At 69.5% G+C, this 55,705-nt stretch carries 49 protein-coding genes and 4 tRNA genes (1 of these 53 cut by a window edge); 31 read left to right on the plus strand and 22 right to left on the minus strand.

What is annotated here, in order from left to right:
• Nucleotides 1-813: 813 nt before the first annotated feature.
• From EDC36_RS09045 to EDC36_RS09055, 3 genes are all read right to left on the minus strand, one after another.
• Entirely contained in the window at nucleotides 814-1,077 is a 264-nt protein-coding gene (locus EDC36_RS09045; protein WP_132962939.1) for a hypothetical protein, read from the minus strand.
• Between the two features lie 2 nt (nucleotides 1,078-1,079).
• Nucleotides 1,080-1,358 (minus strand): hypothetical protein, encoded by a 279-nt coding sequence (locus EDC36_RS09050; RefSeq protein ID WP_132962940.1) that lies wholly within the window; start codon nucleotides 1,356-1,358, stop codon nucleotides 1,080-1,082.
• A 529-nt stretch (nucleotides 1,359-1,887) separates the two neighbouring features.
• Nucleotides 1,888-1,963: transfer RNA gene (locus tag EDC36_RS09055), tRNA-Asn, on the minus strand.
• Between the two features lie 171 nt (nucleotides 1,964-2,134).
• On the opposite strand from EDC36_RS09055, the gene EDC36_RS09060 reads away from it, so the two are divergent.
• Together EDC36_RS09060 and EDC36_RS09065 are read left to right on the plus strand one after the other, a co-directional pair.
• Nucleotides 2,135-3,331, plus strand: coding sequence for an acyl-CoA dehydrogenase family protein (locus EDC36_RS09060; protein WP_132962941.1), 1,197 nt, complete (start codon nucleotides 2,135-2,137; stop codon nucleotides 3,329-3,331).
• Between the two features lie 19 nt (nucleotides 3,332-3,350).
• Nucleotides 3,351-4,502, plus strand: coding sequence for an acyl-CoA dehydrogenase family protein (locus EDC36_RS09065; RefSeq protein WP_132962942.1), 1,152 nt, complete (start codon nucleotides 3,351-3,353; stop codon nucleotides 4,500-4,502).
• Nucleotides 4,503-4,584: 82 nt separating this feature from the next.
• On the opposite strand, the gene groL is transcribed toward EDC36_RS09065, so the two are convergent.
• The 5 genes from groL to EDC36_RS09090 all read right to left on the minus strand — a co-directional run bounded on the left by groL (nucleotide 4,585) and on the right by EDC36_RS09090 (nucleotide 8,049).
• Complete coding sequence (gene groL, locus EDC36_RS09070; RefSeq protein ID WP_132962943.1) at nucleotides 4,585-6,219, minus strand: chaperonin GroEL; 1,635 nt, start codon at nucleotides 6,217-6,219, stop codon at nucleotides 4,585-4,587.
• Nucleotides 6,220-6,285: 66 nt separating this feature from the next.
• The gene (groES, locus tag EDC36_RS09075) at nucleotides 6,286-6,576 is read right to left on the minus strand and encodes a co-chaperone GroES (protein WP_132962944.1); all 291 of its coding nucleotides are present in this window, start codon (nucleotides 6,574-6,576) and stop codon (nucleotides 6,286-6,288) included.
• 188 nt (nucleotides 6,577-6,764) lie between these two features.
• Entirely contained in the window at nucleotides 6,765-7,091 is a 327-nt protein-coding gene (cutA, locus tag EDC36_RS09080; protein ID WP_132962945.1) for a divalent-cation tolerance protein CutA, read from the minus strand.
• Between the two features lie 50 nt (nucleotides 7,092-7,141).
• A tRNA-Met gene (locus EDC36_RS09085) sits at nucleotides 7,142-7,218 on the minus strand.
• 45 nt (nucleotides 7,219-7,263) lie between these two features.
• Nucleotides 7,264-8,049, minus strand: a complete 786-nt coding sequence (locus EDC36_RS09090; protein WP_132962946.1) for an enoyl-CoA hydratase — start codon at nucleotides 8,047-8,049, stop codon at nucleotides 7,264-7,266.
• Nucleotides 8,050-8,181: 132 nt separating this feature from the next.
• Between EDC36_RS09090 and EDC36_RS09095 the strand changes: the two genes are divergently transcribed.
• A complete protein-coding gene (locus EDC36_RS09095) occupies nucleotides 8,182-8,991 on the plus strand; it encodes an enoyl-CoA hydratase-related protein (protein ID WP_132962947.1) in 810 nt (269 codons plus the stop codon).
• 18 nt (nucleotides 8,992-9,009) lie between these two features.
• Here the strand turns inward: EDC36_RS09095 and EDC36_RS09100 are convergent, their stop codons facing one another.
• Genes EDC36_RS09100 through EDC36_RS09115 form a run of 4 tightly spaced genes read right to left on the minus strand, consistent with a single transcriptional unit; the run spans nucleotide 9,010 to nucleotide 13,481 of the window.
• A complete protein-coding gene (locus EDC36_RS09100) occupies nucleotides 9,010-10,800 on the minus strand; it encodes a M61 family metallopeptidase (RefSeq protein WP_132962948.1) in 1,791 nt (596 codons plus the stop codon).
• Complete coding sequence (locus EDC36_RS09105) at nucleotides 10,797-11,543, minus strand: DsbC family protein (protein WP_132962949.1); 747 nt, start codon at nucleotides 11,541-11,543, stop codon at nucleotides 10,797-10,799. Before EDC36_RS09105 ends, EDC36_RS09100 begins: the two co-directional genes overlap by 4 nt.
• A gap of 52 nt (nucleotides 11,544-11,595) precedes the next feature.
• Nucleotides 11,596-12,750, minus strand: a complete 1,155-nt coding sequence (locus tag EDC36_RS09110) for an FAD-dependent monooxygenase (RefSeq protein WP_132962950.1) — start codon at nucleotides 12,748-12,750, stop codon at nucleotides 11,596-11,598.
• 56 nt (nucleotides 12,751-12,806) lie between these two features.
• Nucleotides 12,807-13,481: a hypothetical protein gene (locus tag EDC36_RS09115; protein WP_207895069.1), complete on the minus strand. Its 675-nt coding sequence runs from the start codon at nucleotides 13,479-13,481 to the stop codon at nucleotides 12,807-12,809.
• Between the two features lie 88 nt (nucleotides 13,482-13,569).
• Between EDC36_RS09115 and EDC36_RS09120 the strand changes: the two genes are divergently transcribed.
• From EDC36_RS09120 to serS, 4 genes are all read left to right on the plus strand, one after another.
• Nucleotides 13,570-14,472, plus strand: coding sequence for an MOSC domain-containing protein (locus EDC36_RS09120; RefSeq protein ID WP_132962951.1), 903 nt, complete (start codon nucleotides 13,570-13,572; stop codon nucleotides 14,470-14,472).
• A gap of 36 nt (nucleotides 14,473-14,508) precedes the next feature.
• Nucleotides 14,509-15,606: a redox-regulated ATPase YchF gene (gene ychF, locus EDC36_RS09125; RefSeq protein ID WP_132962952.1), complete on the plus strand. Its 1,098-nt coding sequence runs from the start codon at nucleotides 14,509-14,511 to the stop codon at nucleotides 15,604-15,606.
• Nucleotides 15,607-15,631: 25 nt separating this feature from the next.
• On the plus strand, nucleotides 15,632-16,129 hold the full coding sequence (rfaH, locus tag EDC36_RS09130; protein ID WP_132962953.1) for a transcription/translation regulatory transformer protein RfaH: 498 nt from the start codon (nucleotides 15,632-15,634) through the stop codon (nucleotides 16,127-16,129).
• Between the two features lie 62 nt (nucleotides 16,130-16,191).
• The gene (serS, locus tag EDC36_RS09135) at nucleotides 16,192-17,511 is read left to right on the plus strand and encodes a serine--tRNA ligase (RefSeq protein WP_132962954.1); all 1,320 of its coding nucleotides are present in this window, start codon (nucleotides 16,192-16,194) and stop codon (nucleotides 17,509-17,511) included.
• Nucleotides 17,512-17,545: 34 nt separating this feature from the next.
• Here serS and gloA read toward each other — a convergent pair whose 3' ends face one another.
• A complete protein-coding gene (gloA, locus tag EDC36_RS09140; protein ID WP_132962955.1) occupies nucleotides 17,546-17,959 on the minus strand; it encodes a lactoylglutathione lyase in 414 nt (137 codons plus the stop codon).
• Nucleotides 17,960-17,983: 24 nt separating this feature from the next.
• Nucleotides 17,984-19,666: a DEAD/DEAH box helicase gene (locus tag EDC36_RS09145; protein ID WP_132962956.1), complete on the minus strand. Its 1,683-nt coding sequence runs from the start codon at nucleotides 19,664-19,666 to the stop codon at nucleotides 17,984-17,986.
• Between the two features lie 352 nt (nucleotides 19,667-20,018).
• On the opposite strand from EDC36_RS09145, the gene ettA reads away from it, so the two are divergent.
• Together ettA and EDC36_RS09155 are read left to right on the plus strand one after the other, a co-directional pair.
• Nucleotides 20,019-21,683: an energy-dependent translational throttle protein EttA gene (ettA, locus tag EDC36_RS09150; protein ID WP_132962957.1), complete on the plus strand. Its 1,665-nt coding sequence runs from the start codon at nucleotides 20,019-20,021 to the stop codon at nucleotides 21,681-21,683.
• A gap of 67 nt (nucleotides 21,684-21,750) precedes the next feature.
• Nucleotides 21,751-22,446 (plus strand): helix-turn-helix domain-containing protein, encoded by a 696-nt coding sequence (locus EDC36_RS09155; RefSeq protein WP_132962958.1) that lies wholly within the window; start codon nucleotides 21,751-21,753, stop codon nucleotides 22,444-22,446.
• On the opposite strand, the gene EDC36_RS09160 is transcribed toward EDC36_RS09155, so the two are convergent.
• On the minus strand, nucleotides 22,385-22,879 hold the full coding sequence (locus tag EDC36_RS09160; RefSeq protein ID WP_132962959.1) for a YqaA family protein: 495 nt from the start codon (nucleotides 22,877-22,879) through the stop codon (nucleotides 22,385-22,387). The genes EDC36_RS09155 and EDC36_RS09160 overlap by 62 nt on opposite strands.
• Before the next feature lie 94 nt (nucleotides 22,880-22,973).
• Here EDC36_RS09160 and dusB point away from each other — a divergent pair, with 94 nt between their 5' ends.
• The 11 genes from dusB (at nucleotide 22,974) to EDC36_RS09215 (ending at nucleotide 33,863) form a co-directional block, all read left to right on the plus strand.
• A complete protein-coding gene (gene dusB, locus EDC36_RS09165; protein ID WP_132962960.1) occupies nucleotides 22,974-24,002 on the plus strand; it encodes a tRNA dihydrouridine synthase DusB in 1,029 nt (342 codons plus the stop codon).
• A gap of 21 nt (nucleotides 24,003-24,023) precedes the next feature.
• A complete protein-coding gene (locus EDC36_RS09170) occupies nucleotides 24,024-24,275 on the plus strand; it encodes a helix-turn-helix domain-containing protein (RefSeq protein WP_132962961.1) in 252 nt (83 codons plus the stop codon).
• 53 nt (nucleotides 24,276-24,328) lie between these two features.
• The gene (gene purH, locus EDC36_RS09175) at nucleotides 24,329-25,915 is read left to right on the plus strand and encodes a bifunctional phosphoribosylaminoimidazolecarboxamide formyltransferase/IMP cyclohydrolase (protein WP_132962962.1); all 1,587 of its coding nucleotides are present in this window, start codon (nucleotides 24,329-24,331) and stop codon (nucleotides 25,913-25,915) included.
• Between the two features lie 61 nt (nucleotides 25,916-25,976).
• Nucleotides 25,977-26,053 (plus strand) — tRNA-Arg (locus tag EDC36_RS09180).
• A 50-nt stretch (nucleotides 26,054-26,103) separates the two neighbouring features.
• A complete protein-coding gene (gene aztA, locus EDC36_RS09185; RefSeq protein ID WP_132962963.1) occupies nucleotides 26,104-26,886 on the plus strand; it encodes a zinc ABC transporter ATP-binding protein AztA in 783 nt (260 codons plus the stop codon).
• The gene (locus EDC36_RS09190; protein ID WP_132962964.1) at nucleotides 26,876-27,760 is read left to right on the plus strand and encodes a metal ABC transporter permease; all 885 of its coding nucleotides are present in this window, start codon (nucleotides 26,876-26,878) and stop codon (nucleotides 27,758-27,760) included. Before aztA ends, EDC36_RS09190 begins: the two co-directional genes overlap by 11 nt.
• A 21-nt stretch (nucleotides 27,761-27,781) precedes the next feature.
• The gene (gene guaD, locus EDC36_RS09195) at nucleotides 27,782-29,107 is read left to right on the plus strand and encodes a guanine deaminase (protein ID WP_132962965.1); all 1,326 of its coding nucleotides are present in this window, start codon (nucleotides 27,782-27,784) and stop codon (nucleotides 29,105-29,107) included.
• A 44-nt stretch (nucleotides 29,108-29,151) separates the two neighbouring features.
• A complete protein-coding gene (locus tag EDC36_RS09200) occupies nucleotides 29,152-30,603 on the plus strand; it encodes an efflux transporter outer membrane subunit (protein WP_165902844.1) in 1,452 nt (483 codons plus the stop codon).
• 7 nt (nucleotides 30,604-30,610) lie between these two features.
• On the plus strand, nucleotides 30,611-31,921 hold the full coding sequence (locus EDC36_RS09205; protein ID WP_132962967.1) for an efflux RND transporter periplasmic adaptor subunit: 1,311 nt from the start codon (nucleotides 30,611-30,613) through the stop codon (nucleotides 31,919-31,921).
• Nucleotides 31,918-32,649, plus strand: a complete 732-nt coding sequence (locus EDC36_RS09210) for an ABC transporter ATP-binding protein (RefSeq protein ID WP_132962968.1) — start codon at nucleotides 31,918-31,920, stop codon at nucleotides 32,647-32,649. The genes EDC36_RS09205 and EDC36_RS09210 overlap by 4 nt, the downstream gene beginning before the upstream one ends.
• A 5-nt stretch (nucleotides 32,650-32,654) precedes the next feature.
• Nucleotides 32,655-33,863, plus strand: a complete 1,209-nt coding sequence (locus EDC36_RS09215) for an ABC transporter permease (RefSeq protein ID WP_132962969.1) — start codon at nucleotides 32,655-32,657, stop codon at nucleotides 33,861-33,863.
• A gap of 5 nt (nucleotides 33,864-33,868) precedes the next feature.
• Here the strand turns inward: EDC36_RS09215 and EDC36_RS09220 are convergent.
• Nucleotides 33,869-33,956: transfer RNA gene (locus EDC36_RS09220), tRNA-Ser, on the minus strand.
• Between the two features lie 205 nt (nucleotides 33,957-34,161).
• Between EDC36_RS09220 and EDC36_RS09225 the strand changes: the two genes are divergently transcribed.
• Nucleotides 34,162-34,902, plus strand: coding sequence for an N-acyl amino acid synthase FeeM domain-containing protein (locus EDC36_RS09225; RefSeq protein WP_132962970.1), 741 nt, complete (start codon nucleotides 34,162-34,164; stop codon nucleotides 34,900-34,902).
• Here the strand turns inward: EDC36_RS09225 and EDC36_RS09230 are convergent.
• On the minus strand, nucleotides 34,854-37,856 hold the full coding sequence (locus tag EDC36_RS09230) for an EAL domain-containing protein (RefSeq protein WP_165902845.1): 3,003 nt from the start codon (nucleotides 37,854-37,856) through the stop codon (nucleotides 34,854-34,856). The two genes, EDC36_RS09225 and EDC36_RS09230, sit on opposite strands and share 49 nt — an antisense overlap.
• Before the next feature lie 130 nt (nucleotides 37,857-37,986).
• Between EDC36_RS09230 and dinG the strand changes: the two genes are divergently transcribed.
• From dinG to EDC36_RS09275, 9 genes are all read left to right on the plus strand, one after another.
• The gene (dinG, locus tag EDC36_RS09235) at nucleotides 37,987-40,161 is read left to right on the plus strand and encodes an ATP-dependent DNA helicase DinG (RefSeq protein ID WP_132962972.1); all 2,175 of its coding nucleotides are present in this window, start codon (nucleotides 37,987-37,989) and stop codon (nucleotides 40,159-40,161) included.
• A gap of 2 nt (nucleotides 40,162-40,163) precedes the next feature.
• On the plus strand, nucleotides 40,164-41,255 hold the full coding sequence (locus tag EDC36_RS09240; RefSeq protein ID WP_132962973.1) for a PA0069 family radical SAM protein: 1,092 nt from the start codon (nucleotides 40,164-40,166) through the stop codon (nucleotides 41,253-41,255).
• Between the two features lie 63 nt (nucleotides 41,256-41,318).
• Nucleotides 41,319-42,863 (plus strand): ABC transporter ATP-binding protein, encoded by a 1,545-nt coding sequence (locus EDC36_RS09245; protein ID WP_132962974.1) that lies wholly within the window; start codon nucleotides 41,319-41,321, stop codon nucleotides 42,861-42,863.
• Nucleotides 42,850-43,905, plus strand: coding sequence for an ABC transporter permease (locus EDC36_RS09250; protein ID WP_132962975.1), 1,056 nt, complete (start codon nucleotides 42,850-42,852; stop codon nucleotides 43,903-43,905). The genes EDC36_RS09245 and EDC36_RS09250 overlap by 14 nt, the downstream gene beginning before the upstream one ends.
• 6 nt (nucleotides 43,906-43,911) lie before the next feature.
• On the plus strand, nucleotides 43,912-44,832 hold the full coding sequence (locus EDC36_RS09255) for an ABC transporter permease (protein ID WP_132962976.1): 921 nt from the start codon (nucleotides 43,912-43,914) through the stop codon (nucleotides 44,830-44,832).
• A 71-nt stretch (nucleotides 44,833-44,903) separates the two neighbouring features.
• Nucleotides 44,904-46,058, plus strand: a complete 1,155-nt coding sequence (locus tag EDC36_RS09260; protein WP_132962977.1) for a BMP family ABC transporter substrate-binding protein — start codon at nucleotides 44,904-44,906, stop codon at nucleotides 46,056-46,058.
• A 118-nt stretch (nucleotides 46,059-46,176) separates the two neighbouring features.
• Nucleotides 46,177-46,743: a dCTP deaminase gene (gene dcd, locus EDC36_RS09265; protein ID WP_132962978.1), complete on the plus strand. Its 567-nt coding sequence runs from the start codon at nucleotides 46,177-46,179 to the stop codon at nucleotides 46,741-46,743.
• 124 nt (nucleotides 46,744-46,867) lie between these two features.
• Complete coding sequence (locus EDC36_RS09270; protein ID WP_207895070.1) at nucleotides 46,868-47,176, plus strand: DUF4160 domain-containing protein; 309 nt, start codon at nucleotides 46,868-46,870, stop codon at nucleotides 47,174-47,176.
• A complete protein-coding gene (locus EDC36_RS09275) occupies nucleotides 47,148-47,447 on the plus strand; it encodes a DUF2442 domain-containing protein (RefSeq protein ID WP_132962979.1) in 300 nt (99 codons plus the stop codon). The genes EDC36_RS09270 and EDC36_RS09275 overlap by 29 nt, the downstream gene beginning before the upstream one ends.
• 166 nt (nucleotides 47,448-47,613) lie before the next feature.
• Here EDC36_RS09275 and EDC36_RS09280 read toward each other — a convergent pair whose 3' ends face one another.
• The 4 genes from EDC36_RS09280 to EDC36_RS09295 are packed head-to-tail and all read right to left on the minus strand — an operon-like array spanning nucleotide 47,614 to nucleotide 51,240.
• Entirely contained in the window at nucleotides 47,614-48,507 is an 894-nt protein-coding gene (locus tag EDC36_RS09280) for a DMT family transporter (RefSeq protein WP_132962980.1), read from the minus strand.
• A gap of 12 nt (nucleotides 48,508-48,519) precedes the next feature.
• Complete coding sequence (locus tag EDC36_RS09285; protein WP_132962981.1) at nucleotides 48,520-49,332, minus strand: thymidylate synthase; 813 nt, start codon at nucleotides 49,330-49,332, stop codon at nucleotides 48,520-48,522.
• 22 nt (nucleotides 49,333-49,354) lie between these two features.
• Nucleotides 49,355-50,824 (minus strand): FAD-binding oxidoreductase, encoded by a 1,470-nt coding sequence (locus EDC36_RS09290; RefSeq protein WP_132962982.1) that lies wholly within the window; start codon nucleotides 50,822-50,824, stop codon nucleotides 49,355-49,357.
• A gap of 14 nt (nucleotides 50,825-50,838) precedes the next feature.
• Entirely contained in the window at nucleotides 50,839-51,240 is a 402-nt protein-coding gene (locus EDC36_RS09295; protein ID WP_132962983.1) for a DUF2069 domain-containing protein, read from the minus strand.
• 19 nt (nucleotides 51,241-51,259) lie between these two features.
• Here EDC36_RS09295 and EDC36_RS09300 point away from each other — a divergent pair, with 19 nt between their 5' ends.
• Complete coding sequence (locus tag EDC36_RS09300) at nucleotides 51,260-52,498, plus strand: YihY family inner membrane protein (protein ID WP_132962984.1); 1,239 nt, start codon at nucleotides 51,260-51,262, stop codon at nucleotides 52,496-52,498.
• A 45-nt stretch (nucleotides 52,499-52,543) separates the two neighbouring features.
• Here the strand turns inward: EDC36_RS09300 and amt are convergent, their stop codons facing one another.
• A protein-coding gene (gene amt, locus EDC36_RS09305; RefSeq protein ID WP_132962985.1) for an ammonium transporter crosses the window boundary here: on the minus strand, nucleotides 52,544-55,705 show its 3' portion. The gene runs 222 nt beyond the window's last position; 3,162 of the gene's 3,384 nt are visible here — the last part of the coding sequence; the start codon falls outside the window, past its right edge; its stop codon occupies nucleotides 52,544-52,546.

A 55,705-nucleotide genomic window follows, 5' to 3' on the forward strand; every position in this document is an offset into this window, starting at 1 on the left:
CGGCGCATCAGACCATCAAATCTGGGGGAAATTGTACTCGCAAACAGACAATAACACAAGAAAAATCATGCTGTTATGAATATTTCAGGGGCGACTAGCTACTTGGCCCGAAACACTTCCCCGATATCGAGGGGATTAAGACTCTCGAACTGATTCAATGTGCCCGCTGTGGCGGGCCCGAAACACTTCCCCGATATCGAGGGGATTAAGACTGGGCTGGTACGGGCTGGTGCCCTTAGGCTGGGCGTCCGAAACACTTCCCCGATATCGAGGGGATTAAGACCGCTCAGGTATCGCCGCCACGCGCTGCAAGAACGTCCGAAACACTTCCCCGATATCGAGGGGATTAAGACATGGCCGAGGGGTGCAGGGTGTACACGCCCGGGGCCCGAAACACTTCCCCGATATTGAGGGGATTAAGGCCGGTGGACATTGCCCAAGGCGTGGGATTTGTCCGTCCGAAACACTTCCACGATATCGAGGGGATTAAGACAGCGGTTTGGCGTAGGGAAGTTGTTGTGCTCGTCGTCCGAAACACTTCCCCGCTATCGATGGGATTAAGACCCACTCGTAATACCCCGTCTGGGGGCATGTGTCCGAAACACCTCCTCGATATCGAGGGGATTAAGACCGGTGGACATTTCCCACGGCGTGGGATTTGTCCGCCCGAAACGCTTCCGCAATATCGTGAGGATTAAGACGCGACTTCTTTGTTGATGTCAATCGGTTCTTTGGCGTTGGCCAGGTACGCCGGCAGGTTGTCGCTGGACTCGAACGGAACAACGGTCATGCTCATGTTGGTTCTTCGGGTTTTCACTTGATGGATTGGTTCACACGATCTTGCAGCTCGTGCACGAAGGTCTGCAACAGCGCGGCGCCCAAACCGCGCTGACGACCCATTTCAATGAGGGAATCGGCCAGAGCCTCAACAAGCTCTTGGTCGTCGATGGTCGGCCACCGCTCCGTCGATGATGTCATGGTGACGAAGAAGTCCGTGAACTCTTTGCGCAGTATCTTGCGCACAAGCGCCTGACGGCGGACCGATAACTCACGCAGCATTTTGTCTTTGTACGTCACGTTTAGCTCCTTTTGATGTTGACGACGCGCTCTTCGCGCCAGCTGATGCCCGGGGGTAAGTCATTATGCTCATTACGCCACGCCTGAACAACCGTCTTGTTGGCCCGGCGCTTCAGTATAGACCACTCACCAGGGCGCTGAACCCAGCCCAGGAACGCATACCTGTCCGCCACGGTCGTGCTGTTGCAACGCAAAATGTAGTGGGTGTCTGCGCTGTTGCGGATAGACGCTACGCCAAGCTCGGTCATGAACTTGAGCAGGTAGTTTTGTATCCGCGTCATGGCGTCGTCCGAAACACTTCCCCGATATCGAGGGGATTAAGACCAACCTTTCTTATTGACTGGTTTATTCCGCGCGCCCGAAACACTTCCCCGATATCGAGGGGATCAGGACTTTAGGGGCGAGTAGGCCTCGGATAGGTCTGAACAACGTCCTCAATCGGGGACACTGTGAATCGTCATGAGGTCGCTGAGCCTGGTCGTGGCTGGATTGGGGCGCTCGATCAGGGGCACGCGCGGGCAATGGTGCCCGGGAGAGCGGGACCTGGTGGTGCCGTGGGCGCGCCTGGGCGCTGTGATGGGCTGCTGTGTGTCAACCCATAGCGCCATGGCAGGGCGGCTGCCCCTTGCCAAGGAGGTGATGCTGCGCATGCACCTGGTCGGTTTGAGCGCATGCTTGAGGATGTATCAGCGCACGCACACGAGCGGATAGGACGCGTGCCCGGCGGCGCGTTGGCATCGACCCCCGGGCCGCTCGGCCCTAGAAAAACAAAAAGCCCACCGAGAAAGTGGGCTGCAGGCTTTCATAGCTTGGCTCCCCGACCTGGGCTCGAACCAGGGACCTACGGATTAACAGTCCGGCGCTCTACCGACTGAGCTATCGGGGATCGGCGTGGCGCGCATTATAGCTTACGGCGCCCGTCGCGGCCGTCGGGCGGCTGTGCGTGGGGCGTGCGTCACGCGCTGGACAATGTCCGCATGGACCTGGCCGTGTGGGCGGCGACAATGGGGTGTTGGGCGTGCGGCAACCACGGTGCACGCCCACAGGAGGACGCACGATGGACTTGCGGTTTTCCGCCGAGGAGTTGGCCTTCCGTGATGAGGTGCGCGCCTTTTTGCGTGAGCACCTGCCGCCGGCGCTGGCCACCAAGGTACGCGAGGGTTTGCGCCTGTCGCGCGACGACATGGCGCGGTGGCACGCCATCCTGGCCGCGCGCGGCTGGTTGGCCAGCCACTGGCCACGCGAGTGGGGTGGTCCGGGCTGGGGGCCGGTGCAGCGCTTCATCTTTGAAAACGAATGTGCGCTGGCCGGCGCGCCACGCATCGTGCCGTTTGGCGTCAACATGCTGGGGCCGGTGCTGATCAAGTACGGCACTGAGGCGCAAAAGCGCCATTGGCTGCCGCGCATCCTGGACGGCAGCGATTGGTGGTGTCAGGGTTACTCGGAGCCCGGCGCGGGGTCGGACCTGGCCTCGCTGCGCACCAGCGCCGTGCGCCATGGCGACCACTACATCGTCAACGGGCAAAAAACGTGGACGACACTGGGGCACTACGCCAACCGCATGTTCGCGTTGGTGCGCACCGACCGCACCGCCAAGCCGCAGGAGGGTATCAGCTTTTTGCTGATCGACCTGGACAGCCCCGGCGTCGAGGTGCGGCCGATCATCACGTTGGACGGCGAGCACGAGGTCAACGAGGTCTTCCTCAACGACGTGCGCGTGCCGGCCGACCGGCTGGTTGGCCAGGAAAACCAGGGTTGGACCATCGCCAAATACCTGCTCACCTACGAGCGCACCAACATCGCGGGCGTGGGGTTTTCGGTGGCGGGGCTGGAGCGGCTCAAGGTGATGGCCCAGCGCGTGCAGTACGGTGGGCGGCCGCTGATCGACGACCCGCTGTTTGCGGCGCGGCTGGCGCGCATCGAGATCGAGCTGGAAAACCTCAAGACCACCAACCTGCGCGTGCTGGCCAGCGTGGCGGGCGGCGGCGCGCCGGGGCCGCAGAGCTCGCTGCTCAAGATTCTGGGCACCCAGATTCGGCAGGAGATTTTGAGCCTGACGCGCCGCGCCATGGGGCCGTACGCGTTGCCCTGGATCGAGGAGGCGCTGACGCTGGAAGGGATGGACCAAGCGGTGGGGCCGGCCGGCGCGGCCAGCGCCGCCGTGCAGTACTTCAACCACCGCAAGCTGTCGATTTTTGGTGGCTCCAACGAGATCCAGCGAAACATCGTCGCCAAGACGGTGCTGGGCTTGTGACGCACTGGAGGGCGCAGCCATGGACTTCAACCTGACCGACGACCAGCGCATGCTGGCCGAGACGCTGGGCCGCTACCTGGCGCAGCGCTACCCCATCGAACGCCGTCACGCGGCCGCGGCCAGCGCGCTGGGCTACGACCCCGATGTGTGGCAAGGGCTGGTGGAGCTGGGCGCGGTGGCGGCGTTGTTGCCCGAGGCCGCCGGCGGGCTGGGTGGCGGCGGCTTTGACATCATGACCGTGTTCGAACAAGCCGGGCGGGCGCTGGTGCAAGAGCCCTTGCTGGGGGCGCTGTTGGTGGGGCAAGCGCTGGCGCGTGCCGATGAGCCTGAGCGGTGGCAGGGCCACTGGCAGCGCATGCACGAAGGCGCGGTGGTGGCGCTGGCGCACGCCGAACCCGACGCCCACCACGCACGCTGGAGCGTGGCCACGGTGGCGCAGCACGACCCCGCAGGCTGGGTGCTGGATGGGCACAAGGCCGTCGTGCCCTTTGGTGCCCAAGCCCAAGGGTGGCTGGTCAGTGCGCGCGTCGGGGGTGGTGTGCACGAGCGCGACGGCATTGCGCTGTTCTGGGTGCCGCGCAGTGCGCCCGGTGTGCAACGGCGCGACTACCGCCGCATCGACGGTGGCCGCGCCGCCGAGCTGGTGTTGCGCACCGTGCAGCTGGACGCGCACGCGCTCGTCGTCGGGCCGGCACGGGGCGCGGAGGTGTTGGACGCGGTGCTGGATGCGGGTGCCTTGGCGCTCAGCGCCGAAGCGCTGGGGGCGATGGAGGTGGCGTTCGAGCACACCCGGCAATACCTGCAGACCCGCCAGCAATTCGGTCGCCCGATTGGCAGCTTTCAGGCCCTGCAGCACCGCATGGTGGACTTGTGGATGGGGCTGGAGCAGACCCGCTCGGCCGTCATCAACGCCGCCGCGGCGTGGGACGGTGACGATCCGATCCAGCGCGCGTGGGCCTGTGCAGCGGCCAAGGCCAGTGTTGGGCGCCATGGCACCCACCTGGCCGAGGAAGCCATCCAGCTCCATGGTGGCATGGGCATGACGTGGGAGCTGCCGCTGGCGCACTACGCCAAGCGGCTGGTCATGATCGACCACGAGCTGGGCGACGAAGACCACCACCTGCAGCGCTGCATCGAGCTGATGCGCCAGCGCGCGGCAGCGTCTGCCTGACGGCCCCCCGCGGCCGCCAACAAAAAACCCGCCTTGCGGCGGGTTTTGGCTGTCATGGACCAGGTGTTGGGCCGTTGGCCGATCACATGTCCATGTCCATGCCGCCCATGCCACCACCGGCGGCGGGCTTGGCCTCGGCCTTGGGCGCCTCGGCCACCATGCACTCGGTGGTCAGCATCAGGCCAGCCACCGACGCCGCGTTTTGCAGCGCGGTGCGGGTCACCTTGGTCGGGTCCAGGATGCCCATTTCGATCATGTCGCCATAGGTGTCGTTGGCGGCGTTGAAGCCGAAGTTGCCCTTGCCTTCGAGCACCTTGTTGATCACGACCGAGGGCTCGCCACCGGCGTTGGCCACGATTTCGCGCAGCGGCGCTTCGACCGCCTTCATGACCAGCTGGATGCCAGCGTCTTGGTCGGGGTTGGCGCCCTTGAGGCTGCCCACCGCCTGACGGGCACGCAGCAGCGCCACGCCACCGCCGGGCACGATGCCTTCTTCGACCGCAGCACGGGTGGCGTGCAGCGCGTCTTCGACGCGGGCCTTCTTCTCCTTCATTTCGACTTCGGTGGCGGCGCCAACCTTGATCACCGCCACGCCGCCGGCCAGCTTGGCCACGCGCTCTTGCAGCTTCTCACGGTCGTAGTCGCTGGTGGCCTCTTCGATCTGCACGCGGATTTGCTTGACGCGCGCTTCGATGTCCTCGGCCTTGCCGGCGCCGTCGATGATGGTGGTGTTTTCCTTGGCCACTTCGACGCGCTTGGCTTGACCCAGGTCGGCCAGCGTCACCTTCTCCAGCGTCAGGCCCACTTCTTCGGCGATGACCTTGCCGCCGGTCAGGATAGCGATGTCTTCCAGCATGGCCTTGCGACGGTCGCCAAAGCCCGGGGCCTTGACGGCGCACACCTTCAGGATGCCGCGGATGGTGTTGACCACCAGCGTGGCCAGCGCTTCACCTTCAACGTCTTCGGCGATGATCAGCAGCGGGCGGCCGGCCTTGGCCACTTGCTCCAGCGCCGGCAGCAGGTCACGGATGTTGCTGATCTTCTTATCGTGCAGCAGGACGTACGGGTTTTCCAGCACGCACACCTGCTTGTCGGGGTTGTTGATGAAGTACGGCGACAGGTAGCCGCGGTCGAACTGCATGCCCTCGACGACATCCAGCTCGTTTTGCAGGCTCTTGCCGTCTTCGACGGTGATGACGCCTTCCTTGCCCACCTTGTCCATCGCGTCGGCGATGATTTGGCCGATCGACTCGTCGCTGTTGGCCGAGATGGCGCCCACTTGCGCGATTTCCTTGCTGGTCGTGGTGGGCTTGCTGATCTTCTTGAGCTCGGCCACCAGCGCCTCGACGGCCTTGTCGATGCCGCGCTTGAGGTCCATCGGGTTCATGCCAGCGGCCACGTACTTCATGCCTTCGCGCACGATGGCCTGGGCCAGCACGGTGGCGGTGGTGGTGCCGTCACCGGCGTTGTCGCTGGTCTTGGACGCCACTTCCTTGACCATCTGGGCGCCCATGTTCATCAGCTTGTCTTTGAGCTCGATTTCCTTGGCCACGGACACACCGTCCTTGGTGACGGTGGGGGCGCCGAAGCTGCGCTCCAGCACCACGTTGCGGCCCTTGGGGCCCAGGGTCACTTTGACCGCGTTGGCCAGGATGTTGACGCCTTCGACCATGCGGGCACGGGCGTCAGCACCAAAAACGACGTCTTTCGCTGCCATGTTGTCAGCTCCTCGTGGAATCGGTTGAATCGGTTACGGATGGGATGGGACGCTGCTGACGCGCGATCACTTCTCGATCACGGCGAACAGGTCGTCTTCCTTCATGACCAGCAGCTCTTCGCCGTCGACCTTGACGGTTTGGCCGCTGTACTTGCCAAACAGCACGCGGTCGCCGACCTTGACGCTCAGCGGCTTGGTCTCGCCCTTGTCGTTGGTCTTGCCGGGGCCGACGGCGATCACTTCGCCTTGGTCAGGCTTCTCGGCCGCGTTGTCCGGGATCACGATGCCCGAGGCGGTCTTGGTTTCGTTTTCCAGACGCTTGACGATCACGCGATCAGCGAGAGGACGAAGCTTCATGAGATCTCCTGTCGTTTCGGACGAGATAAAAAAGGAAGCGGGGACAACCCCCACGCGGTGAGCGCTGTGCTGCCCGGGTCTGGGACCTTGTTGTTAGCACTCACCGGTTGCGAGTGCTAATCATAAGGCCTGTTCAGCGGGTTTTCAAGGGGGTGTATGCGTCCAGCGCCGTTGGCCCGTGGGGGCGGTCATGCGCCGCGGGGCTGGGTGGACGCCGCCACCCACTCGGCGTAGGCGGCGCTGGCTTCGATCGGGGTGGACCAGATGGCCGGCAGTTCGTAGGGGTGGTGCGCCGCGATGAAGTCGCGCACCTGCGGCCACGCCTCGGCGCGGCACTTGGCCAGCAGGCGCCACTCGGCGTCGCGCTGCAACGCACCCTGCCAGGTGTAGACGCTGCGGATGGCGTGCAGTTGCACGCACGCCGCCAAGCCCTCCCGCACCAAGGCCTCGGCCAGCTTGTGGGCGCCGGCCTCGTCGGGCAGGGTCGTGAAGACGGCGATCAACGCGGGAGCCATGGCGCAAGCCAAAAAACAAAACCCGCCAAGGCGGCGGGCTTGATGTTGGATGGTGGCGCTTCAGGGACTCGAACCCCGGACCTGCGGATTATGATTCCGTCGCTCTAACCGACTGAGCTAAAGCGCCGCCGTTGAAGCCTGCAGTATACCAAAAACCGGTGTGGCGCCCGCCTCAGCGCCCCTGGAACTGTGGGGCGCGCTTTTCGAGGAACGCGGCCATACCTTCTTTTTGGTCGGCGGTGGCGAACATGGCGTGGAACATGCGCCGCTCAAACTGCAGGCCCTCCGACAGCGGGGCTTCGAAGGCGCGGTTGAGGGCTTCTTTGGCCGCCAGCACGGCCAGGCGGGGCAGGGCGGCGATGGCCCGTGCGGTGGCCAGCGCTTCGTCCATCAGCTTGTCCGCGGGCACGACGCGGCTGACCAAGCCGGCGCGCTCGGCTTCGGCGGCGTCCATCATGCGGCCCGTCAGCACCAGGTCCATGGCTTTGGCCTTGCCCACCGCGCGTGGCAGACGCTGCGTGCCGCCCGCGCCGGGGATGACGCCGATTTTGACTTCGGGCTGGCCGAACTTGGCGCTGTCGGCGGCGATGATGATGTCGCACATCATGGCCACTTCGCAGCCGCCGCCCAGGGCGTAACCCGCCACGGCCGCGATGACGGGCTTGCGCACGTGGCGCAGCGCCTCCCAGTTGCGGGTGATGTATTCGGTGCGGTACACGTCGGCGAAGGTGTACTGCGCCATGGCGGCGATGTCGGCGCCGGCGGCAAAGGCCTTGTCGCTGCCGGTGAGCACGATGCAGGCGATGGCGTCGTCGGCGTCGAAGGCGCGCAGCGCAGCGCCGAGCTCGTCCATCAGCGTGTCGTTGAGCGCGTTGAGCTGCTTGGGGCGGTTGAGCTGGATGATGCCCACCGGGCCATCGGTGCGGGTCAGCAGGGTGGTGTAGGTCGTCTCGCTCATGCAAGTCCTCCCGGGGCAGGGTTGACGCCGTGACTATATACGCTGCGGCTGCCGGCCGCGGGGCGGTTACGATTCGGTTACGGTGCCCGCGGGCGCCCCACGTTGGACGATTTTTCCGAGGAGACCCATGCGATGAACACGTTCACCCCCGCAAGCGATGAAATCCTGTTCGAGCGTCGGGGCGCGGTGGCGTTGGTGACGCTCAACCGCCCGCAGGCGCTCAACAGCTTCACGCTCAGCATGCACCGCGCGTTGCAGCAGGCGTTGGCCGAGGTGGAGCGCGACGCGTCGGTGCGCGCGCTGGTGCTGACCGGGGCGGGGCGTGGGTTTTGCGCGGGGTTGGATTTGTCGGTGCTGGATTTTTCGCCGGGGCCGGACCGGCTGCAGCGCATCAGCCCCGGGCCGGTGTTGGACGAGGGCTTCAACCCCACGGCCAAGGCGCTGATGAACCTGCGCGTGCCCACGGTGGCGGCGGTCAACGGGGTGGCGGCCGGGGCCGGCGTGTCGTTGGCGTTGACGTGCGACCTGGCGATTGCGGCCCCGACGGCCAGTTTTGTGCAGGCGTTCAGCAAGATTGGGCTGATTCCGGACGCGGGCGGCAGTTGGCTGACGGTGGAGCGGCTGGGGCTGGCGCGCGCGATGGGCATGGCGATGCTGGGCGACAAGCTGGGGGCCGACCAGGCCAAGGCGTGGGGCCTGATTTGGGACGTGGCCGACGACCCGCTGGCCGCGGCGCTGGCGCTGGCCGAGCGCCTGGCCGCCATGCCCACGCGTGCGCTGGTGGCCACGCGGCACCTGTTGCGTGGGGCGCTGCAGCGCTCGTTCGAGGCGCAGCTGGACGCCGAGCGCGAGCTGCAAACGGCGCTGGGCCGCACGCACGACTACGCCGAGGGCGTGACGGCGTTTTTGGAAAAGCGCGCGCCGCAGTTTCGCGGGCAGTGAGCGTGGGCGGCCGCCGCGTCAGGCCGGCGGCAGCAGCTTGACGGTGTGCGCCGGCGCGGGCCAGTGCAGCGCGCAGCGCAGCACGCGCCCGTCGCGCGCCACCCAGGCCAGCAACGGCTCATCCGTGCCCAAGCCGCGCGCGTGCAGGGCGACGTCATCCAGCCTGTGCACGCGCCACACGTGCTGGCTGCGTTGCACAGCCAGCCATTCGTCGCCAGCCGCCAGGCCGGCCGCTTCGGCCGCGCTGCCGCGCAGCACGTTGCGCAGGCGCAGCGCGCCGCCCGATTCGTCCACCCGCACGCCCAGACGCTGCGCCAACGGGGCGGGCTCTTCGACCCAACGGATGCCGTGGCGCTGCAGCAACGGCTGCAGGGGCAGCTCGGCGGTGCTGTGCACCCAGGCGTCGAGTTCGGCGTCGAAGCTGCGCCGCGCCAGGCGCCGCAGCACGGCGCGCAGGTCGGCCTCGCGCATCGGGCCGCCGCCGCAGCGCTGCCACAGCGCGCGCATCACGTCGTCCAGCGTGGTGTGGCCCTCGGCACGCAGCGTCAGGTCCAGGCACAACGCCACCAACGCCCCCTTGGTGTAGTAGCTGACGGTGGCGTTGGGGGTGTTTTCCTGCACGCGGTAGTACTTGGTCCAGGCGTCAAAGCTGGCCTGGGCCACCGTTTGCACGAGCCGTCCCGGGGTGCTCAGCACCTGGTTGATGGTGCGCGCCAGCAGCTCCAGGTGCGTGGCCTGGTCGATGAGCCCGGCGCGCAGCACCAGCAGGTCGTCGTAGTAGCTGGTGAAGCCCTCGAAGAACCACAGCAGTTCGGTGTGGTTTTCGCGGTCGTAGTCGTAGCGGGCGAATTCGCGTGGGCGCAGCCGCTTGACGTTCCAGGTGTGGAAATATTCGTGGCTGATGAGGCCCAGCAGCGTTGTGTAGCCATCGCCCGCCTTGAGCGGCACGGGGGCGTCGTCGGGCGCATGTGTGCCGGGCAGCGGCGCCAGCGGCAGGTCGGTGCGCGCACACACCAGCGCCGTGCTGTGGCGGTGTTCCAGCCCACCATAGCCGTCGCGCGTGGCGTGCAGCATGAACAGGTAACGGTCGAAGGGGGGCCGACCGTGCGGGCCGTGCCACAGGGCCATGGCGGCTTCGCAGAGGCGGGCGGTGTCGGTCAGCAGCCGCGCGCCATCGAAGCCCGCCGGCGCCCCGCTGACGACGAAGCGGTGCGGCACGCCACGCACGTCGAAGTCGCCGCACCAAAAGGTGCCGAGCTCGAACGGGTGGTCGGCCAGTTCGTCGTAATCGGCCGCCAGGTACGTGCCCATGCCCGCATCGTCGGGCCAGCGCCAGCCGCGGCGGCGCGTGCGCGGGGCGTCGGCGCGCGGCAGGGCCGTGGCCACGCGCCAGTGCCGGGTGGCGTCGTTGGCCACCAGCGTGAGCGCGTGCGGCCCTTGTTCGCGCCCGTGCACGCGCAGGCACAGGCTTGTGGGGTTGAAAAAGCCGCGCGTGCTGTCCAGCCACGCGGTGCGCACCGAGGTGTCGAAGGCGTACACCTCGTAGCGCAGCACCACCGTGTGGGCCGTGCCGCAGGCGACTTCCCAGGTGTTTTTGTTGAGCGCGCGCACGGGCACGGGCACGCCGTCGGCTTCGGCCTGCAGCCGCTGCAGGTGCTGGGCGAATTCGCGCACCAGGTAGCTGCCCGGGATCCACACCGGCAGGCTGACGCGTTGGCGTGGCGCCGGGCGCTCGACCGTGAGGGTGACGCGCCACAGGTGGGCGTGCAGGTCGGCCGCCTCGACGCGGTAGTGCACCGGCGCGCTCATTGGCCCGCGGCGCCGGCCTGGGCCAGCAGGGGTTCGAGGCGGTCGAGCCCAATGGCGCCGGGGATGCGTTGCCCGTTGGCCAGGATCGTGGTGGGGGTGCCGCTGATGCGGTACTTCTGACCGAAGGCAAGGTTGCGCTCCAGCGCCGAGGTGTCGCAACTGGCGCTGGACTTGGGCTCGGGTGGGGTCACGCCACGCTGCATCCAGTCGTTCCAGACCTTGCTGCGGTCGGCCGCGCACCAAATGGCGCGCGCCTTCGCTTCGGAGTCTTTGCCCAGCACCGGGTACAGGAAGGTGTACACGGTCACGTTGTCGAGCTTGGCCAAGTCACGCTCGAAGCGTTTGCAAAAGCCGCAGTTGGGGTCGGCAAACACGGCCAACTTGCGCTGTCCATTGCCCCGCACGGTGGTGAAGGCGTCTTTGAGCGGCAGGGCGTCGAAGGCGATGGCGGTCAGCTTGTCGAGGCGTTCCTCCGTCAGGTTGACGCGCGCCTTGGTGTCGATGAGCATGCCCTGGATGAGAAAGTCGCCCTTGGCGTCGGTGTAGAGGATGTCGGTGCCCAGCCGCACCTCGAACAGTCCCGGCATGGGTGTGGGGCGCACTTCGTCGATGCGGGGTAGGCTGGGCAGCCGCTCGGCCAGGTTTTTGCGGATGACGGCTTCGTTGGCCCAGGCGGCGTGCATCGCCAGCCCCAGGGTAGTGACCAACGCAGCGGCGCGCCAGGCGGTGGCGAAAGGTGGCATGAACGTGTCGTGTTTCAAAGGTGGATGGGCACGGGGGCGCAGGCACGGCATGTTAGCCCGCCAACGGCTGCCCCGCGGCTTGTTGGATCAGCCAACGCTTGAGGGGTTCCAGCCGGTCCACGGCCCGCATACCCCAACGGCGCAGCGCAGCGGCGCCAGCGTCCGGGCGGGCAAAGAGGCCGTGCAGCGTGTCGGTGGTGGCCAGCATCGCGGCCACGGGCGCGGCGCGCGCGCGCTCATAGCGGCGCAGCAGGCGCAGGTCGCCCAGCGGACGCCAGTACTCGCGTTCGCGCAGCACGCGGGCCAGTTCCGCGACGTCGCCCAACCCCACGTTGAGCCCCTGACCTGCCAGCGGATGCATGGCATGGGCGGCGTCGCCTGCCAGCGCCAGACCGGGGCGCACCCAAGGGCGCGCCAGTGAGCGCTGCAGCGGCCAGCCGGCGGGCTGGCCGACCAGCGTCATCGTGCCCAGCGCGTGCGCGCACGCCTGTTGCACCGCCTGCGCCAGCGCGTCGGCGCTCAGCGCCAGCAGGTGCGCCGCGCGCGCGTGCGGCACCGACCACACCATCGCCACTTGCTGGCCTTCGGTGCCGTCCAGCGGCAACAGGGCCAGGATCTCGTCGCCGCGAAACCACTGCCGCGCCACCGTGCCGTGGGGGCGTTCGCAGCGCAGCCGTGCGGCGATGGCGGTGTGGGGGTAGGGGACGGTGTCGTAGGCGATGCCCTCGGCCGCCCGGGTGGCGCTGTGGCGCCCTTCGCACACGATGGTCAGCGCCGCGCGCGGGCGGGGGTCGGTGGTGGCGTCGAGGCGCTGCACGCCATGTTGGTAGTGCAGCGCCTGGTGCAGCCGCTGCTCCAGCGCCGGCACATCGACGATCCAGCCAAGCGCCTCGTCGGGCTGCGTGGCGTCGAAGCGCAGCGCGGCATGCTCGGGCGCCGCCCCTCTGTCGGCGGCCGGATCGGCGTCGGCCACCCACATGGTGCGCACCGGGGTGGCCAGCCGCTCGTCGTCGGGCCACGCCCGCACGCTGTGCAGCAGCGCCCGCGAGGCGGCGTTGAGCGCGTACGCCCGTATGTCGGGCGCGGCGTCGGGGCGGGCGGGGCGCTCCACCAACGCCACGCGCAGCCGCTCGCGCGCCAACAGCAGCGCCAGCGTGCGGCCAACGATGCCGCCGCCCAGGATGGCGACGTCGAAATGGGTGTTCATGGGGCGATGCCGGGGTGGGTGGGGATGGTCACGCCTGGGCTTGCACGTTGCGCGCGTCACCACGCCTTGGGCTCAAAGCCGGGCTGGTTGCGCACCACCACGTCGTCGTCGGCCTGCACCAGCACGTACAGCCCCTGCCGCTCGGCGTAGCGCACGACCTCGTCCGGCGCGCCCATGGCCGCCACCGCCCCGTGCAGCACCTTGTCGGCGTGTTCGGTGAAGCACGCCCTGAAGCGCTGCAGCCGCTCGATGTGCTCGTCCACATCATCGCTGCTCAGGCGGCTTTTGCACTCCACCGCGATGGCGTGCTCACCGTTGATGACCAAGAGGTCGATTTCCATCACCGCCTGGCCGCTGTCGTCCCGGGCCACCGCGTTGGGGTAGACCCGGTGCACGGGGATGCCCTGCTGCTGAAACAGCCGCACCACGGCGGGCATGACCATGTCCTGCACAAACATCCCCAGGCGGTTGCCCAACTGCCCGAGCTGGCGCTCCAACTGCTTGAGCCGCTGGTCGATGCGGCGGTCGGTTTCCTGCAGCCGACGGTCGGTCTCTTGCATCCGACGCTCAGTCTCCCGCCCCGACTCGCGCAGCTCGCGGATGAGTCGGTCGGTCTCCTGCAACCGACGGTCCGTTTCTTGCATCCGACGGTCGGTTTCCTTGCTTTGCTGGGCAAGCTCAGCGATCATGCGCTTCAAGTCGTCCCAGCTGATGTCGTCGCGTGCGCCCATGGCGGTCTCGAGAGGGGGGTGTGTGCTGACGCCCATTCTACGCCCGACGGTGTAGGCGCGGCCCGGTGTTCGGGGCACAATCGTGGTCATGACGACGTCCGAGCCACTGCCGTTGACGCTGGAGGAGATCTGGATTTACCCCGTCAAGTCGTGCGCCGGGATACGGCTGCACAGCGTGGAGCTGCTGCCCGAAGGGCTGGAGTGGGACCGCACCTGGATGGTGGTGGACGCGCGCGGCGAGTTCGTGTCGCAGCGGGAGTTGCCGCGCATGGCGCTGATCCAGCCACGGCTGCGCATGGGGCAGTTGGAGCTGCGCGCGCCGGGCATGTTGACGCTGCATCTGGCGCTGGAAGCGGCCGAGGCGCCGTGCCGCGTGCGGGTGTGGGACGACGAGCTGCCCGCCTACGACATGGGCGACGTGGCGGCGCAGTGGTTCACCGACTTTTTGGGGCCCGATTGTCCGCCGGGGATGGGACCGCTGCGGTTGGTGCGCTTCGACCCCGAGGTGCGGCGTCTGTCGCCGCTGGCGTGGACGGGTGGCGTCGAAGCCCCGACCACCTTCAGCGACGGCTACGCGCTGCTGGTGCTCAGCCGCGCGGCGCTGGACGGCCTCAACGCCCGCCTGCAGGCGCTGGGGCAGCCGCCGGTGGATGCGCGCCGGCTGCGCCCCAACCTGGTGCTGGGCGGTGTGGGCCCGCACGCCGAGGACGGTTTGCGGGCGCTGACGCTGAAGGCCGACGGTGCGCCGCCCGACGCCCCAACGGTGCAGCTGGAGCTGGTCAAGCCGTGCGCGCGCTGCACCATCCCGGACGTCGACCCCCAGCAGGGTGTGCGCGACGATCGGGTCAGCCCGGTGCTGCGCACCTACCGGGCCGATGAGCGGCTCAAGGGGGCGATCACCTTTGGCATGAACGCCATCGTGCGCGGTGGCGCTGGCCAGATGCTGCACGAGGGCATGGGCGGCTGGGGCAGCACACAGGCCACGTGGTAGCATCGTTGGCTTTTGGCGAGCAGGGGATCGATCGACATGAGCCTCAAGTGCGGCATCGTGGGCCTGCCCAACGTGGGCAAGTCCACGCTTTTCAACGCCCTGACCAAGGCCGGCATCGCGGCCGAGAACTACCCTTTTTGCACCATTGAGCCCAACGTGGGCGTGGTGGAGGTGCCCGACGCGCGGCTGCAGCAGTTGGCGGCCATCGTCAAGCCGCAGCGCGTGGTGCCGGCCATCGTCGAATTCGTTGACATCGCCGGGCTGGTGGCCGGCGCCAGTCAGGGCGAGGGGCTGGGCAACCAGTTCCTGGCCCACATCCGCGAAACCGACGCCATCATCAACGTGGTGCGCTGCTTCGACGACCCCAACATCGTGCACGTGGCGGGCCGGGTCGACCCGATCGCCGACATCGAGGTGATCCAGACCGAGCTGTGCTTGGCCGACCTGGGCACGGTGGACAAGGCGTTGCAGCGCTATCAAAAAGCCGCCAAGAGCGGCAACGACAAGGAAGCCGCCAAGATGGTGGCGCTGCTGAGCAAGGTGCGCGCGGTGCTGGATGAGGGCCGGCCGGTGCGTGTGCTGGAACTGACCGACGAGGAGCGCGCGCTGCTCAAGCCGCTGTGCCTGATCACGGCCAAGCCGGCGATGTTCGTGGGCAACGTGGCCGAAGACGGCATGGGCGACGACAACCCGCACCTGCGCCGGTTGCGCGAGTACGCCGCCAGCCAAGGCGCGCCGGTGGTGACCATCTGCGCCAAGCTCGAAGCCGAGCTGGCCGACATGGACGAGGCCGACCGGGCCGAATTTTTGCGCGAGCTGGGTTTGGCCGAGCCGGGCCTCAACCGCCTGATCCGCGCCGCGTACGAGCTGTTGGGGCTGCACACCTACTTCACCGCCGGCGAAAAGGAGGTGCGCGCCTGGACCATCCGCAAGGGCGCCACGGCGCCGCAGGCCGCCGGGGTCATCCACAGCGACTTCGAGCGCGGCTTCATCCGCGCCCAGACCATCGCGTTCGACGATTTCATCCGCTACGGCGGTGAGCAAGGGGCCAAAGAGGCCGGGCGCATGCGCGCCGAAGGCAAAGACTACGTCGTGCACGATGGCGACGTGATGAATTTCCTGTTCAACGTTTGAACCGTTCCAGCCAGGGAGGGCGGCGATGCAGCAGTGGTATCTGGTGCACACCAAGCCGCGGCAGGAACAGCGGGCGCTTGAGAACCTGCAACGGCAGGGCTACCCGTGTTTTTTGCCGACCCTAACCGCAGAACGCGTGCGCGGCGCCCGCCGCACGGTGGTGACGGAGCCGCTGTTTGCACGCTACCTGTTCATCCAGCTCGACGACAGCCTGCAGGGGCGCTCGTGGGGGCCGATCCGCTCCACCCTGGGGGTGACGCGCTTGGTGACGTTTGGTCACCAGCCCGCGCGCGTGCCCGACGCGCTGGTGGAGCAACTGCGCCAGCAGGTGGCGCAGTTGACGGCGCAGCCGCAGCCGTTGTTCACGCCAGGGCAGATCGTGCGCATCACGCGCGGCCCGTTTGCCGGGCTGGAGGCGGTGTACCAAATGCCCGATGGCGAGCAGCGCGCCGTGGTGCTGTTGACGCTGCTGCAGCGCGAGTGCCGCGTGGCGGTGCCGGTGGTGGCGTTGGCGCGCGCCTGAGGTGCGCCGCCGGCCTGCGCGGCGGCCGAAGGTGCCGGGCCCGCGCCTACAATCGCGCCATCATGCTGGACATCAACCTGTTGCGCCGCGATCTCGACACGGTGGTCGCGCGGCTCGAGACCCGACAATCCCCGCAACCCTTTTTGAACGTGGCGGCCTTTCGCGCGCTGGAAGCCGAGCGCAAGAACCTGCAGGTGCGCACCGAAACGCTGCAGGCTCGCCGCAACGCCTTGTCCAAGCAGATCGGTCAGCTCAAAGGCAAGGGGGATCACACCGCGGCCGAGGCCGTGATGGCCGAGGTGGCGGGCATCAAGGCCGAGTTGGAGGCCGCTGCGGCGCGGCTGGAGCAAATCCAAAGCGAGCTGCACACGCTGCTGCTGGCGGTGCCCAACCTGCCCCTGCCCGAGGTGCCGGTGGGGCCGGATGAGAGCACCAACGTCGAGCTGCGCCGCTGGAGCCCCACCGGCGGCCTGGGGGCGGATCCGGCGCCGTTGCCGTTCGAGCCGCGCGACCACGTGGCGTTGGGCGAGCGCCTGGGGCTGGACTTCGAGACGGCGGCCAAACTCAGCGGCGCGCGCTTTGCGGTGCTGCGCGGCCCCATCGCCCGTCTGCACCGGGCGCTGGCGCAGTTCATGCTGGACGTGCAAACCACCGAGCACGGCTACACCGAGTGCTACACGCCCTACATCGTCAACGCCGAGACCCTGCGCGGCACGGGCCAGTTGCCCAAGTTCGAAGCCGATTTGTTCGCAGCCCACAAGGGCGGCGCGCAGGGCGACGAGCCGCCGATGTACCTGATTCCCACCAGCGAGGTGACGCTGACCAACTTCGTGCGCGACACCATCGTGCCGCAGGCCGAGCTGCCCATCAAACTGACCGCGCACACGCCGTGCTTTCGTTCCGAAGCCGGCGCGGCCGGGCGCGACACCCGGGGCCTGATCCGCCAGCACCAGTTCGACAAGGTGGAGATGGTGCAGATCGTGCACCCGCAGCACAGCCATGCGGCGTTGGAGGAAATGACCGCGCACGCCGAGGCGATTCTGCAAAAGCTGGAGCTGCCGTACCGCGTGGTGTTGCTGTGCACGGGCGACATGGGTTTTGGCGCGGCGCGCACGCACGATCTGGAGGTGTGGCTGCCCGCGCAAGGGCGCTACCGCGAGATCAGCTCGGTGAGCAACTGCGGCGACTTCCAGGCACGGCGGCTGCAGGCGCGCATGCGCAACGAGCAGGGCAAGACGGAGCTGGTGCACACCCTCAACGGTTCTGGCTTGGCGGTGGGGCGTGCGCTCGTGGCGGTGCTGGAAAACCACCAAAACGCCGACGGCACCATCACGGTGCCGACAGCGCTGCGCCCGTACCTGGGCGGGGCCGAGCGGCTGTAAGCCGCCCGGTGCCCACCGCCCGCGGCGCGGGTTGTTAGCGCAGGCCCGCGCCCGGCGCGTCGAAGCTGCGCTGAATCAGCTCGATCTTGTAGCCGTCGGGGTCGGTGACGAAGGCGATCACGGTCGTGCCGCCTTTGACCGGACCGGGCTCGCGCGTGATGGTGCCGCCTGCGGCGCGGATGCGCTCGCACGCCGCGTACACGTCCGGCACCCCAATGGCGATGTGGCCGTACGCGGTGCCCATCTCGTACGACTCCACACCCCAGTTGTAGGTCAGCTCGATTTCGGCTTGCCCGGGGTTGCCGCCGTCGTAGCCCAAAAACGCCAGCGAATACTTGTACTCCGGGTTGTCCGAGGTGCGCAGCAACTGCATGCCCAACACCCGGGTGTAAAAGTCGATCGAGCGCTGCAGGTTGCCCACCCGCAGCATCGTGTGCAGGATACGCATCGTCGTCTCGTCCTTACGCCGTGGTCAGCGGATGCGGCCAAAGCTGGTGCGCAGCGGGTCGATGCCGCCGCCCCCCTTGGGCCGGTTGTTCTTGCGGCGCCCGCCGCGCTCGCCCAGCGCATCGATGCCGGTGCGCAAGGGGTCGGGCTGGCGCGCGGGCGGCGGCGTGTTGGGCTTGCGCGGTTTGGCCTGGGACGGCGCGGCCGCATTGGGGCGCTGCGGCTGGCCCGCCGCGCCCTGCGCCGGTGCGCCACCGCCCTTGTTTTTGTTGCGGCGGCGCCGGTTGCGGTTGCGCCGCCCCTCGGGGTCGATGCGCACGCGCTGCGCGTCGCTGTCGCCGGACGCCTCGGAGCCGCCGCTGGCGGGCGGCGTGTCGGTTGGCGTGTCGTCGTCGCTGGTCGCGGCGGGGCCCGGCCCGCCGGCACGACGGGCGCGCAGGCGCTCTTGCAGCTCGCGCCGCGCCGCCTTGGCGGCAGCGGCCATGACCTCACGGCTGGGCGGCTTGCCCGCGCCGCCCCACAGCACCTGGCGGCCCATCGCGATCGGCTCGGCCTTCTCATCCGGCGGGGGCATGAATTCGGGCAGCGCTTGCACCTCGATGGGTTGGCCGATGAACTGCTCGATGGCCATCATCCAGCCTTCCTCGTCGAGGCTGACGAAGCTGAGCGCCTCGCCGGTGGAGCCGGCGCGGCCCGTGCGGCCGATGCGGTGCACGTAGTCCTCCGGCACGTTGGGGATGTCGTAGTTGATGACGTGCGGCAGCTCTTCGATGTCGATGCCGCGCGCGGCGATGTCGGTGGCCACCAGCACGCGCAACTGACCGGCCTTAAAGCCCTCGAGCGCCTGCGTGCGCGCGGTCTGGCTCTTGTTGCCGTGCAGCGCCATGGCGCTGATGCCCTGCTCGTTGAGGAACTGCGCCACGCGGTTGGCCCCGAACTTGGTGCGCGTGAACACCAGCACCTGGTTCCAGCCGTGGGTGTCCAGCAGGTGCTTGAGCAGCGCCATCTTTCGGTCGCGGCCCACGGGGTAGATGACCTGACGCACGCGCTGCGCGGTGGTGTTGGCGGGCGTGACCTGAATCAGCTTGGGGTCGCGCAGCAGCCCTTGCGCCAGCGCCTTGATCTCATCGCTGAACGTGGCCGAAAACAGCAGGCTTTGCTTGTGCTGGGGCAGCAGCGCCAGCACCTTGCGCACGTCGTGGATGAAGCCCATGTCCAGCATGCGGTCGGCCTCGTCCAGCACCAGGATCTCGACCTTGGACAGGTCCAGGTGCCCCTGGTCCACCAGGTCCAGCAGCCGCCCAGGGGTGGCCACGAGGATGTCGGTGCCCTTGGCCAACTTTTCGATTTGGGGGTTGAGGCCGACGCCGCCAAAGACGACGACGCTGCGCAGCTTGAGGTGCTTGCCGTAGGCCTTGATTGACTCGCCGATTTGGGCCGCCAGCTCGCGCGTGGGGGTCAGGATGAGCGCGCGCACCGGGCGAAACTGGCCACGTTTGGGTGGTTCGCCCTGGGTGGCCAGGCGCTGCAGCAACGGCAGCGTGAAGGCGGCGGTTTTGCCGGTGCCGGTTTGGGCGCCGGCCAGCACATCGTGGCCGGCCAGCACGGCGGGGATGGCCTCGGCCTGGATCGGGGTGGGCTCGGTGTAGCCCTGCTCGCGCACGGCCTCGACCAAGGCCGGCAGCAGTTGAAGTTCTTCGAATGTCATACCAGTGCGAGCGCCCATGCCGGGGCGCGCGGCATCGAACCTTGACCGCGGTGTGGTCGCAGCCTCGGCAGTGAGGACGACCGGCACGTCCAATGCGTGCGGTTGGCGCGGTTCAGTCGGGGGTCGATGAAGTGAAAAACAAGGCGGCGGGGGACGGCGGCTGACCAAAGCCAGTGTTGGCAGCGTGCGCACGGGGCACCCGAACGCCAGGGCGTTGTTGCCCGCCGGTCCGTGACTGATGCGAACCGACTGCACGCGATTGTCGCATAACTGGGATAATTGGCGCCAACCCCGGGGCCTGCCCGGGCCATTTTTTTCGTGTATCCGTTGTTTTTGTGAAGGTGACCCTGCGATGGCCCAGTATGTGTTCACGATGAACCGTGTCTCCAAGACCGTGCCGCCCAAGCGGCAGATCTTGAAGGACATTTCGTTGAGCTTCTTCCCTGGGGCCAAGATCGGCGTGTTGGGGCTCAACGGCGCGGGCAAGTCCACGCTGCTCAAGATCATGGCCGGCGTGGACAAGGACTTCGAGGGCGAGGCCTACCCGATGCCGGGCATCAAGATTGGCTACCTGCCGCAGGAGCCGCAGTTGGACCCCGACAAGACCGTGCGTGAGACGGTGGAAGAGGGCATCGGCGGCGCGCTGGCGGCCAAAAAGCGCCTGGAGGAGGTGTACGCCGCCTACGCCGAGCCCGACGCGGACTTTGACGCGCTGGCGGCCGAACAAGCCGAGCTGGAGGCGATCATCGCCGCCGCCGGCAGCGAAAACACCGACCTGCAGCTGGAGTTGGCCGCCGACGCGCTCAACCTGCCGCCGTGGGATGCGGTGATCCGCAACCTCTCCGGTGGCGAAAAGCGCCGCGTGGCGCTGTGTCGGTTGCTGCTGTCCAAACCCGACATGCTGCTGCTGGACGAGCCCACCAACCACCTGGACGCCGAAAGCGTGCACTGGCTGGAGCAGTTTTTGCAGCGCTTTCCCGGCACCGTGGTGGCCATCACGCACGACCGCTACTTCCTCGACAACGCCGCCGAGTGGATCCTGGAATTGGACCGTGGCATGGGCATCCCGTACAAGGGCAACTACTCGCAGTGGCTGGAGCAAAAGGAGCGCCGCCTGGAGCAGGAGCAAAAAGCCGAGGACGCGCGCCGCAAGGCCATGAAGGAGGAGCTCAAGTGGGTGCGCGCCAACGCCAAGGGCCGCCAAGCCAAGAGCAAGGCGCGCCTGCAGCGCTTCGAGGAGCTGAGTGACTACGAATACCAAAAGCGCAACGAGACCAACGAGATCTTCATCCCCGTGGCCGAGCGGCTGGGCTCGCAGGTCATTGAGCTGCGCAACGTCAGCAAGGCGTTCGGCAACCGGCTGCTGATCGACAACCTGTCGTTCAACGTGCCCGCCGGCGCCATCGTGGGCATCATCGGCCCCAACGGCGCGGGCAAGTCCACGCTGTTTCGCATGATCCAAGGCGTGGAGCGCCCCGACAGCGGCGAGATCATCATCGGCCAGACGGTCAAGCTGGCCTTCGTGGACCAAAGCCGCGACTGCTTGGACCCCAACAAGACCGTGTGGGAGGAGGTCTCGGGCGGTCTGGACAACATCACCGTGGGCAAGTTCGTCATGCCCAGCCGCGCCTACTTGGGCCGCTTCAACTTCAAGGGCAACGACCAGCAAAAGCGCGTTGGCGACCTCTCCGGCGGCGAGCGCGGCCGGCTGCACCTGGCCAAGACGCTGGCCAAAGGCGGCAACGTGCTGCTGCTGGACGAGCCCTCCAACGACCTCGACGTCGAAACCCTGCGTGCGTTGGAAGAGGCGCTGCTGGAGTTCGCCGGCACGGCGCTGGTGATCAGCCACGACCGCTGGTTCCTCGACCGCATCTGCACGCACATCCTGGCCTACGAGGGCGACAGCCAGTGGTACTTCTACGACGGCAACTTCACCGAGTACGAGGCCGACAAGGTGCGTCGCTTGGGCGAGGAGGGCGCGCGGCCCAAGCGCGTGCGCTTCAAGTCGCTGACCTGACACCGCCGCCGGTGGCGGCGGCGCGCGGACGTTGGCGAGCGCGGCGATTTCGGTGAAAATGGCGACAATGAAACGCCAAGTGACCGAAATCGACATCGACAGCCACGACCAGCCCTACTACACCACGCTGGAGGTGGCGCGCCTGCTCGGCATGGCCGTGCGCTCGGTGCAACTGATGGTGGACCGCGGCGACCTGGAGGCGTGGAAAACCCCCGGCGGGCATCGCCGCATCACCGCCGAATCGCTGCGCGCCTGGTTGCAACGCAGCCGCGCCAGCGTCGGCGCGGGCCGCGCGGCGGCGCGGCGGCGCGCCGGGCGGCCGTCGCGCCCCCCCTGCGTGCTGTTGATCGAAGATTCGTCGCACTTTCAGCAGCTGGTGCGGTTGCTGATGCGGCAGCATTTTCCGCAGGTGCAACTGCAAGTCGCCGACGACGGCATTTCGGGCCTGGTGTCGTTTGGTCAGCTCAACCCCGACGTGCTGATCGTGGACATCCTGCTGCCCGGCATCGACGGCGCGTCGATGATCATGGGCTTGCGCCACCACGCGTTGGTGGGGGACAGCAAGCTGATCGTGCTGACCTCGCTGGACGAAGCGCAACGCGCCGACTACGCGCACGCGCTGCACGGCCTGACCGTGGTGCACAAGCCCAACCTGGTGCGCGAGCTGCCCGGCCTGATCGAGCGGGCGCTGGGTGCGCGCCTCAACCCACCCAGCGCGCCAGCCAATCCCCCGGCAGCAGCCACAGCAGCGCCGCTGTCATGAGCGTGTAGCGCGCGAACTTGCCGATCGCCATGTAGGCCACGCACGGCCAAAACGGAAACCGCAGCCAGCCCGCCACCGCGCACAGCGGGTCGCCCACCGCGGGCAGCCAGCTCAGCAAACAGGCTTTGGGGCCGAAACGCTCCAACCAGTCCAGTGCGCGCAGGTGCGTTGGCGAGCCGCGTGCACGGTCGATCGCCGTGTGCGCCCCGTAGCCCATGGCCCAACTGATGGCGCCGCCCACCGTGTTGCCCGCCGTGGCCACCAGCACCGCGGGCCAAAACAGCTCCGGGTTGAGCTTGACCAAGCCAAACACCGCCGGCTCCGAGCCCATCGGCAGCAGCGTGGCCGACACCAGCGCCACCACGAACACCGTGGGCAAGCCCACTTCGGGCAGGCTCAGCGTGTGCAGCAGGGGAGCGATCCAGGCATCCATGGGGCGGCGGCGGGTCAACGACGGCCGGCAGTATAGGGCGGCGGCTGGACAGGGTGGGCCGCACGCTACAATGCCCATTTTTTCAGCAACCACGATGAGCGCTGGCTTGACCCTGGGGCCTTACACGCTGCCCAACCGTTGGTTCGTCGCCCCCATGGCCGGGGTGACCGACCGGCCCTTTCGGCGCTTGTGCAAGCGGCTGGGGGCGGGCTACGCGGTCAGCGAAATGATCACCGCGCGCCCGGAGCTGCGCGACAGCCTCAAGACCGCGCGCCGGGCCAACCACGCGGGCGAGCCCGGGCCCATTGCGGTGCAGATCGCCGGCACCGACCCCGAGATGATGGCCGACGCGGCGCGCTACAACATCGACCGCGGCGCGCAAATCATCGACATCAACATGGGCTGCCCGGCCAAGAAGGTGTGCAACAAGTGGGCCGGCTCCGCCCTGATGCAGGATGAAGCGCTGGCCGTCGCCATCATCGAGGCGGTGGTGGCGGCGTGCGAGCCGCACGGCGTGCCGGTGACGTTGAAGATGCGCACCGGGTGGTGCGCGCAGGCCAAAAACGCCCCGCGGCTGGCGCGCCTGGCCGAGCAGGCCGGCGTGCGCATGCTCACCATCCACGGCCGCACGCGCGAGCAAGGCTACAGCGGTCAGGCCGAGCACGCCACCACCGCCCTCATCAAAACGCTGGTGCGCATCCCCGTCGTGGCCAACGGCGACATCGACAGTCCCGAGGCCGCGGACGCGGTGCTGCGCGCCACCGGGGCCGACGCGGTGATGATCGGCCGGGCGGCGCAGGGGCGGCCGTGGCTGTTTGCCGAAATCGACCACAAGCTGCGCACGGGCCGGCCCATGCCGGCGCCCACGCCGGCCCAACTGCGCGCGTGGCTCACCGAGCACCTGCTGGACCACTACAACCTGTACGGCGAGCACACCGGCGTGCGCAGCGCGCGCAAGCACCTGCTGTGGTACCTGCGCGCGCTGGGCGGCGCGCCCGCGGCGCAGCAGCGCCTGCGCGAAGCGGTCGTGCAGGCCACCCGGCCCGAGCAGCAGTTGCAGGCCTTGCACGCGTTTTTGGACACCCTGCAAGACCCGCCCGCAGCGCTGCCGCTGGCCGCTTGAAGCCACCACCCACACCCGACGATGGACACCCCACCCAGCCTGCCCGACTGCGTGCGCGCCAACCTGGCGGCCTACTTCGACACCCTGGGCGACACCGAGCCGGCCAACCTGCACGACATGCTGGTGCGCGCGGTGGAGCAGCCCCTGCTGCAAGAGGTGATGGCGCGCACGCGCGGCAACCAGTCGCGCGCCGCGCAGTGGCTGGGGCTGAACCGCAACACGTTGCGCAAAAAGCTGCAGCAGCACGGCCTGCTGTCCAGCGGCCGCCCCTGAGGCCAGCGCCCGACCCACCGATTTCCCCAACCTTGTCCCGAGGACCCGAGACCATGCGAGCGTTGATTTCCGTTTCCGACAAAACCGGCGTGCTGGCGCTGGCGCAGGGGCTGCACGCGCTGGGCGTGCAACTGATCTCCACCGGTGGCACCGCGCGCCTGCTGGCCGACGCCGGCCTGCCCGTCACCGAGGTGGCCGAGGTGACCGGCTTTCCGGAAATGCTCGACGGCCGTGTCAAGACGTTGCACCCCAAGGTGCACGGCGGTCTGTTGGCGCGGCGCGATGTGCCGGCGCACATGCAGGCGCTGGCCGACCATGGCATCGCACCGATCGACCTGCTGGTGGTCAACCTGTACCCGTTCGAGGCCACCGTGGCCCAGCCCGGCTGCACGCTGGCCGACGCCATTGAGAACATCGACATCGGCGGTCCGGCCATGGTGCGCTCGGCGGCGAAAAACTGGCGCGACGTCGCCGTGTTGACCGATCCCGAGCAGTACCCCTTGGTGCTGGCCGAGCTGCGCGACGCCGGCCGTGTCAGCGACGCCACGCGGTTGCGGCTGGCGGTGGCGGCGTTCAACCGCATCGCGCAGTACGACGCCGCCATCAGCCAGTACCTGTCGGCGCTGGATCTGACCGCCGGTGCGCCGGCGGCCGACGCCGTGCCCGCGCGGCACACCTTCCCGGCGCAGTTCAACGCGTGCTGGACCAAGGTGCAAGACCTGCGCTACGGCGAAAACCCGCACCAGCAGGCGGCTTTTTACCGCGACCCGGACGCGCCCGAGGGCTCGCTGGCCAGCGCGCAGCAGTTGCAAGGCAAGGAGCTGTCGTACAACAACATCGCCGACGCCGACGCGGCGTGGGAGTGCGTCAAGGGGTTCGAAGCCCCGGCGTGCGTCATCATCAAACACGCCAACCCCTGCGGCGTGGCCGTGGGTGCGAGCCCCCTGGAGGCGTACCGCAAGGCGTTCCAGACCGACCCCACCAGCGCCTTTGGCGGCATCATCGCCTTCAACCGCACGCTGGACGGGCAGGCCGCCCAGGCGGTGGCGCAACAGTTCGTCGAGGTGCTGATCGCGCCCGACTTCACGCCCGAGGCCTTGGCCGTGTTCAAAGCCAAAACCAACGTGCGGCTGCTGCGCATCGCGTTGCCGGCCGACGTGGCCGCCACCCGCAACCGGCTGCACCTGCAGCGCGTCGGTGGCGGGGTGTTGGTGCAAACGGCCGATCACCACGTGCTGCGCGCGCAAGACCTCAAGGTCGTCACGCGCCGCCAGCCCACCGCGCAAGAGCTGCAAGACCTGCTGTTCGCCTGGAGCGTGGCGCAGTACGTCAAGAGCAACGCCATTGTCTTTTGCAAAGACGGCATGACCATGGGCGTGGGCGCGGGCCAGATGAGCCGGCTCGACTCGGCGCGCATCGCCAGCATCAAGGCGCAGGCGGCGGGCCTGAGCCTGCAGGGCACGGCGGTGGCCAGCGACGCCTTCTTCCCGTTCCGCGACGGGCTTGATGTAGTGGTGGACGCTGGCGCGACCTGCGTCATCCAGCCGGGCGGCTCGGTGCGCGACGCCGAGGTCATCGCCGCCGCGGACGAGCGCGGCGTGGCGATGGTGTTCACCGGCGTGCGCCACTTCCGTCATTGACGGGGGCCGTGGTGCGAAGCGCCGCGTTTTTGCGTGTATAATGCGGGCTTCCGACAACAACGCGGCTGTAGCTCAGTTGGATAGAGTACTTGGCTACGAACCAAGGGGTCGTGGGTTCGAATCCTGCCAGCCGCGCCATACACCCAAGGCCAGTCCCAGCGACTGGCCTTTTTTATGCGCCGTGGCCCATGGCTGCACCCGCTGACATCGTCGTCCATGACCTGACCGCAGGCTACGAGCGCCACCCGGCGGTGCACCACGTCAGCCTGCGCTGGCCGGCCGGTGCGCTGGCCGCGGTGGTGGGGCCCAACGGGGCGGGCAAGTCCACGCTGCTCAAGTGCGTGGCGGGCCGGCTGCGGCCCATGCACGGCCGCATCCACGGCGTGGCGCCGGCGCAGGTGGCGTACCTGCCGCAGCTCAGCGAGGTTGACCGCAGCTTTCCGATCACGGTGGCCGAGCTTGTCGCCATGGGCCTGTGGCACGAGCTGGGGCCGTGGCGGCGGCCCGACGCCGGCCAGCGCGCGCGCGTGGCCCATGCGCTGGCCGAGGTGGGGCTGCACGGCTTCGAGCGGCGCACGCTGGACACCCTCTCGGGCGGCCAGTTCCAGCGGGCGCTGTTTGCCCGCCTGATGCTGCAAGACGCCCCGGTGGTGCTGCTGGACGAGCCGTTCACGGGGGTCGATGCGCGCACGCTGCAAGAGCTGCTGTGTGTGCTGCACCGCTGGCACGAGCAGGGCCGCACGGTGATCGCGGTGTTGCACGACCTGGAGCTGGTGCGCGCAGCCTTCCCCCTGGCCACGTTGCTGGCGCGCGAGCTGGTGGCGCACGGCCCCACGGCTGCGGTGCTGACCGAGGCCAACCTGCTGCGTGCGCGCCAGTTGCAAGAGGCCTTTGACGACACCGCCGAGGTGTGCGACCTGCCCGACCCCGGGGCCGCGCCCCACGCAGCGGAGGCCGGCCATGGGCATTGAGGCGTGGTGGACGGCGCTGCTGGCCAGCACGGGGCTGGAGTTCGACTTCATGCGCCGGGCGGCGATCGGCTGCGCGTTGCTGGCGCTGGGCGCGGCCCCGGTGGGGGTGCTGCTGATGCTGCGCCGCATGAGCCTGATGGGCGACGCCATGTCGCACGCCATCTTGCCCGGCGCGGCGCTGGGCTACCTGGCGGCCGGCCTGTCGCTGCCCGCCATGACGCTGGGTGGCGTGGTGGGCGGTTTGGTGGTGGCGCTGGCCGCGGGGGCGGTGGCGCGCCACACGGTGCTGCGTGAAGACGCCGCCCTGGCCGCGTTGTACCTGGTGTCGTTGGCGCTGGGGGTGCTGATCATCTCGGTGCGCGGCACCCAGGTCGATCTGCTGCACGTCCTGTTCGGCTCGGTGCTGGCGCTGGACGACGGGGTGGTGGCGCTGCTGGCGGGCGTGTCGGCCGTGACCGTGGGCGGGCTGGCGCTGCTGTGGCGTCCGCTGGTGATGGAGTGCGTCGACCCGGCGTTTCTGCGCGGCGTCAGCCCCTGGGGCGCGTGGGCGCACCAAGGGTTTTTGGCGTTGGTGGTGATCAACCTGGTGGCGGCGTTTCATGCCCTGGGCACGCTGATGGCGGTGGGCATGATGGTGTTGCCGGCGGCCAGCGCCCGGCTGTGGGCGCGGCGCTGGCAGCCGATGCTGCTGTGGGCCGTGGCCACCGCCGCGGTTGGGGGCTGGATGGGGCTGTGGTGGTCGTACCGGATGGAGTGGCCCACCAGCCCGACCATCGTGCTGTTGCTGGGGGCGTGGTACGCGCTGTCGCTGCTGGTGGCGCCGCACGGTTGGTGGCGGCAGCAGCATGTCCCCCACCGCCACCTGCGTGGCTGAAGGCGGCTAAGCTTACGCCCCATGCAAGCTTGGCGCGCTTCCCTGCTGTGGTTCGACCCGCACGCTGACGGTCCTCAGGCCCACTTCGAACACGATGGTTTGCTGGTGACCGCACCGGACGCGGCCGGGGTGCAGCGGGTGCTGGCCGTGGGTGCGTACGCCGCGGTGCGTGCGGCGCACCCCACCGTGCCGGTGCGTGACCACCGGGGCTGGCTGCTGGCGCCGGGGTTCATCGACCTGCACGTGCACTACCCGCAAACCGACATCATCGGCGCGCCGGCCGAGGGGTTGTTGCCCTGGCTGCAACGCTACACCTTCCCGCAGGAAGCGCGCCTGGCTGACCCCGACCACGCCCACGCGGTGGCCCGCTTCTTTTTGGACGAGATGGCGCGCCACGGCGTGACCACGGCACTGACCTGGGCCACCTCGCACCCGGCGTCGGTCGAAGCGCTGCTGAGCCAGGCCCAGGCCCGCGGTCTGCGCTGGATCACCGGCAAGGTGCTGCAAGACCGCCACAGCCCCGACGGCGTGCGCGACGACACCGAAACCAGCTTGCGCGACACCGAGACGCTGCTGCAGCGCTGGCACGGGCGCGGGCGGCTGGGCTACGCCATCACGCCGCGCTTTGCCCCCAGTTGCAGCGACGCGCAACTGCGCGGCGCGGGCGAGTTGGCCGCCCGCTACCCCGACGTGTGGATTCAGTCGCACGTGGCCGAACAGGTCGACGAGGTGCGCTGGGTGCGCGAGCTCTACCCGCACGACCGCAGCTACCTGGCGGTGTACGAGCGCTTTGGCCTGCTGCGCCCGCGCGCCGTTTACGGGCACGGCATCTACCTGGAGGACGACGATTGGGCGCTGCTGCGCCGCAGCGGCGCGGCCATCGCCGTGGCCCCGACCAGCAACCTGTTTTTGGGCAGTGGCTTTTTCGACTACGCGGCGGCGCGCGCGGCGGGGATCGTGCTCGGGTTGGCCAGCGATGTGGGGGGCGGCATGAGCTTCAGCCCCCTGGTGACGATGCGCACGGCCTACACGGTGGGGCGCGCCGCCGTGCGCGGCGATGGCAAGGCCAAGCAAGGGGTGAGCTTGGAGCCGTTGGACCTGTGGTGGCAGCACACCGCCGGGGCGGCGCGTGCGCTGGGCCTGGCCGGCACGGTCGGCTCGCTGGCCCCCGGCAGCGAAGCCGACTTCGTGCTGCTGGACCCCGCCGCCACGCCGTTGCTGGCGCGCCGCTGCGCGCAGGCGCAGTCGTTGGCGGAGTGGTTGTTCGCCCTCATCATGCTGGGCGACGACCGCGCCGTGCGCGCCGTGCACGTGGCCGGGGCGGCGCAGCAACACAACTTGACGTGACCGACACACGGCAGCAGTGCACCGGTGGCACGATGGCGCCCACGATGACGACACCCACCCACCCGATGACCGCGCGCCGGCGCCTGACCTGGCTGGCGGTGCCGATGCTGGCGCTGGCCGGGTGCGCCAGCGCCCCGCTGGCGCCCGGGCCGGTGCTCAGCGTCGAGACGCCGACCGCGTGGACGGCGCTGGACGGCGCCGCACCCGCGCCGCCCGACGGGCCATCGGCGTGGGACGTGGCGCGTTGGTGGGAAGGGTTGGGTGACGCCGCGCTGACCGCCTGGGTGCAGGCGGCGCTGCAAGCCAACACCGACCTGCGCGCGGCCCAGGCTGCGCTGGCGCAAGCCCGCGCGGTGCGCGAAGCGGCCCAAGCCGCCACCTGGCCCAGCGTCGATGCCCGCCTCGGCGCGCGCCAGGCGCGCACCGAGGCGGGCGGTGCCCACGCCGTCAGCGCCGGGCTTGATGCCCAGTGGGAACTGGACCTGTGGGGTCGACGCAACGCGGCCGTGCAAGCCAGCGAAGCGGACGAGCGCGCCACGGCGGCGTCGCTGGCCTGGACGCGCGTGTCGCTGGCGGCCGAGGTGGCGGCGGCTTACTGGGACCTTTGGAGCGCGCAGCAGCGCCTGCAAACCGCCCAGCAGAGCCTGGCCGCGCAAACCGACAGCGTGCAATTGACCCAGTGGCGCGTGCAGGCCGGCCTGAGCGCGCAGCAAGACCTGGACAGCGCACGCGCGAACCTGGAGCAAACCCGCGCCAGCGTGGCTGCGCTGCAAGCCAGCGCACGCCAAGCGCTGCACGCGCTCAACCTGCTGGCCGGCCGCCCGGCAGGCGCTGCGCCGTTGGCGCAACCCGCCGAGCGTGCGCCCGAGCCGCCGCCGGCCTGGACCCTGCCGGTGCCGGCCGACACGCTGCGCCAGCGTCCGGACGTGGCCGCCGCCTGGGCGCGTTGGCAGGCCGCCGCGGCGCGCGTGGCGCAGGCCGACGCGGCCCGGTTGCCCACGCTGACGTTGACGGGCAGCCTGAGCTGGCAAGCCCCGCGGGTGAGCGAGCTGCTGGACCCCGCTGCACTGACCCGTGCGCTGGTGGCCAGCGTCGCCGCGCCGCTGTTCGACGCGGGGCAGCGCCAGGCCCAGGTGCGCCAGCAACAGGCGGCGCTGGAGCAAGCCCGCGCGGCGCTGGAAGGCGCGTTGCTGGCGGCGCTGCGCGACGTCGAAAACGCCCTCGTGGCCATCGCCAGCGACCGTGCCCGCGTGCGGCACCTGCAGGCCGCCGAAGAAGCCGCGGCCGCGGCGCTGCAGCAGGCCACGCTGCGCCACCGCGCGGGGCTGGCTGACCTGCGCACGCTGTTGGACGCCCAGCGCACGTGGCTGGCCGTGCGCAGCGAGCGCATCGCCGCCCAGGCGCAGTGGGCCACAGACCACGCGCGCCTGTTCAAAGCCCTGGGTGGGGGCTGGCAGCCCGCCGACACCGACCCGGTGCCCGAACGATCGAGGTGACCCTGACATGCCTTGGTGGAAACGAACGACACGCCCCTCCGACGCCGACGTGCAGCGCCTGCTGGGCGACGAACGTCCGCGGCCGCTGTGGCGGCGACCCTGGCCTTGGCTCGCGCTGCTGGTGCTGCTGGCCGCAGGCTGGGGCTGGCAGCGCTGGCAGGTGCGCAGCGCCGAGCAGGCCCGCCCGGTGTACGTGACCGAGCCCCTCAAGCGCGGTGACCTCGTGCTCAACGTCACGGCCAACGGCACGCTGCAGCCGGTGCGTTCGGTCAACATCGGCAGCGAGCTGTCCGGCACCGTGCGCGAGGTGCTGGTCGACGTCAACGACCGCGTGCAGCGGGGGCAGGTGCTGGTGGTGCTGGACACCGCCAAGCTGCAAGACCAGGTCAACAGCGCGCGTGCGGCGCTGGCGTCGGCGCAGGCGCAGGTGGCGCAGGCCGACGCCACCGCCGCCGAGGCCGAGGCCAACCTGAAGCGCTTGCAAACGCTGGCGCAGCTCAGCGGCGGCACCACGCCGTCGCCCAGCGAGCTCGAAGCCGCCCAGGCCGCGCTGCAGCGCGCCCGCGCCGCGCAGGAGGTGGCCCGCGCGGCGGTGGAGCAGGCGCGCGCCACCCTGTCCACCAACGAAACCAACCTGGCCAAAGCGTCCATCCGCTCGCCCATCGACGGTGTGGTGCTGGCGCGCAACGTCGACCCAGGCAACGCCGTGGCGGCGTCGCTGCAGGCGGTCACGCTGCTGACCATCGCACAGGATCTGCGCCGCCTCAAGCTCGACGTGGCGGTGGACGAAGCCGACGTCGGCCATGTGCGCGAAGGACAAAGTGCCACGTTCACGGTGAGTGCCTACCCGCGGCGGCGCTACCCGGCGCAGGTCGAGCGTGTCGCCTACGGCGCCACCAAGACCGACAACGTCGTCACCTACAGCGCCACCCTGGGCGTGGCCAACGACGACCTGTCGCTGCGGCCGGGCATGACGGCCACCGCCACCATCCGCGCCGCCGAGCGCAAGGACGTGTGGCTGGTGCCCAACACGGCGCTGCGCTTCGCGCCCAGCGAACCCACGGCCCCCAGCGCCGGTGGTGGGCTGGCCAGCCTGTTCATGCCCAAGCCGCCCAGCGCCGGGCGCAAAACGGTGCGCGTCGACACCCGCGCCGGCGGGCCGCGCCAGATCTGGGTGCTGCGCGACGGCCAGCCGCAGGCGCTGCCGGTGACGGTGGGCATCAGCGACGGTCGCATGACCGAAGTCAGCGGCGAGGGGTTGGCCGACGGCCTGCCCGTGATCGTGGAGCAACGCAGCAACGGGCGCGGCGCGCGATGAGCACCTCGGCATCGGCACCGCTGATCGCCCTGATGGGGGTGCAGCGCACCTACGGCAGTGGGGCGGCGGCGTTTCAGGCCTTGCGTGGCGTGGACCTGGAGGTCAGGGCGGGGGAGTTCGTCGCCATCATGGGGCCCAGCGGCTCGGGCAAGTCCACGGCGATGAACATCTTGGGTCTGCTGGACACCCCGAGCGTTGGGGAATACCGCTTCCAGGGCGTGGCGGTGCAGCGCTTGGCGCGCGACGAGCGCGCGCTGCTGCGGCGGCGCTACTTCGGTTTTGTTTTCCAGGGCTTTCACCTGCTGCCGCGCACCACCGCGCTGGAAAACGTCGAGCTGCCGCTCATTTACCGCGGCGAGCGCGCGCGCACGCGCCACGCCGCCGCGCGCGCCGCGTTGGCCGAGGTGGGCCTGGCGGGCTGGGAGCACCACACCCCGGCGGAGCTGTCCGGCGGCCAGCAGCAGCGCGTGGCCATCGCGCGCGCCATCGTCACCCAGCCGCAGGTGCTGCTGGCCGACGAGCCCACCGGCAACCTGGACTCGCAGCGCAGCCACGAGATCATGCAGCTCATCACCCGCCTCAACCGCGAGCGCGGCATCACCGTGCTGATGGTCACGCACGAAGCCGACATCGCCGCCTACGCGCAGCGTATCGTGCACTTTCGCGACGGCCGCATTGAGCGCGAGGAGCGGCGCGACACCACGGCGGCGACCAGCCCGGAGGCCTGACGACGATGTGGCTCAACACCTTGCTGCTGGCGTTGCGCTCGATCCGGCGCAACCTGCTGCGCTCGTTCCTGACGGTGCTGGGCGTGGTCATCGGCGTGGCCGCGGTGGTCACCATGGTCACGGTGGGCAACGGCGCCACACGCGCCATCCAGGCCCAGATCGCCAGCCTGGGCGTCAACCTGCTGCAAGTGCGCCCCGGGCAGCGCCTCGGGCCGGGCGGCTTTGGCGGTGGCGCGCCGTCGTTCAAGCTGGCCGACGCCCACGCCATCGCCACCCAGGTGCCCGGGGTGCTTGCGGTGGCGGCCGAAACGCGCTCCAGCGGCGCCGTCGTGGCCAACGGGCGCAACTGGAGCGCCAGCCTCATCGGCGGCTCGGCGGACTGGATGCTGACCAACAACTGGACCCTGGCCGAGGGCCGGCCCTTCACCGACGACGAGCAGCGCGTTGGCGCGGCGGTGTGCATCCTGGGCGAGACGGTGCGACGCGAGCTCTTTGGCGCCAGCTCACCGGTGGGCGCCAGTGTGCGCGTGCGCCAGATCCCGTGCGAGGTGGTGGGCGTCCTGGCCCCCAAGGGCACCGGCGCGTTCGGTCAGGACCAGGACGACGTCGTGCTGATGCCCATCACCACGCTGCACCGGCGCGTGGTGGGCCATACGCGCGTGTTCACGCTGCACGTGTCGATGCAGGACGGCGCCGACGCCGATGCCGTCAAAAGCGCCTTGCGTGCGGTGCTGCGCGAACGCCGCAGCCTGGCCGACGGTGAAGAGGACAACTTCAACATCCTGGACACGGCGCAACTGGCCGACACGATGGCGGGCACCACCCGCATCATGACCATGCTGCTGGGGGCGGTGGCCGCCGTCAGCCTGGTGGTGGGGGGCATCGGCATCATGAACATCATGCTGGTCAGCGTCACCGAGCGCACGCGCGAAATCGGACTGCGGCTGGCCATCGGTGCGCGCGAACGCGAGGTCATGGGCCAGTTCCTCGTCGAAGCGGTGGTGCTGGCCGCCTTTGGCGGTTTGGTGGGGCTGCTGCTGGCGCTGGCCGCCAGCGTCGGGCTGAGCGTGGCGATGGATGTGCCGTTCGTTTTCGAGCCCGCCATCAACGCCCTGGCGTTCACCGTGGCGGCGCTCATCGGCGTGGCGTTTGGCTACTTCCCCGCCCGCCGCGCCGCCCGGCTGGACCCCATCGAGGCGCTGCGGCATGAGTGAGACGGTGGCGGAAGCGGTGGGATTCGAACCCACGAACCCTTGCGGGTTGCCGGTTTTCAAGACCGGTGCCTTCAACCACTCGGCCACACTTCCGCTGGCGTGGTCGCCATTGTAGCGGTGCGGCCGCCGGGTGGCGCACGGTCAGGGGCGCCGCTGACCGGGCCGCGCGCGCCGGTTGGGCGGGGCCTGACGCCGGTGTCGGAAAAAGCCTGACAGCGCAAACAGCGCACTGCCGACTCCAGCGCCGTGCGGGCTTGCCTACAGTGAAACCGTCGCTGTTCCACTGGAGGAGCCCACCATGCAAGCGCAGACGTCCCACGAACACGCCATCGTGCCGCGCGCCGGTTGGTACGCCGTGCCGGCGCCCGCGTGGCATGCCGAGCACGATATCGCGATGCGCCGCGAGCGGTTGCCTTTCCGGATCCGCGTGGCGCGCAGCCAGGCCGATTTACGCCGCGTGGCGCAACTGCGCTACGACGCTTACGCGCGCCACTTGCCGGCCTCGCTGACGCAAGGGCTGCTGCAGGTCGATCCGTTGGACCTGGCGCCGGGCGTGGCGGTGCTGATGGCCGAATCCCGCGCCGATGGCGAATTGCTGGGCACGCTGCGCATCCAAACCAACGAGCACCGGCCGCTGGCGTTGCAGCAGTCGTTCGGGCTGCCCGCTTGGATGGCCGACGCACGCTGCGCCGAGGTGACGCGGCTGGCGGTGACGCAGCGCGCCGACAGCCGGTTGGTCAAGACCGTGATGCTGAAGGCCGCCTACTACTGGTGCGAGCGCGCAGGCGTGCGCTACGTGCTGGTGACGGCGCGCTCGCCGCTGGACCGGCAGTACGCGCGCCTGATGTTCCGGGATGTCGATCCGGCCAAGGGGTTCGTGCCGCTGGAGCACGTGTTTGGGCTGCCGCACCGCGTGATGTACTGCGACATCGCCACGGCGCGCTTCGAAGGCGCCGGTCACCCGCTGTACGACTTCTGGTTCAACACCGATCACCCGGACATCGAGCTCGATGCTGGCGACGGCGGCACGGTCGGCTGACCCAGCACCCAGTCGACTTCGGCCAGCTCGTCGTCGACCGGGCGGGTGTCGAGGTAGACGCGGATGCGCTCATCCGTGATGAAGTCGGCGCCGCTGCGCGCGCTCAGGATGCGCTGCGGGGGCACGGGGCGCGACAACGCCCAGCCTTGCACGTAGTCCACGCCGATCTCGGCCAGCGTCTCGACGGTGTCGTAGTCCTCGGCCCACTCGGCGATGGTTTTCATGCCGAGGTTCTGCGCCAGGCTCACGATCGCCTCGACGATGGCCACGTTGGCCGGGTGACGCGTCATGTTGACGATGAAGCTGCCGTCGATCTTGAGGATGTCGGCCGGCAGATCCTTGAGGTACGAAAACGACGTGTAGCCGGCGCCAAAGTCGTCCAGCGCCACGCGCGCGCCATAGCTGCGCACACGGTCGATGAAGCGCCGCGTGTTGCCGATGTCGTGCAGCGCCACGCTTTCGGTGATTTCCAGGCACAGGCGCGGCGCCACCTGCGCGTGCTGCTGCAGCAGCGTGTAGACGTCGTGGATGAAGCGCTCGTCGTTGAGCGAGGCGCCGCTGAAGTTGACGCACACAAACTGGCTGGCGGGCAGCTCGTCGCGGTGTTCGTCCAGCCAGCGCAGGGTGCTGGACAGCACCCAGCGGTCGATGGTGCTCATGCGGCCGGCGTGTTCGGCGGCGCGGATGATGCGCTCGGTCGGCACGCGGCTGCCATGTTCGTCCGCCATGCGCAGCAGCACTTCGAAGTTGAGCGATTGGTGCGGGTGGCGCAGCGACACCACCGGCTGCATTTCCAGGAACAGCCCTTCGATCTCGTGGCCATCGGCCAGGCGCTGCACGAGCTGCATCTCCGCTTCGTGTTCCTGGAACACGCGCGCGCCGTGCTCATAGACCACGAGCCCGGCTGCAGGGTTGCGCTTGGCCTCGCGGCAGGCCCGGTCGGCCGTGGCCAGCACGTCCTTGACGGTGCTGCCGGGGGTGACTTCGATCAGGCCGATGGAGCCGCGCACCTGGAACGCGCGGTCGCCAACGCTGTACGGCTCGCTGCCCAGCCGCAGCAGGATGTCGCGGCACACCGTTTCGGCGCGGTGCAGCGCCGTGTCGAGCATGACGATCAAAAACTCATCGCCGCCGACGCGGCCCAGGTACATGTGCGACGCCAGCGGCGCTTGCACCCGCTCGCACACCTGTTGCAGCACGGCGTCCCCGGCCGGGTGACCGTACAGGTCGTTGATGAGCTTGAAGCGGTCCAGGTCCAGGTAAGCCACCGCCAGTGGCTTGCCGCGGCGCAGCCGCTGCAGGCCGCGGCTCAGGCAGGCTTCGACGCCGCGCCGGTTGAGCACCTTGGTCAGCGGGTCGTGGTCGGCCAGGAACTGCAGATGCTCGTGCGCCCGCACGCGGTCGGTGATGTCTTGCAGCGTGCCCTCGATGGTGTCGCCCGCACGTGCGGCGCGCACCAAAAAGCGCTGACCGCCACCGTCGGCCCCGGCCAGCCCGGTTTCGAACTCGACCGTCTGTCCGGGCTCGGCGCCGCCGCTGAGCTTGGTCCAATCCGCCGCCGGAAAAATCGCGTCCCAGCGCTGCCCTTCCAGCTCCAGCGGGCGTTGCAGCAGCGTGTGCATGGCGGGGTTGGCGCTCAAAAAGCGCCCCTGCGCGTCCAGCGTGAACAGGCCAATCGGAATGAAGTCGAACGTGTGCTGCAGTTCCGCCTGCAGGGCCAGGCGCTGCTCGTGCTCGAGCCGAAATTGCTCGGCAATGGCCAGCGAGGCCAGCAGGCTGGACGCCAGCGCCGCGGTGACGCTGTTGAACGACGCCAGCAACCCCTTGAGCCCCGCCGCAGCCGCGATCACCTCGTACACGCTGGCGGCCAACGCGATGCCCATCGCCGCGGCGTACCACATGGCCACCCGGGAGCGTGTGCGCACCAGCATCATCAGCAGCGCGTAGCCCAGCACCAACACCCCCAACCCGGTGGCGCTCCAGATGATGGGCAGGAACCAACGGTACGGCAACACCAGCGCTGCCAGCAGCACCGGCACGCAGGCCACCAGCACCCAGCGCACCGGACGCAGCAGGCCCACGCGCACCAGGTCGGCCTCGAACAGGTAGCGAAACAGCACGACGGTGGCCGTGGAATACAGCGCCAACGTGAGGCGCCGCAGCGGCACCAGCCAATCGGTCGGCACCAGGTAGCCAAGCCACTGGTAGTCCCAGCCGGCCGACAACGCCGCCATGCGCTGGTTGATGACCAGCCACGCGGCAAAAATCAGGTAGTTGCGTTCGCGGTTGATGAGGCCGGCCACCAACGTGAACACGGCCAGCATCAACAGCCCGCCATCGAGCCAGCCGGCGTTGCGGTGAAAGCGCCGTTCGGCCTGCTCGACGGCGGCGGCGGGCAGCGCATGCACGGTCAACCGTCCCGGGCCGGTGAAGCGCGTTTGGCAGACGACGGCCTCGGGCCAGGCGGGCAGCTCCAGCACGAACCCCGCGCGCGAAGGCCGCAGCGCGCCCGACGCCACCGGGCCGCGCATGCGGTCGACGGCCCCCAACGGCTGCAGCGTGGCGGCGTCCCAGCATTGCATCGAGGTGGCGTGGCGGGAGGGAAAGTCCAGCACATGACCGGGGCGGTCGCGCAGCTCGGGCGGTGTGTCGATCAACACCCACAGCGGCTGCTCCGACAGCCGGGTGTCGCGTGCCGGCGCCGGCGGCAGGCCGCGCAGAGCGGGCAGCACACTGGCGGCGTCGCGTGCCTCATCGGCGAACATCGTGCGCAGCGGCAGCGCCGGCGCGCTTTTGCCATCGTCCAGGTCCTGCGGCCAGCGCCACACCGCCAGCAGCGTCAGCGCGGCCAGCATCAGCGGCACCGCATACGCCGTCAACGCTTGCAGCGCGCGTTCGAGCCGCTCCACCGGGGACGGTGCGGCGGCTGGGGTCGCGGCAGGGGCTGGGCTCATGAGGGCGAGTGGCTCCGAAGGTTCGCAGGCTCCCTGAAGCAATGCATTCATCGACTTACGCGATGATGTAAACAGCGATTATGAAGCTGAAGTGACATCGGCGGTGCAACGGTGTGTCAAACTGCGGTTCATGCGCAACACCGAGGATCTGGCCCACGAGGCGTTGGCGGCGTTCGACCGGCTGATCGCCGAGACGTCCACCCTGCGCCCGCGCGCCGGGCAGCGGGCGATGGCCGAGCGCGTGGCCACCACACTGGCGCAAGGGACATTGGGCAAGCTGGCCCCGGGCCAAACGCCCGAGCGCCGCATCGCCGTGATCGAGGCTGGCACCGGTGTGGGCAAATCGCTGGCGTACCTGACGCCGGCCATCGCGCTGGCGCTGCAGCGCGGCACGCGGGTCGTCGTGTCCACAGCCACCGTGGCGCTGCAAGAACAGCTCGTGCACCACGACCTGCCGACGCTGGCCGCGCGCCTGCCATGGGACGTGCGCTGGGCGTTGGCCAAAGGCCGTGGGCGGTATGTCTGCCGGCTCAAGCTCGAGCAGTGGCTGAGCGACCCTGCGGCCGCCGACGAGGGGCACGACGACGAGCTGCCGCTGCAACCCACCGACGCGGCGTCGCAGCAGGCGCGGCGTGCGTGGCTGCACGCGCGCGCCGCCGAGCTGGCGCACGGGCAGTGGGACGGCGAGCTCGACAGCCTGGCGCAACCGCCCGAGCCACGCTGGTGGGCCGCGGTGGCGGCGGACGCGGCGTCGTGCAGCGCGCGCCACTGCCCGCAGTACGGGGCGTGCGTGTACTTCGAGCGGCGCAAAGCCCTTGTCGGCGCCCACGTCATCGTCGTCAACCACGACCTGCTGCTGGCCACGCTGGGCACGCGCCAGTTGCCCGAACTGGACCAATGCCTGCTGGTGCTGGACGAGGCGCACCACCTGCCGACCACCGCGCTGGAGCAGTTTGGCTGCCGCACCGGTCTGACGCGGCTGGCCTGGGTGGACCGGTTGGCCAGCCGGGCGCTGCGCGTGGCGCAGGAGGTTGAATGCGACGCCGTTGCCGACGTGCCCCAGGCCGCTGCGCAGTTGCGCGCGGCGTTGCAGGACGTGGCGCGGCTGTGCGTGCAGGCGTGGGGCGAGCGGTTGCGCGGGGCGGACGAACCGCTGCGGGTGCGCTTGCCCCATGGCCGTTTGCCTGAAGGGTGGGATGGCCCCCTGGCCCAGGCGGATGCGGCGGCCGGCACGCTGCTGGCGGCGGTGCGGGCGCTGGGGCAGACGCTGCGCGACGCCATGCGCCAGCAGCCCGACGAGGCGCACCGTCTGGCCGCGCTGTACACCCAGTTGGGCACCCTGGCGCCGCGGTTGGAGGCGGCCAGCGACACCGTGCGCTGGCTGCTGCACGAGCCTGCGGCGGGGCAGGCGCCGCTGGCCAAATGGTTCACGCTGTACCCGCCCCATGGCGGCGACGGCACCGTGCGCGTGCTGGCGCACGCCAGCCCCATGTTGCCGGGCGCGCTGCTGCGGACGCGGTTGTGGGGGCAGGTGCGCGCCGCGGTGCTGACCTCCGCCACGCTCACCAGCGGCGGGCGGTTCGACTTTTACCTCAACGAGGTTGGCCTGGCGGACGAGCCCGACGTCGCCGCCCAGACCGTGGACAGCCCGTTTGACCACGCCCGCCAGGGCGAACTGGTGCTGGCGGGGGTGGCGGCCGATCCGCGCGACTTGGCGGCGTACCAGGAGGCGGTGCAACACGCGCTGCTGCGGGACTTGCCCGCGGTGCGGCGCGGCGCGCTGGTGCTGTTCACGTCGCGCGCGCACCTGCAGCGGGTGGCGGCGGCGCTGCCCCCGACGCTGCGCGCGCGCACGCTGGTGCAGGGCGAGCGGCCGCGCCCGCAGCTGTTGCGGCAGCACCGCGAGCGCGTCGCGGCGGGCGAGGCTTCCATCATCCTGGGCTTGCAGTCGTTTGGCGAGGGGCTGGATTTGCCCGGCGACCTGTGCGCCGAGCTGTTCATCACCAAGCTGCCTTTTGCGCCGCCTGACGATCCGGTGGGCGAGGCGCGCGCCGAATGGTTGCGCGCCAGCGGCCGCGACCCGTTCATCGAACTTGTGGTGCCAGCCACCGCGCTGCGGCTCAAGCAGTGGGTGGGGCGGGCCATCCGCACCGAGGCCGACCACGCCCGCATCGTGTGCTACGACCCGCGGCTGAGCGCCACCGGGTACGGTCGGGTCATTTTGAACAGCTTGCCGCCGTTTCGTCGCTGCCACACGGTGGCGGGCCAGCCGCAGCCCAGCGTGGCGGTCAGCCCCGAGGTGTGACGATGGCGGCGGCCGCCCATCCCCCGCCCAAAGGCCGTGGCAGCGGCCAGCGGCTGGCCCACCGCTACGCCCACGAGGTGCGCGAGCCGTTCGACGACGGCTGGCCCAGCGACGACGACGCGGCCCCGCGGCCACCTCCACGCACCGAGCTGCGCTGGGAAGACGCGCGCAGCGCCCTGAGCTACAACGACTCGCCCGACATCGGCTTTGACCGCTCGCTCAACCCTTACCGCGGCTGCGAGCATGGGTGTGCGTACTGCTACGCGCGCCCCACGCACGCGTACCTGGACCTGTCGCCGGGGCTGGACTTCGAGACCATCATCGTGGCCAAGCGAGGCTTGGCCGAACGGTTGCGCGCCGAACTGGCGCACCCGCGCTACACGCCGGCGCCGGTGGCCATGGGCAGCGTCACCGACCCGTACCAGCCGGTCGAGCGCGAGCTGGGCCTGACTCGGGCGTTGTTGCAGGTGTTGCACGAGACGCAGCACCCCTGGGTGCTGGTCACCAAGGGCAGCGGGGTGGAGCGTGACCTGGACCTGATCGCGCCGATGGCCGCGCAGGGCTTGTGCGCGGTGTACGTGACGGTGACGACGCTGGACGCGGCGCTGGCGCGGCGGCTGGAGCCGCGCGCGGCGGCCCCCTGGCGAAGGCTGCGCACCATCCGTGCCCTGGCCGACGCCGGCGTGCCGGTGGGGGTGAGCGTGGCGCCGCAGATCCCGTTTCTCAACGACGACCTGGAGCAGGTGCTGAGCGCGGCCGCCGAGGCCGGCGCGACGCGTGCCTTTTACACCGTGCTGCGCCTGCCGTGGGAGGTGCGCACCGTGTTTGCCGACTGGTTGCAGGCGCACTACCCGCAGCGCGCCGCGCGGGTGCTGGCGCGGGTGCGCGAGCTGCACGGTGGGCGCGACTACGACGCCGCGTTTGGCGCCCGCATGGCGGGGCGTGGCGTGTGGGCCGACCTGCTGCGCCAGCGCTTCGCGCAAGCCTGCCGCCGGTTGGGGCTGCAGCGCGAGCACACGCCGCTGGACGTGACCCGCTTTCGGCCGCCGGCGCCCGCCCCCGGGCTGCCGCAGCAGCGTTCGCTGTTCGACTGATACCCGTTACCATTGCGCACCTCGCGCCGCGGCGCGCTGCCCACCCCCGAACGATTTGCGACGATGGACGCCATCCCTCGACTCGAGCTGCACGGCATCACCAAGCGCTACCCAGGCGTGCTGGCCAACGACCACGTGTCGCTCACCGTGGCGCCAGGCAGCATCCACGCGGTGCTGGGTGAAAACGGCGCGGGCAAGTCCACGCTGATGAAGATCATCTACGGCGTCGTGCAGCCGGACGAAGGCACGATGCGCTTCGACGGCAACGAGGTGCACCTGAAAAGCCCGCAGCAGGCGCGCGAGCTGGGCATCGGCATGGTGTTTCAGCACTTCAGCCTGTTCGAGACGCTGACGGTGGCGCAAAACGTCTGGCTCGGGTTGCGGGCCGACACCTCGCTGCGCGAGGTCAGCGCGGCCATCGAAGCCAAGGCGCGCGAGTTCGGGCTGGAGGTGGACCCGGCGCGGCCGGTGCACACGCTGTCGGTGGGCGAGCGCCAGCGGGTCGAGATCGTGCGCGCGTTGCTCGCGCAGCCGCGGCTGCTGATTTTGGACGAGCCCACCTCGGTGCTGACGCCACAGGCCGTGCAGCGGCTGTTTGGCGTGTTGCGCCAGCTCGCGGCGCAGGGCTGCAGCATTTTGTACATCAGCCACAAACTGCACGAAATCCGCGCGTTGTGCGACACCTGCACCGTGATGCGCGCCGGGCGGGTCACCGGCACGGTGGACCCGCGCGTGGTGGACAACGCCGAGCTGTCGCGCTTGATGATCGGCAGCGAGCCGCCGCCGCTGCCGCCGCACCGCCGCCCTGCGGGCGAGGTGGTGCTGGCGTTGCGCGGGCTGTCGCTCAAGAGCCCGCACGAGTTCGGCACCGACCTGCACGGCGTCGACCTGACGCTGCGCGCGGGTGAGATCGTCGGGGTGGCCGGCGTGTCCGGCAACGGGCAGCGCGAGCTGCTGGCGGCCCTGTCGGGCGAGGATACGTCGGCGCCGCCGGGCACCGTGTGGCTGGACGGGCGCGACATTGGGCGCGCGCACCCGGGGCAGCGGCGCCGGCTGGGGCTGCACTTTGTGCCGGAAGAGCGCCTGGGACGCGGCGCCGTGCCGACGCTGGGGCTGGCGCACAACCTGCTGCTGACGCGCTCCGAAGCGGTGGGGCGGGGCGGCTGGCTGCGCCTGGGCGCGCTGCGGGCGCAAGCCATCGGCATCATCGAGCGCTACGGCGTCAAGACGGCCGGACCGGACGCGGCGGCGCAGTCGCTCTCCGGCGGCAACCTGCAAAAGTTCATCGTTGGACGCGAAATCGACGCGCAGCCGCGCGTGCTGGTGGTGTCGCAGCCCACCTGGGGGGTGGACGTCGGGGCGGCGGCGCAGATCCGCGCCGCGCTGGTGGCGCTGCGGGAGGCGGGCTGCGCGGTGCTGGTCGTCAGCGAGGAGCTGGACGAGCTCTTCGAGCTGTGCGACCGCCTGGTCGTGCTGTGCAAGGGGCATCTGTCGCCCAGCGTGCCGGTGGCCGAGGCGACGGTGGAGCTGATCGGGGAGTGGATGTCGGGCCTGTGGCCCGGCTCGCCGCTGGCGCACGCCGAGGAGGTGCACCATGCTGCGGCTTGAGCGGCGTCCCCAACCGTCGGCGTGGTGGCGCTGGGCGTCACCGCTGCTGGCGCTGGCGCTGACGGTGGCCATCGGCGTGGTGCTGTTTGCGGTGTTGGGCAAGGATCCGTTGGCGGGGCTGCGGGTGTTTTTCGTCGAGCCGCTGCGCGACCTGCGCGCGCTCAGCGAACTGCTGCTCAAGGCCACGCCGCTGATGCTGATCGCGCTGGGGTTGGCGATTGGCTTTCGCTCCAACGTGTGGAACATCGGCGCCGAGGGGCAGTTCGTCATCGGTGCGGTGTGCGCCAGCGGCGTGGCGCTGGCGCTGCAGGGGGCGGCCTGGCCCACCTGGCCGCTGGTGCTGCTGGCTGGCGCGCTGGGCGGGCTGGCGTGGGCCAGCGTCACCGCGGTGCTGCGCGACCGCTACAACGCCAACGAAATCCTGGTCAGCCTGATGCTGGTGTACGTGGCGGTGCAGTTGCTCAACTACCTGGTCTATGGCCCGTGGAAAGATCCGCTGGGGTTCAACTTTCCGCAAACGCAGCGCTTCGACGCGACGGCGTTGGTGCCACGTCTGCTGCCGGGACTGCGCGTCAACGTGGGGTTGGTGCTGGCGTTGCTGGCCACGGTGGCGGTGTGGCTGTTTTTGTTTCGCACACGCGCCGGGTTTGCGCAGCAGGTGGGCGGGCTGGCCCCGCTGGCGGCGCGTTACGCCGGTTTTTCGGCGCGCGCGGCGCTGTGGCTGGCCATGGGGGTGACCGGGGCGCTGGCGGGGCTGGCTGGCGCGCTCGAAGTGGCCGGCCCCGTGGGCCAGCTCACGCCCCACGTGCCGGTGGGCTACGGCTTTGCCGCCATCATCGTGGCGTTTGTCGGCCGCCTGCACCCGGCCGGCATCACCGGCGCGGCGGTGCTGATGAGCATGTTTTACCTGGGCGGCGAGTTGGCGCAGTCGCGCCTGGGGCTGCCCAAGTCGATCACCGGGGTGTTTCAGGGGCTGTTGTTGCTGACGCTGCTGGCGTGCGACACCTTGATCACCTACCGACTTCGCTGGTCGAAAGGTTGATGCGCGATGGAAGCTTTGGCACTGCTGATCGCCGCCACGCTCAACGCCGGCACGGTGCTGGCGTTGGCGGCGCTGGGGCTGCTGATCAACGAAAAGGTCGGCGTGGTCAACCTGGGCGCCGAGGGGCTGATGCTGTGCGGCGCACTGGCGGGCTTTGCCACCGTGGTGCACCTGGGCGTGCACCCGTTGGGCTTCGTGGCCGGCATGGCGGTTGGGGCGGCGTTGTCGCTGCTGCTGGGGTGGCTGGTCATCTACCTCAACACCAACCAGTACGCCACCGGCTTGGCGCTGAGCCTGCTCGGGGCGGGGCTTTCGGCCTTTGCCGGCCAGCCCTACACCCAGTACAAGCTGCCGGAGCTGGTGCAGCCGCAGGTGCCGTGGCTGGCCGATCTGCCGCTGCTGGGGCCGGCGCTGTTTCGGCACCACGCGCTGGTGTACGGCGCGGTGGCGTTGGCGCTGGCGCTGATGTGGCTGTTCGACCGCACGCGCACCGGTTTGGTGCTGCGCGCCGTCGGTGAAAGCCCCGAGTCGGCGCATGCGCTGGGCTACCCGGTGCGCCGCATCCGGCTGGCGGCGGTGGCCGTGGGCGGGGCGCTGTGCGGGTTGGCGGGCGCGTACGTCTCCACGGTGTACACGCCCTTGTGGGTCGAAGGCATGATCGCTGGCAAGGGCTGGATCGCGCTGGCGTTGACCACCTTCGCCACCTGGCGACCGGCACGGGTTTTGCTTGGCGCGTACCTGTTCGGTGGGGTGACGATGCTGCAATTCCACCTGCAAGGCATGGGGGTGCAAATCCCGAGCCCATTTTTGACCATGCTGCCGTACCTGGCCACGGTGGCGGTGCTGGTGCTGATCTCGCGCAACCCGAGCTGGATCCGCATGCACATGCCGCACGCGCTGGGCAAACCCTTCCACCCCGGGGGCTGAACCGGGGGTTGGAGGACAATAGCGGCTTTTCGCACGAAACCACGACGCCGTCCCCGGCAGGAGTTTGAACGATGATCGACACGAGCAAGCGCGTTTGGCTCAGGAACACGGCCGCTGCGGCCGCCTTGGGTCTGGTGGGGGCCACCGCACTGGTGGGCTGTGGCAAAAAGGAAGAGCCCGCGCCGCAGGCGGCGGCACCGGCCGAGGCACCCAAGCCCGAGCCCCTGAAGGCGGCTTGGGTGTACGTGGGGCCGGTGGGTGACGCCGGCTGGTCGTTTGCGCACGACCTCGGCCGCAAGGCGGTCGAGGCGCACTTTGGTGACAAGGTGCAGACCTCCTTCGTCGAAAGCGTGCCGGAAGGGGCGGACGCCGAGCGCGTCATCCGTGATCTGGCGGCGCAGGGCAACAAGATCATCTTTGCCACCTCGTTCGGCTACATGGAGCCGATGCTCAAGGTCGCGCAGGAGTTTCCGGACGTCAAGTTCGAGCACGCCACCGGCTACAAGACCGCGCCCAACATGCGCATCTACGACGCCAGCTTCTACCAGGACGCGTACATGGCCGGCATCATCGCCGCGCACATGACCAAGACCGGCACGCTGGGCTTCGTCGGCTCGTTCCCCATCCCCGAGGTGCTGCGCAACATCAACGCCTACGCGCTGGGGGCCCAAAGCGTCAAGCCCAACATCAAGCTCAAGGTCGTGTGGGTCAACACCTGGTTCGACCCGCCCAAGGAGACCGAAGCCGCGCAAAGCCTGATCAACCAAGGGGCGGATGTGCTGCTGCAAAACACCGACTCCACCGCGGTGCTGCAAACCGCCGAGAAAAACGGCAAATACGCCTTTGGCTGGGACAGCGACATGAGCAGCTTCGGGCCGAAGGCGCACCTGGCTTCAGCCGTCGTCAACTGGGGCCCGTACTACATCCAGGCGGTGCAAGAGGTGCTGGATGGCACATGGCAGACCAAGCGCACCGTGTGGGGCGTCAAGGAAGGCCTCAACGACCTGATCAAGATCGCCGACGTCGTGCCCGAGGAGGCCAAAAAGAAGGTCGAGGAGGTCAAGGCGGGCTTGAAGAGCGGCGAGTTCGAAGTCTTCACCGGCCCGATCGTCGACAACACCGGCAAGGAAGTGCTGGCCAAGGGTGTCAAGGCCGATCAAGACTGGAAGGACAAGGTCAACTTCTTCGTCAAGGGTGTCGAGGGCAAGGTGCCGTCGGCGCAATAAGGCGGGCACCACGGCGGCGCGGGGTTGAGGCTCCGCACGCGTGCCGGGCCCGGCCGCGCCGGCGTGGCCCCGCGGGCGCTGCGTACAATCGCGCCATTGGACGCAGCGCCTTGACACCATGACCATCAAAAGCGACAAGTGGATCCGCCGCATGGCGGAGCAGCACGGCATGATCGAGCCGTTCGAGCCGAGCCAGATCCGCGAGGTCGACGGCCGCAAGGTCATCAGCTACGGCACCAGCAGCTACGGCTACGACATCCGCTGCGCACCCGAATTCAAGGTGTTCACCAACATCCACAGCACCGTGGTGGACCCGAAGAACTTCGACGAGAAGAGCTTCGTCGATTTTCACGGCGACCACTGCATCATCCCGCCCAACAGCTTCGCGCTGGCGCGCACGGTGGAGTATTTCCGCATCCCGCGCAACGTGCTGACGATTTGTTTGGGCAAGAGCACCTACGCGCGCTGCGGCATCATCGTCAACGTCACGCCGTTCGAGCCGGAGTGGGAAGGCTACGTGACGCTGGAGTTTTCCAACACCACGCCGCTGCCGGCCAAGATCTACGCCGGCGAAGGCTGCGCGCAGGTGCTGTTTTTCGAAAGTGACGAAGTCTGCGAGACCAGCTACCGCGACCGTGGCGGCAAGTACCAGGGGCAGCGCGGGGTGACGTTGCCGCGCGCCTGAGGGCTTTGCGCACCGTGCGGCCGGCGCGTGCCTGGGTGTCAAGCGCACATCTTTGCCGATCTGGAGGCCGCGTGTGCCCACCGTACACGCTTGGCCGCATGCATCAGACGACAACGATCTTGACGTGCTCCGCCTCGTCTCGGGCTCGCAGGGGGTCGGGGCCCTCGTCCGCCACATAGCCGACAACAACCTCATGGCGCCAACCGTTGTCCGTGAAGGCCCTTTCCGGCTCTTCTTCTTTTCCCGCGAAGAGCCGAGAATGCACGTCCACGTCGCGCATCCCGACGGCGAGGCCAAGTTCTGGCTCGAGCCTTCGGTTGCCCTCGCGTGTCATGTGGGGCTGACGCCGAAAGAGCTGTCCGCCGCAGAGGAAATCATCCTCCGCCACCTGCAGGAGATCAAAAATGCCTGGTACCAACACTTTGGCTGCTGAGGTCACCCACATTTCCAAGCACGGGTTCTGGCTACTCGTGGGCGACGAGGAGCTGTTGATCCCGTTTTCCGAGTTTCCCTGGTTCCGGCAGGCGACCGTGGACCAGCTTTGCCATGTTGAACGGCCTACGGCCGAACACCTTTATTGGCCGCAGCTCGACATCGATCTGTCTGTCGAGTCGATCCGGCATCCCGAGCGCTTCCCGCTGGTGTCGGCCGTCTCGGCCAACGCTGCGCTCCAGCAGGACGCGCCGCAAGTGGTACGCCCCTGAGCGACGACGTTAGCCGTCGAGTTTCAGTAGGTTGTTCCCACCGAGTGGGAAGCTGAGGTTGGTGGCCGAGCGCCGAGTGGGGCCTGCAGGTGCGGGTGTCGGCCAAGACAGCGGGCAGCCACGCGGTAGGGGCGGCAGCGTCGGGACGCGTGGCGTGCCCGGGGTGTCAGCGCCGCAGCACGGCGCGCCACGCCGCCGGTGGCACCAGCACGGTGGCGATGGCGGCCATCACGCACACCACCGCCACGCCGTCGGTCCAGCGCGGCCATTCGCCGGCGATGACGGTGGCGCTGGCGGTGCCGATCAGCGGCACCATCATCACGCTCATCGCGCTGGTGGCCGGTGGCAGGTGGCGCGCCAGCGAAAACCAAATGATCTGCGCAAAGCCGTAGTTGAACAGCACGCCGTAGGCCAGCAAGCCCCACATGCGCGGGCTGAAGCGCCAGCTTGGCCACGGCTCAAACACCAGCGCCAGCAGCCACAGCGCGGCGGCGGTCAGCAACATCATCCAGACGGTCAGCGCCTCCACCGGCAGCGTCAGGTGGGCGCGGCGCATCATCAGCGTGCCGATGGCCCAACTGAGCGCCGCCCCCAGCATCACCGCCACGCCCACGGGGCGGCCCGCCATCGCGGTGAATTCGTCGGCCAGCAGCAGCGCCACCGCCAACAGCACGGCCAGCGCCGCCACGCTGGAGCGGCGCGTCAGCGGCTGGCCAAAAAACAGCGCGCCCAGCAGCACCGTCCACACCGGCATCGTGAAGCCCAGGATCGCCGCGCGCCCCGACGCCAACGCCGCCACGCCAAAAATGGCCAGCGTGTGCCAGCCCAGCATGTTGGGCAGGGCCAGCTTGACGATGCTGCGCCACTCGTGCCCCTGCGGGGTCAGCCGCACCCCGCGCAGGCGGTAAAACGCCCACAGCCACAGCGCACCGCCGGTCATCGTCAGCGCACGAAAATACAGCGGCGTGAGCTCCTGCAGCGACAGCTTCATCACCGGCCAGTTGACGCCCCACATCAAGGTCAGGGCCACCAGCCCCACAGCCTGGGTGCGCGACAGCATGGCGGCCTGCGGTCACACCGCCACCGGCGCCTTGATGGCGGGGTGGTGCTGGTAGTCGATGAACTCGAAGTCGTCGAACGTGTAGTCGAACAGCGTGGGCGGTCGCCGGCGGAGACGCAGCTCCGGGTAGGGGTAGGGCTGGCGCGACAACTGCAGCTGCACCTGCTCGACGTGGTTGTGGTAGATGTGGCAATCGCCGCCGGTCCAAATGAAATCGCCCACATCCAAATCGCACTGTTGCGCGACCATGTGCGTCAGCAGCGCGTAGCTGGCGATGTTGAAGGGCACCCCCAAAAAGACGTCGGCGCTGCGTTGGTACAACTGGCACGACAGGCGCCCGTCGGCCACGTAAAACTGAAACAGCGCGTGGCACGGCGCCAGCGCCATCTTGGGCAGGTCGGCCACGTTCCAGGCGCTGACGATGATGCGGCGCGAGTCGGGGTTGGTGCGCAGGGTGCGCAGCACCTCGCTGATCTGGTCGATATGGCCACCATCGGGCGTGGGCCACGAGCGCCACTGCACGCCGTAGATCGGCCCCAGCTCACCGTCCGGGCCGGCCCATTCGTCCCAGATGGTCACGCCGTGCTGCTGCAGCCAGCGCACGTTGCTGTCGCCGCGCAAAAACCACAGCAGCTCGTACACGATGGACTTGATGTGCAGCTTTTTGGTCGTGACCAGCGGAAAGCCTTCGCGCAGGTCGAAGCGCATCTGGTAGCCGAAGACGCTGCGCGTGCCCACGCCGGTACGGTCGGTTTTGGGGGTGCCATGCTCGAACACATGGCGCATGAAGTCCTCGTACTGACGGCGAACCGGACGTGTGCTCATGGGTGCGATTATCGCCGGGCGGTCACGGCGCGGTGGGGGCCTGCCCGTCAGCCAGCACACGCCCCGGGTTGAGCCGGTGGTGCGGGTCCAGCGCCTGCTTGATGGCGCGCATCAGCGCCAGGGCCACCGGGTCCTGGTAGCGCGGCAGCGTCGCGGCTTTCAGGCGCCCGATGCCGTGTTCGGCGCTGATCGAGCCCCCATGGGCACGCACCAGGTCGTACACCAAGGTGTTGATGGCGGCTTCGTGCGCACGCAAAAAGGCGGCGGCGTCGGCGCCTTCGGGACACTGCACGTTGAAATGCAAATTGCCGTCGCCCAGGTGGCCGAAGTTGACCAGGCGCGCGCCCGGTGCGTGGCGCTGCAGCTCCACTTCGGCTTGCGCGCAAAACGCGGGGATGCGCGACACCGGCAGGCTGATATCATGCTTGATGTTGAGCCCCTCCTCGGCTTGCGCCAGCGGGATGCACTCGCGGATGTGCCACAGCGTGCGCGCCTGGGCCACGCTGGACGCCACCACGGCGTCCAGGGCGCAACCCTCTTGCAGCGCGTGCGTCAGGCTCGCCTCGAGCTGGGCGCGGGCGTGGGTTTCGCCCTCAGGGTCGCTGAGCTCCAGCAGCACCGCGTAAGGGGCATCCTGCTCGGTCAGGGGTTGCGGCAGCGCGGGAAAATGGCGCCGCACCAGTTGCAGCGCCAGCCGGTTCATCACCTCGAAGCCCGTCAGCCCCGGCCCCAGGTGCCGCTGCGCCACGCCCAGCAGCGCCACCGCCGCGGCCAGCGAGGGCACGGCGGCCCAGGCGGTGAGCTGGGCTGCGGGCTGCGGCACGAGCTTGAGCACCGCGGCGGTGATGACGCCCAGCGTGCCTTCGCTGCCGATGAACAGGTGGCGCAGGTCGTAGCCGGTGTTGTCTTTGCGCAAGCCACGCAGGCCGTCCCACACGCGCCCGTCGGCGGTGACGACCTCCAACCCCAAGCACAGGTCGCGCGCGTTGCCAAAGCGCAGTACCTGCGTGCCGCCGGCGTTGGTGGCCAGCACCCCGCCGACGGTGCAACTGCCTTCGGAGGCCAAGCTCAACGGCAGCCACAGGCCGGCGTCGGCGGCCGCCTGCTGCGCCGCCTGCAGCACACAGCCGGCCTCCACGGTCAACGTCAGGTTGTCGCGGTCCAGCGCGCGAATGCGCTGCAGGCGTTGCAGGCTCAGCACCACCTCGGTGCCGCTGGCGTCGGGCACACCGCCCAGCACCAGCCCCGTGTTGCCGCCCTGCGGCACGATGGGCGCGCCGTGCGCGGCGCACGCGCGCACGACCGCGGCCACCTGCGCGGTGTCGGCGGGCCGCACCACCGCGCGCGCACGGCCACGGTGACGGCGGCGCCAATCCTGTTCCCACGCGGTCAGGTCGTGCGTCGCCGTGGTCAGCACATGCTCGGGGCCGACGACCGCACGCAGGGCGTCGAGCACGGCGTCGTCAGGGGCGGTGACGTTGGGCGCGGACATGGGCGTGTGCATCGTCATGCGGTCGGGGGGTGCGCCGCGCACAGGCGCAGCCGCACGTGGGCGGCGCAGGCGGCGAACAACAGCAGCGCCAAGCCGGTCTGGCCCCAGGCCAGCAGCGCCGACAGGCCGGCGTCGTTGCTGCCACGCACCACGCCCTCGGCCACGTAGGGCCACACCAGCAGGCTCAGCCAGCGAAACGTGTACAGCCGCCACTTCAGCAGCCCGGCCAGCGGGATGGCCAGCGGCAACACCTTCAGCGCCCACCACGAGCCACCCGGGCGCAGCGGCGCCAGCCACAGCTCCCACGCCAGGCCCAGCACGATCAGGCCCCCCAACGCCGCCAGCGCCAGGGCACGGGTGCGCGCCACCGCGGGCGCAGGGGTGGAGGAAACAAGCGGGGCCGACGGAGGTTGCATTGGCTGGCATGATAGCGGGATGCACGACGACACTTCCCGGTGGACGGTGACCAGCGCCGGCGCGTTGGCTCGGCGGTTGCGGACGTTTCCGTGGCGCACCACGTGGCAAACGCTGCGCGAGCGCTTCGCGGGCGACCGGCTGGCGGTGGCGGCGGGCAGCCTGACGTTCACCACCACCATCTCGCTGGTGCCGCTGCTGACGGTGGCGCTGGCGGTGTTTGCGCTGTTTCCGGCCTTTGGGCAGATGGAGCAGCGTGTGCAACGCTGGATGGTCGAAGCCTTGGTGCCCGACCACCTGGCGCGGCAGGTGGCGCAGTACCTGTGGCAGTTTTCCAGCAAGGCGGCGCAAATCGGGCTTGGCGGTGCGTTGGCGTTGCTGGTGACGGCGCTGGCGCTGGTGCTGACGATCGACCGCCAGCTCAACGACATCTGGCGCGTGCGCCGGTTGCGGCCGCTGGCGCAGCGGGTGCTGATGTACTGGGCGGTGCTGACGTTGGCGCCGCTGATGCTGGCGGTGGTGCTCAGCGCCAGCTCCTACGCGCTGTCGGTGTCGCGCGGCTGGCTGCCGGTGGCGCACCAGGGCGTCAAGTGGCTGCTGGGCGCGGCGGGCTTTGCCGCCGTCGTGGCGGGTATAACCGCGCTGTACCGCTTCGTGCCCAACGCGCAGGTGCACACGCGCCACGCGCTGGTGGGCGGGGTGTTCGTGGCGGTGGCGTTCGAGCTGGCGCAAAGCCTGCTGGCGTGGTACCTGCGGGCGGTGCCCACTTACTCGGTGGTCTACGGGGCGTTCGCCACGGTGCCGATCTTGCTCGTGTGGCTGTACCTGGTGTGGCTGATCGTGTTGCTGGGGGCGGTCATCGTGGCCTACCTGCCCTCGCTGCTGGCCGGCGTGGCGCGGCGCGGCAACACACCCGGCTGGCCGATGCAGTTGGCGCTGGAGCTGTTGGCGGAGCTGCACGCCAGCCGCCAGCCGCCGCAGCCGGGGTTGACCGTGCTGGCGCTGGCGCGCCGGCTGCGGGTCGATCCGATGCAGCTGCAGGAGCCCCTGCAGGCGTTGCAAACGCTGGGCTGGGTGGGGCGGCTGAGCGACGCCGACGGCCGCTGGGTGCTGCTGGTCGACCTGGGCCAGCGTCCGCTGGCCGAGCTGGCGCAGGTGCTGTGGCTGCCGCGCGAAGCCAGCACCGAACCGCTGTGGCGCGCGCTGCCGCTGGAGACGACGGCGGTGGCGCAGGTGCTGCCGTCGCGTCCGGCATCCTGAACCCCAATCGGCAGGCCAGCGCCTCGGCGCTGCCCAGGCGGCCCATCAACGCGGCATGCGCCGCACCGGCGCCAGCGCATCGAGCGGCTGCGGCGCGCCCACGTGGTAGCCCTGCGCAAAGTCCACCCCCAGCTCGCGCACGCGCTGCAGGATCGCTTCGGACGACACGTACTCGGCGATGGTGCGCAGCCCCATCACGTGACCGATGGCGTTGATGGCCTGCACCATCGCCAGGTCGATGGGGTCGGACTCGATGTCCTTGACGAAGCTGCCGTCGATCTTCAGAAAGTCGACCGGCAGGTTTTTCAGGTAGGCAAACGAGGACAGCCCGCTGCCGAAGTCGTCCAACGCGAACCGGCAGCCCATGCGCCGGGCCTCGCTGATGAAGTTCGCCACCGTGGACAGGCTGGCCATCGCGGCGGTCTCGGTGATTTCGAAGCACAGCGTGCCAGGCGGCAACTGCAGCGTCTGCAACAGGGCTTGCAGGTCCTGACGGAAGCGCTCGTCCGACAGCGAGGCACCCGACAGGTTGATCGCGTACATGCCCTCCAGCCGGCCCTGCTGGCGCAGCCGGTCGCCCAACCAGGCCAGTGTGTTGCGCACCACCCACTGGTCGATGCGGGGCATCAGGCCGTAGCGCTCCGCCGCGGGCAAAAAGGCGCCGGGCTGAATCAGCTTGCCATCCTCTTCCAGCCGCACCAGGATTTCGACGTGCGGCTGGCCGTCGCCATCGTGCAGCGGCAGGATCGGTTGGGCGAACAGGCGCAGCCGGTCCTCGTCCAGCGCCGCCTGCAGCCGCGCCACCCACTGCATCTGGCCCTGACGCTCCAGCAGCTCGCGGTCGTCGGGCTGGTAGACGTGGATGCGGTTGCGGCCGGCCTCCTTGGCGGCGTAGCAGGCAGCGTCGGCGGCGGCCAGCAGCGGGCCCGGCTCGCGCTCCAGCGGCCCGATCGGCACCAGGCCGATCGATACCCCAATGGCAAACGAGCGCTCGCCCCACGCGAAGCGAAAGTCGGCGATCGCCTCGCGGATGCGCTGCACCACGGGCAGCGCGTGGTCGGCGTCGCAGCCCTGCAGGATCAGGCCGAACTCGTCACCGCCCAGGCGCGCCAGCGTGTCGGCGCTGCGCAGGTGGCTGCGGATGAGCTGCGTGACCTGGCGCAGCAGCTCGTCGCCGGCCACGTGGCCGCAGGTGTCGTTGACGATCTTGAACTGGTCCAGGTCCAGGTAGCACAGCACGTGCTGGGTCGGCTCCGGCCGCGCCAGCAACTCGGACAGGCGGCGTTCGAACTCGCGCCGGTTGGGCACGCCCGTCAGCGCGTCGTGGGTGGCCTGGTGGCTGAGCTCGCGCGCCAGGTTCAGCGTCACCGTCACGTCGTGGAACACCAGCACCGCGCCGAGCAAAAACCCCTCGCGGCTGCGAATCGGCGCGGCGGTGTCGATGACGGGGATGCGCTCGCCGTCGCGGCGCAACAGCAGGGCGTGCTCGCGCCGCGCGGCCGGGTTCTTGCCCTGCAGCACTTCGCGCACCGGGTTGGGCAGTGGCTCGCCCTGGGTTTCGTCCACCAGACGGTACACGGTCGTGATGGGCTGGCCGCGCGCCTGGTGGGCCGGCCAGCCGGTCAGGCGGGCAGCCACCGGGTTGACGTACTGCACCAACCCCGCTTCGTCGGTGGTGATGACCCCGTCGCCGATGGACGCCAGCGTGACCTGCGCCAGGTCGCGTTCGCGTTGGAGCTGCAGCTCGACGTGCTTGCGGTCCGAGATGTCGCGCAACACCGCCGAGTACAGCGTGCGGTCGTCCTGGTGAAAGTCGTCGATCGACAGCTCGTAAAAGGTGCGCGCGCCGCCGCGCGCCATGCGCAGCTCCAGCGTCGTGCCCGGGCGCGTCAGCCGTTCCAGCGGCGGCGGCTGCGCATGCCCCGCGCGGCGCAGCACCTCGGGCAGGGGGCGGCCCAGCACCTCGTGCGCGGGCACGCCCAACAGCTGTTCGGCGCCCGGGTTGAGGCTCAGCAGCGTGCCGTCCGGCTCGAAGGTCAGCAGCCCGTCGCGCATCTCGCGCACCAGCGCCAGCGTGCGCTGGGTGACGGCCTGCAGCGCGGCGATCACGCGGTTGTAGGCGCGGGCGATCTGGCCGACCTCGGTGAAATCCTCCTCGGGCACCCGCCGGCTCAGGTCCCCGCTGCGGCGCTGCTGTTCCATCGCGTCGAGCAGTTCGATCAGCTCGGTGCGCGCGCCGTGCTCGGCCACGTTCAGCCCGCCGTGTTCCTCCTCGGGCGTGACGCGCAGGTCACGGTCGCGCACCAGCCACAGGAACACCGCGGTGGCCAGCGCGCACCACAGGCCGCAGACCACGATGCCCAGCAACTGCACACCCACCTGCGCGGGGCGCGCAAGCCCCGTGCCCAGCGCCACCGGGTCACCCAGCAGCCCCACCACCAGCGTGCCCCAGGCGCCGGCGGCCAGGTGCGCCGGGATGGCGCCCACCGCGTCATCGATGCGCCGACGCAGCAGCCATTCGTTGGCGGCGGCCATGGCCAGCGCCCCCACCGCCCCGACCAGCAGGGATGTGGGCGCCGACAGCGCGTGCGCGCCGGCGGTGACGGCCACCAGCCCGGCGATCAAGCCGTTGATCAGGTACATCACCTCGAAGTAGCCGTGCAGCCAGCGCCCCACCAGCAGCCCGGCCACCGCTCCAGCGGCGGCGGCCAGCGTGGTGTGCAGCAGCACGCCGGGCACGCGCGCGTCAAACGCCAGCGTGCTGCCGCCGTTGAAGCCAAGCCAGCCGAAAAACAACAGCAGCGCTCCCAGCATCGCCAGCGGCAGGTTGCCGGCCGGGATGACGGGGGGTGGCCCTTCGGCGGGGAAGCGACCGCTGCGCGGCCCCAGGCGCAGCACGACCCACAGCGCCACCCAACCCCCCACGCTGTGCACCACGGTGGAGCCGGCAAAGTCCACGAACCCCAGCTCGGCCAGCCAGCCGCGCGCGTCCGGCACCCAGGCACCACCCCAGGCCCAGTGGCCAAACACCGGGTACACCAGCAGCGACACCCACGCCGACAGCGCCAGGTAGGCCCCGAAACGCATGCGCTCGGCCACGGCGCCTGACACGATGGTGGCCGCGGTGGCGCAAAACATGATTTGAAATAGCGCGAAGCCCAGCAGGCGCGGCTCGTCAGGCAACTGCGCGGCGATGCCGAACAGCCC

The sequence above is a fragment of the Tepidimonas ignava genome (genome assembly GCF_004342625.1).
GTDB classification, from domain to species: domain Bacteria; phylum Pseudomonadota; class Gammaproteobacteria; order Burkholderiales; family Burkholderiaceae_C; genus Tepidimonas; species Tepidimonas ignava.

Excerpts from the sequence above, each read along its gene's own strand:
- EDC36_RS09050 (WP_132962940.1), bottom strand. The coding sequence starts at position 1,358 with ATGACGCGGATACAAAACTACCTGCTCAAGTTCATGACCGAGCTTGGC.
- EDC36_RS09060 (WP_132962941.1), top strand. The coding sequence starts at position 2,135 with ATGGACTTGCGGTTTTCCGCCGAGGAGTTGGCCTTCCGTGATGAGGTG.
- EDC36_RS09065 (WP_132962942.1), top strand. The coding sequence starts at position 3,351 with ATGGACTTCAACCTGACCGACGACCAGCGCATGCTGGCCGAGACGCTG.
- groL (WP_132962943.1), bottom strand. The coding sequence starts at position 6,219 with ATGGCAGCGAAAGACGTCGTTTTTGGTGCTGACGCCCGTGCCCGCATG.
- groES (WP_132962944.1), bottom strand. The coding sequence starts at position 6,576 with ATGAAGCTTCGTCCTCTCGCTGATCGCGTGATCGTCAAGCGTCTGGAA.
- cutA (WP_132962945.1), bottom strand. The coding sequence starts at position 7,091 with ATGGCTCCCGCGTTGATCGCCGTCTTCACGACCCTGCCCGACGAGGCC.
- EDC36_RS09090 (WP_132962946.1), bottom strand. The coding sequence starts at position 8,049 with ATGAGCGAGACGACCTACACCACCCTGCTGACCCGCACCGATGGCCCG.
- EDC36_RS09095 (WP_132962947.1), top strand. The coding sequence starts at position 8,182 with ATGAACACGTTCACCCCCGCAAGCGATGAAATCCTGTTCGAGCGTCGG.
- EDC36_RS09100 (WP_132962948.1), bottom strand. The coding sequence starts at position 10,800 with ATGAGCGCGCCGGTGCACTACCGCGTCGAGGCGGCCGACCTGCACGCC.
- EDC36_RS09105 (WP_132962949.1), bottom strand. The coding sequence starts at position 11,543 with ATGCCACCTTTCGCCACCGCCTGGCGCGCCGCTGCGTTGGTCACTACC.
- EDC36_RS09110 (WP_132962950.1), bottom strand. The coding sequence starts at position 12,750 with ATGAACACCCATTTCGACGTCGCCATCCTGGGCGGCGGCATCGTTGGC.
- EDC36_RS09115 (WP_207895069.1), bottom strand. The coding sequence starts at position 13,481 with ATGGGCGCACGCGACGACATCAGCTGGGACGACTTGAAGCGCATGATC.
- EDC36_RS09120 (WP_132962951.1), top strand. The coding sequence starts at position 13,570 with ATGACGACGTCCGAGCCACTGCCGTTGACGCTGGAGGAGATCTGGATT.
- ychF (WP_132962952.1), top strand. The coding sequence starts at position 14,509 with ATGAGCCTCAAGTGCGGCATCGTGGGCCTGCCCAACGTGGGCAAGTCC.
- rfaH (WP_132962953.1), top strand. The coding sequence starts at position 15,632 with ATGCAGCAGTGGTATCTGGTGCACACCAAGCCGCGGCAGGAACAGCGG.
- serS (WP_132962954.1), top strand. The coding sequence starts at position 16,192 with ATGCTGGACATCAACCTGTTGCGCCGCGATCTCGACACGGTGGTCGCG.
- gloA (WP_132962955.1), bottom strand. The coding sequence starts at position 17,959 with ATGCGTATCCTGCACACGATGCTGCGGGTGGGCAACCTGCAGCGCTCG.
- EDC36_RS09145 (WP_132962956.1), bottom strand. The coding sequence starts at position 19,666 with ATGACATTCGAAGAACTTCAACTGCTGCCGGCCTTGGTCGAGGCCGTG.
- ettA (WP_132962957.1), top strand. The coding sequence starts at position 20,019 with ATGGCCCAGTATGTGTTCACGATGAACCGTGTCTCCAAGACCGTGCCG.
- EDC36_RS09155 (WP_132962958.1), top strand. The coding sequence starts at position 21,751 with ATGAAACGCCAAGTGACCGAAATCGACATCGACAGCCACGACCAGCCC.
- EDC36_RS09160 (WP_132962959.1), bottom strand. The coding sequence starts at position 22,879 with ATGGATGCCTGGATCGCTCCCCTGCTGCACACGCTGAGCCTGCCCGAA.
- dusB (WP_132962960.1), top strand. The coding sequence starts at position 22,974 with ATGAGCGCTGGCTTGACCCTGGGGCCTTACACGCTGCCCAACCGTTGG.
- EDC36_RS09170 (WP_132962961.1), top strand. The coding sequence starts at position 24,024 with ATGGACACCCCACCCAGCCTGCCCGACTGCGTGCGCGCCAACCTGGCG.
- purH (WP_132962962.1), top strand. The coding sequence starts at position 24,329 with ATGCGAGCGTTGATTTCCGTTTCCGACAAAACCGGCGTGCTGGCGCTG.
- aztA (WP_132962963.1), top strand. The coding sequence starts at position 26,104 with ATGGCTGCACCCGCTGACATCGTCGTCCATGACCTGACCGCAGGCTAC.
- EDC36_RS09190 (WP_132962964.1), top strand. The coding sequence starts at position 26,876 with ATGGGCATTGAGGCGTGGTGGACGGCGCTGCTGGCCAGCACGGGGCTG.
- guaD (WP_132962965.1), top strand. The coding sequence starts at position 27,782 with ATGCAAGCTTGGCGCGCTTCCCTGCTGTGGTTCGACCCGCACGCTGAC.
- EDC36_RS09200 (WP_165902844.1), top strand. The coding sequence starts at position 29,152 with ATGACGACACCCACCCACCCGATGACCGCGCGCCGGCGCCTGACCTGG.
- EDC36_RS09205 (WP_132962967.1), top strand. The coding sequence starts at position 30,611 with ATGCCTTGGTGGAAACGAACGACACGCCCCTCCGACGCCGACGTGCAG.
- EDC36_RS09210 (WP_132962968.1), top strand. The coding sequence starts at position 31,918 with ATGAGCACCTCGGCATCGGCACCGCTGATCGCCCTGATGGGGGTGCAG.
- EDC36_RS09215 (WP_132962969.1), top strand. The coding sequence starts at position 32,655 with ATGTGGCTCAACACCTTGCTGCTGGCGTTGCGCTCGATCCGGCGCAAC.
- EDC36_RS09225 (WP_132962970.1), top strand. The coding sequence starts at position 34,162 with ATGCAAGCGCAGACGTCCCACGAACACGCCATCGTGCCGCGCGCCGGT.
- EDC36_RS09230 (WP_165902845.1), bottom strand. The coding sequence starts at position 37,856 with ATGAGCCCAGCCCCTGCCGCGACCCCAGCCGCCGCACCGTCCCCGGTG.
- dinG (WP_132962972.1), top strand. The coding sequence starts at position 37,987 with ATGCGCAACACCGAGGATCTGGCCCACGAGGCGTTGGCGGCGTTCGAC.
- EDC36_RS09240 (WP_132962973.1), top strand. The coding sequence starts at position 40,164 with ATGGCGGCGGCCGCCCATCCCCCGCCCAAAGGCCGTGGCAGCGGCCAG.
- EDC36_RS09245 (WP_132962974.1), top strand. The coding sequence starts at position 41,319 with ATGGACGCCATCCCTCGACTCGAGCTGCACGGCATCACCAAGCGCTAC.
- EDC36_RS09250 (WP_132962975.1), top strand. The coding sequence starts at position 42,850 with ATGCTGCGGCTTGAGCGGCGTCCCCAACCGTCGGCGTGGTGGCGCTGG.
- EDC36_RS09255 (WP_132962976.1), top strand. The coding sequence starts at position 43,912 with ATGGAAGCTTTGGCACTGCTGATCGCCGCCACGCTCAACGCCGGCACG.
- EDC36_RS09260 (WP_132962977.1), top strand. The coding sequence starts at position 44,904 with ATGATCGACACGAGCAAGCGCGTTTGGCTCAGGAACACGGCCGCTGCG.
- dcd (WP_132962978.1), top strand. The coding sequence starts at position 46,177 with ATGACCATCAAAAGCGACAAGTGGATCCGCCGCATGGCGGAGCAGCAC.
- EDC36_RS09275 (WP_132962979.1), top strand. The coding sequence starts at position 47,148 with ATGCCTGGTACCAACACTTTGGCTGCTGAGGTCACCCACATTTCCAAG.
- EDC36_RS09280 (WP_132962980.1), bottom strand. The coding sequence starts at position 48,507 with ATGCTGTCGCGCACCCAGGCTGTGGGGCTGGTGGCCCTGACCTTGATG.
- EDC36_RS09285 (WP_132962981.1), bottom strand. The coding sequence starts at position 49,332 with ATGAGCACACGTCCGGTTCGCCGTCAGTACGAGGACTTCATGCGCCAT.
- EDC36_RS09290 (WP_132962982.1), bottom strand. The coding sequence starts at position 50,824 with ATGTCCGCGCCCAACGTCACCGCCCCTGACGACGCCGTGCTCGACGCC.
- EDC36_RS09295 (WP_132962983.1), bottom strand. The coding sequence starts at position 51,240 with ATGCAACCTCCGTCGGCCCCGCTTGTTTCCTCCACCCCTGCGCCCGCG.
- EDC36_RS09300 (WP_132962984.1), top strand. The coding sequence starts at position 51,260 with ATGCACGACGACACTTCCCGGTGGACGGTGACCAGCGCCGGCGCGTTG.